At 58.9% G+C, this 57,671-nt stretch carries 47 protein-coding genes, 3 tRNA genes, 3 rRNA genes and 1 pseudogene (1 of these 54 cut by a window edge); 29 read left to right on the top strand and 25 right to left on the bottom strand.

The features are described from left to right. Both CH92_RS16405 and CH92_RS16400 read right to left on the bottom strand, forming a co-directional pair. Positions 1-1,435 carry the 5' portion of a protein-disulfide reductase DsbD gene (locus CH92_RS16405; protein ID WP_025242851.1) on the bottom strand. It extends 347 nt beyond the left edge of the window, so 1,435 of the gene's 1,782 nt are visible here — the first part of the coding sequence; the start codon lies at positions 1,433-1,435; the stop codon falls past the left edge of the window. Positions 1,436-1,506: 71 nt separating this feature from the next. Continuing rightward, a complete protein-coding gene (locus CH92_RS16400) occupies positions 1,507-1,830 on the bottom strand; it encodes a Rieske (2Fe-2S) protein (protein WP_025242850.1) in 324 nt (107 codons plus the stop codon). A gap of 349 nt (positions 1,831-2,179) precedes the next feature. On the opposite strand from CH92_RS16400, the pseudogene CH92_RS22505 reads away from it, so the two are divergent. Beyond that, a pseudogene (locus CH92_RS22505) lies at positions 2,180-2,545 on the top strand (heme ABC transporter ATP-binding protein); the annotation flags it as partial. 18 nt (positions 2,546-2,563) lie between these two features. After that, positions 2,564-3,460, top strand: a complete 897-nt coding sequence (locus tag CH92_RS16390) for a ChaN family lipoprotein (RefSeq protein ID WP_025242849.1) — start codon at positions 2,564-2,566, stop codon at positions 3,458-3,460. 279 nt (positions 3,461-3,739) lie between these two features. Here CH92_RS16390 and CH92_RS16385 read toward each other — a convergent pair whose 3' ends face one another. The 4 genes from CH92_RS16385 to CH92_RS16370 form a co-directional block, all read right to left on the bottom strand. Continuing rightward, on the bottom strand, positions 3,740-4,537 hold the full coding sequence (locus tag CH92_RS16385) for a cyclic nucleotide-binding domain-containing protein (RefSeq protein ID WP_025242848.1): 798 nt from the start codon (positions 4,535-4,537) through the stop codon (positions 3,740-3,742). 105 nt (positions 4,538-4,642) lie between these two features. Beyond that, complete coding sequence (locus tag CH92_RS16380; protein WP_025242847.1) at positions 4,643-4,915, bottom strand: TfoX/Sxy family protein; 273 nt, start codon at positions 4,913-4,915, stop codon at positions 4,643-4,645. An 8-nt stretch (positions 4,916-4,923) separates the two neighbouring features. Continuing rightward, positions 4,924-5,676: a class I SAM-dependent methyltransferase gene (locus tag CH92_RS16375; RefSeq protein WP_025242846.1), complete on the bottom strand. Its 753-nt coding sequence runs from the start codon at positions 5,674-5,676 to the stop codon at positions 4,924-4,926. A gap of 155 nt (positions 5,677-5,831) precedes the next feature. Then, positions 5,832-7,394 (bottom strand): AAA family ATPase, encoded by a 1,563-nt coding sequence (locus CH92_RS16370; protein WP_025242845.1) that lies wholly within the window; start codon positions 7,392-7,394, stop codon positions 5,832-5,834. A 156-nt stretch (positions 7,395-7,550) separates the two neighbouring features. Here CH92_RS16370 and mrcB point away from each other — a divergent pair, with 156 nt between their 5' ends. Genes mrcB through CH92_RS16355 form a run of 3 tightly spaced genes read left to right on the top strand, consistent with a single transcriptional unit; the run spans position 7,551 to position 10,953 of the window. After that, positions 7,551-9,863 (top strand): penicillin-binding protein 1B, encoded by a 2,313-nt coding sequence (gene mrcB, locus CH92_RS16365; RefSeq protein ID WP_025242844.1) that lies wholly within the window; start codon positions 7,551-7,553, stop codon positions 9,861-9,863. A 53-nt stretch (positions 9,864-9,916) separates the two neighbouring features. Beyond that, the gene (locus CH92_RS16360) at positions 9,917-10,621 is read left to right on the top strand and encodes a tetratricopeptide repeat protein (RefSeq protein WP_025242843.1); all 705 of its coding nucleotides are present in this window, start codon (positions 9,917-9,919) and stop codon (positions 10,619-10,621) included. After that, the gene (locus CH92_RS16355; protein ID WP_025242842.1) at positions 10,621-10,953 is read left to right on the top strand and encodes a YqcC family protein; all 333 of its coding nucleotides are present in this window, start codon (positions 10,621-10,623) and stop codon (positions 10,951-10,953) included. Before CH92_RS16360 ends, CH92_RS16355 begins: the two co-directional genes overlap by 1 nt. 39 nt (positions 10,954-10,992) lie before the next feature. On the opposite strand, the gene CH92_RS16350 is transcribed toward CH92_RS16355, so the two are convergent. Then, entirely contained in the window at positions 10,993-11,433 is a 441-nt protein-coding gene (locus CH92_RS16350) for a DUF4124 domain-containing protein (protein WP_025242841.1), read from the bottom strand. A 401-nt stretch (positions 11,434-11,834) separates the two neighbouring features. Between CH92_RS16350 and CH92_RS16345 the strand changes: the two genes are divergently transcribed. The 11 genes from CH92_RS16345 (at position 11,835) to rrf (ending at position 23,587) form a co-directional block, all read left to right on the top strand. Then, on the top strand, positions 11,835-13,559 hold the full coding sequence (locus CH92_RS16345) for an acetolactate synthase 3 large subunit (protein ID WP_025242840.1): 1,725 nt from the start codon (positions 11,835-11,837) through the stop codon (positions 13,557-13,559). Positions 13,560-13,561: 2 nt separating this feature from the next. Beyond that, positions 13,562-14,053 (top strand): acetolactate synthase small subunit, encoded by a 492-nt coding sequence (gene ilvN, locus CH92_RS16340; protein ID WP_025242839.1) that lies wholly within the window; start codon positions 13,562-13,564, stop codon positions 14,051-14,053. 46 nt (positions 14,054-14,099) lie between these two features. Next, positions 14,100-15,116, top strand: coding sequence for a ketol-acid reductoisomerase (ilvC, locus tag CH92_RS16335; protein WP_025242838.1), 1,017 nt, complete (start codon positions 14,100-14,102; stop codon positions 15,114-15,116). 149 nt (positions 15,117-15,265) lie between these two features. After that, on the top strand, positions 15,266-16,099 hold the full coding sequence (gene pssA, locus CH92_RS16330; protein ID WP_025242837.1) for a CDP-diacylglycerol--serine O-phosphatidyltransferase: 834 nt from the start codon (positions 15,266-15,268) through the stop codon (positions 16,097-16,099). A gap of 57 nt (positions 16,100-16,156) precedes the next feature. Then, complete coding sequence (msrP, locus tag CH92_RS16325; RefSeq protein ID WP_025242836.1) at positions 16,157-17,167, top strand: protein-methionine-sulfoxide reductase catalytic subunit MsrP; 1,011 nt, start codon at positions 16,157-16,159, stop codon at positions 17,165-17,167. Continuing rightward, a complete protein-coding gene (gene msrQ / locus CH92_RS16320; RefSeq protein ID WP_025242835.1) occupies positions 17,167-17,775 on the top strand; it encodes a protein-methionine-sulfoxide reductase heme-binding subunit MsrQ in 609 nt (202 codons plus the stop codon). The genes msrP and msrQ overlap by 1 nt, the downstream gene beginning before the upstream one ends. A gap of 586 nt (positions 17,776-18,361) precedes the next feature. After that, a 16S ribosomal RNA gene (locus CH92_RS16315) occupies positions 18,362-19,898 on the top strand. Between the two features lie 91 nt (positions 19,899-19,989). Further along, positions 19,990-20,066: transfer RNA gene (locus tag CH92_RS16310), tRNA-Ile, on the top strand. Between the two features lie 30 nt (positions 20,067-20,096). Beyond that, a tRNA-Ala gene (locus CH92_RS16305) sits at positions 20,097-20,172 on the top strand. Positions 20,173-20,425: 253 nt separating this feature from the next. Continuing rightward, positions 20,426-23,316 (top strand): 23S ribosomal RNA (locus tag CH92_RS16300). 155 nt (positions 23,317-23,471) lie between these two features. Then, positions 23,472-23,587: ribosomal RNA gene (gene rrf / locus CH92_RS16295) — 5S ribosomal RNA — on the top strand. Together the 16S, 23S and 5S rRNA genes with 2 tRNA genes alongside form the textbook arrangement of a ribosomal RNA operon. Positions 23,588-24,386: 799 nt before the next feature. Here the strand turns inward: rrf and mksF are convergent. From mksF to mksB, 3 genes are all read right to left on the bottom strand, one after another. After that, entirely contained in the window at positions 24,387-27,236 is a 2,850-nt protein-coding gene (mksF, locus tag CH92_RS16290; protein ID WP_025242834.1) for an Mks condensin complex protein MksF, read from the bottom strand. Further along, positions 27,233-27,919: an Mks condensin complex protein MksE gene (gene mksE, locus CH92_RS16285; protein WP_025242833.1), complete on the bottom strand. Its 687-nt coding sequence runs from the start codon at positions 27,917-27,919 to the stop codon at positions 27,233-27,235. The genes mksF and mksE overlap by 4 nt, the downstream gene beginning before the upstream one ends. 142 nt (positions 27,920-28,061) lie before the next feature. Further along, the gene (gene mksB, locus CH92_RS16280) at positions 28,062-29,303 is read right to left on the bottom strand and encodes an Mks condensin complex protein MksB (protein ID WP_025242832.1); all 1,242 of its coding nucleotides are present in this window, start codon (positions 29,301-29,303) and stop codon (positions 28,062-28,064) included. 188 nt (positions 29,304-29,491) lie between these two features. Here mksB and CH92_RS16275 point away from each other — a divergent pair, with 188 nt between their 5' ends. The 3 genes from CH92_RS16275 to rimI are packed head-to-tail and all read left to right on the top strand — an operon-like array spanning position 29,492 to position 32,323. Further along, a complete protein-coding gene (locus tag CH92_RS16275) occupies positions 29,492-31,039 on the top strand; it encodes a 2-isopropylmalate synthase (RefSeq protein WP_025242831.1) in 1,548 nt (515 codons plus the stop codon). Continuing rightward, a complete protein-coding gene (locus CH92_RS16270) occupies positions 31,036-31,860 on the top strand; it encodes a hypothetical protein (protein WP_038623075.1) in 825 nt (274 codons plus the stop codon). Before CH92_RS16275 ends, CH92_RS16270 begins: the two co-directional genes overlap by 4 nt. A 10-nt stretch (positions 31,861-31,870) precedes the next feature. Next, positions 31,871-32,323, top strand: coding sequence for a ribosomal protein S18-alanine N-acetyltransferase (gene rimI / locus CH92_RS16265; protein WP_025242830.1), 453 nt, complete (start codon positions 31,871-31,873; stop codon positions 32,321-32,323). Between the two features lie 107 nt (positions 32,324-32,430). Here rimI and CH92_RS16260 read toward each other — a convergent pair whose 3' ends face one another. Then, complete coding sequence (locus tag CH92_RS16260; RefSeq protein WP_025242829.1) at positions 32,431-32,973, bottom strand: hypothetical protein; 543 nt, start codon at positions 32,971-32,973, stop codon at positions 32,431-32,433. A gap of 185 nt (positions 32,974-33,158) precedes the next feature. Between CH92_RS16260 and otsB the strand changes: the two genes are divergently transcribed. The 4 genes from otsB (at position 33,159) to CH92_RS16240 (ending at position 36,998) form a co-directional block, all read left to right on the top strand. Next, entirely contained in the window at positions 33,159-33,935 is a 777-nt protein-coding gene (otsB, locus tag CH92_RS16255) for a trehalose-phosphatase (RefSeq protein ID WP_025242828.1), read from the top strand. Between the two features lie 15 nt (positions 33,936-33,950). After that, positions 33,951-35,360, top strand: coding sequence for an alpha,alpha-trehalose-phosphate synthase (UDP-forming) (gene otsA, locus CH92_RS16250; protein WP_038623073.1), 1,410 nt, complete (start codon positions 33,951-33,953; stop codon positions 35,358-35,360). A gap of 79 nt (positions 35,361-35,439) precedes the next feature. Beyond that, positions 35,440-36,087 (top strand): carbonate dehydratase, encoded by a 648-nt coding sequence (can, locus tag CH92_RS16245; RefSeq protein WP_025242826.1) that lies wholly within the window; start codon positions 35,440-35,442, stop codon positions 36,085-36,087. Continuing rightward, a complete protein-coding gene (locus CH92_RS16240; RefSeq protein WP_025242825.1) occupies positions 36,087-36,998 on the top strand; it encodes a DMT family transporter in 912 nt (303 codons plus the stop codon). Before can ends, CH92_RS16240 begins: the two co-directional genes overlap by 1 nt. Before the next feature lie 40 nt (positions 36,999-37,038). Here CH92_RS16240 and CH92_RS16235 read toward each other — a convergent pair whose 3' ends face one another. Together CH92_RS16235 and CH92_RS16230 are read right to left on the bottom strand one after the other, a co-directional pair. Continuing rightward, positions 37,039-37,230 carry a hypothetical protein gene (locus CH92_RS16235; RefSeq protein ID WP_025242824.1) on the bottom strand — a complete coding sequence of 64 codons (192 nt, stop codon included), beginning with the start codon at positions 37,228-37,230 and terminating at the stop codon, positions 37,039-37,041. 92 nt (positions 37,231-37,322) lie between these two features. Beyond that, positions 37,323-38,243: a LysR family transcriptional regulator gene (locus tag CH92_RS16230; protein WP_025242823.1), complete on the bottom strand. Its 921-nt coding sequence runs from the start codon at positions 38,241-38,243 to the stop codon at positions 37,323-37,325. A 343-nt stretch (positions 38,244-38,586) separates the two neighbouring features. On the opposite strand from CH92_RS16230, the gene CH92_RS16225 reads away from it, so the two are divergent. Next, positions 38,587-39,837 (top strand): cation:dicarboxylate symporter family transporter, encoded by a 1,251-nt coding sequence (locus tag CH92_RS16225; RefSeq protein WP_080690011.1) that lies wholly within the window; start codon positions 38,587-38,589, stop codon positions 39,835-39,837. A gap of 12 nt (positions 39,838-39,849) precedes the next feature. Here the strand turns inward: CH92_RS16225 and CH92_RS16220 are convergent, their stop codons facing one another. From CH92_RS16220 to CH92_RS16210, 3 genes are all read right to left on the bottom strand, one after another. Then, complete coding sequence (locus CH92_RS16220) at positions 39,850-41,445, bottom strand: argininosuccinate lyase (protein WP_025242821.1); 1,596 nt, start codon at positions 41,443-41,445, stop codon at positions 39,850-39,852. Positions 41,446-41,509: 64 nt separating this feature from the next. Continuing rightward, positions 41,510-42,751, bottom strand: coding sequence for an OprD family porin (locus tag CH92_RS16215; RefSeq protein ID WP_025242820.1), 1,242 nt, complete (start codon positions 42,749-42,751; stop codon positions 41,510-41,512). Positions 42,752-42,953: 202 nt separating this feature from the next. After that, a complete protein-coding gene (locus tag CH92_RS16210; RefSeq protein WP_025242819.1) occupies positions 42,954-43,256 on the bottom strand; it encodes a putative quinol monooxygenase in 303 nt (100 codons plus the stop codon). 58 nt (positions 43,257-43,314) lie between these two features. Between CH92_RS16210 and CH92_RS16205 the strand changes: the two genes are divergently transcribed. Further along, a complete protein-coding gene (locus CH92_RS16205; RefSeq protein ID WP_025242818.1) occupies positions 43,315-43,719 on the top strand; it encodes a VOC family protein in 405 nt (134 codons plus the stop codon). 282 nt (positions 43,720-44,001) lie between these two features. Here CH92_RS16205 and CH92_RS16200 read toward each other — a convergent pair whose 3' ends face one another. Beyond that, the gene (locus tag CH92_RS16200; RefSeq protein ID WP_025242817.1) at positions 44,002-45,360 is read right to left on the bottom strand and encodes a DUF4041 domain-containing protein; all 1,359 of its coding nucleotides are present in this window, start codon (positions 45,358-45,360) and stop codon (positions 44,002-44,004) included. 266 nt (positions 45,361-45,626) lie between these two features. On the opposite strand from CH92_RS16200, the gene CH92_RS16195 reads away from it, so the two are divergent. Then, on the top strand, positions 45,627-48,446 hold the full coding sequence (locus tag CH92_RS16195) for a TrlF family AAA-like ATPase (protein ID WP_025242816.1): 2,820 nt from the start codon (positions 45,627-45,629) through the stop codon (positions 48,444-48,446). Positions 48,447-48,563: 117 nt separating this feature from the next. Here the strand turns inward: CH92_RS16195 and CH92_RS16190 are convergent, their stop codons facing one another. The 4 genes from CH92_RS16190 to CH92_RS16175 form a co-directional block, all read right to left on the bottom strand. Continuing rightward, positions 48,564-48,794, bottom strand: coding sequence for a hypothetical protein (locus CH92_RS16190; RefSeq protein ID WP_025242815.1), 231 nt, complete (start codon positions 48,792-48,794; stop codon positions 48,564-48,566). A 76-nt stretch (positions 48,795-48,870) separates the two neighbouring features. Beyond that, positions 48,871-48,947 (bottom strand) — tRNA-Met (locus CH92_RS16185). Positions 48,948-49,086: 139 nt separating this feature from the next. Continuing rightward, positions 49,087-49,887: a 2,5-didehydrogluconate reductase DkgB gene (gene dkgB, locus CH92_RS16180; protein ID WP_025242814.1), complete on the bottom strand. Its 801-nt coding sequence runs from the start codon at positions 49,885-49,887 to the stop codon at positions 49,087-49,089. A 21-nt stretch (positions 49,888-49,908) separates the two neighbouring features. Further along, a complete protein-coding gene (locus CH92_RS16175; protein WP_025242813.1) occupies positions 49,909-51,117 on the bottom strand; it encodes an MFS transporter in 1,209 nt (402 codons plus the stop codon). 101 nt (positions 51,118-51,218) lie between these two features. Here CH92_RS16175 and CH92_RS16170 point away from each other — a divergent pair, with 101 nt between their 5' ends. From CH92_RS16170 to CH92_RS16160, 3 genes are all read left to right on the top strand, one after another. Next, complete coding sequence (locus CH92_RS16170; RefSeq protein WP_025242812.1) at positions 51,219-52,121, top strand: LysR substrate-binding domain-containing protein; 903 nt, start codon at positions 51,219-51,221, stop codon at positions 52,119-52,121. Between the two features lie 70 nt (positions 52,122-52,191). Continuing rightward, positions 52,192-52,386, top strand: a complete 195-nt coding sequence (locus CH92_RS16165) for a hypothetical protein (protein ID WP_025242811.1) — start codon at positions 52,192-52,194, stop codon at positions 52,384-52,386. Positions 52,387-52,879: 493 nt separating this feature from the next. Beyond that, positions 52,880-53,995 carry a metallophosphoesterase gene (locus CH92_RS16160; RefSeq protein WP_025242810.1) on the top strand — a complete coding sequence of 372 codons (1,116 nt, stop codon included), beginning with the start codon at positions 52,880-52,882 and terminating at the stop codon, positions 53,993-53,995. A gap of 15 nt (positions 53,996-54,010) precedes the next feature. On the opposite strand, the gene CH92_RS16155 is transcribed toward CH92_RS16160, so the two are convergent. The 4 genes from CH92_RS16155 to CH92_RS16140 form a co-directional block, all read right to left on the bottom strand. After that, positions 54,011-54,709, bottom strand: coding sequence for a DNA-3-methyladenine glycosylase (locus CH92_RS16155; RefSeq protein ID WP_025242809.1), 699 nt, complete (start codon positions 54,707-54,709; stop codon positions 54,011-54,013). A gap of 456 nt (positions 54,710-55,165) precedes the next feature. Continuing rightward, the gene (ychF, locus tag CH92_RS16150; protein WP_025242808.1) at positions 55,166-56,266 is read right to left on the bottom strand and encodes a redox-regulated ATPase YchF; all 1,101 of its coding nucleotides are present in this window, start codon (positions 56,264-56,266) and stop codon (positions 55,166-55,168) included. Positions 56,267-56,404: 138 nt separating this feature from the next. Beyond that, positions 56,405-56,989: an aminoacyl-tRNA hydrolase gene (gene pth / locus CH92_RS16145; protein ID WP_025242807.1), complete on the bottom strand. Its 585-nt coding sequence runs from the start codon at positions 56,987-56,989 to the stop codon at positions 56,405-56,407. A gap of 34 nt (positions 56,990-57,023) precedes the next feature. Beyond that, on the bottom strand, positions 57,024-57,641 hold the full coding sequence (locus tag CH92_RS16140) for a 50S ribosomal protein L25/general stress protein Ctc (protein WP_025242806.1): 618 nt from the start codon (positions 57,639-57,641) through the stop codon (positions 57,024-57,026). Positions 57,642-57,671 lie beyond the last annotated feature (30 nt).

The following is a 57,671-nucleotide window of genomic DNA, read 5'->3' as shown; positions in this document are numbered from 1 at the left end:
TGGAGACGGTGTGCCAGCCTTCGGTCGCGCGGGTCACGCTGCCATCGACAATCGAAGGCGTGCGTGGCAGCGGACGCAGAGGGTCGGAGCCGCCTTGCAACGCGCCGACCCAGGCGGCCAGTGCATAGACCAGTAACGCCAGGCCTAGCAGCTGAGCAAGTTTTTGCCACGGCGTCTTTGCGGAGAATTCCAGCGTACCGAGAAACACTGCTGTACCGGCTGCCAGCAAGCCCCACAGAGCCAGAGACATGGGGCCCGGCAAAACCCGCTCGAGCATCCACACCGCAACCGCCAGCAGCAGTACGCCAAAGGTGTTTCGCACTGAGACCATCCATGGACCACTCTTTGGTAGCAATGCACCGCCGCCAGTCGCAAACAGGATCAGTGGCGCGCCCATGCCGAGCCCGAGGGCGAACAGCTTCAAGCCGCCCCCCAGGGCGTCGCCGCTGGCACTGATGTACAGCAGCGCGCCTGCTAGAGGTGCGGAGACGCACGGCGAGACCAGCAAGCTGGACACGGCACCCAGCAGCGCGGCACCGATGAGCGAACCGCCTTTTGCATTGCCCGCGAGGCGATCGAGGCGGCGGGTCAGTAGCTGAGGCAAGCGCAATTCGAACAGGCCGAACATGGCCAAGGCAAACGCAACGAAGAAAAGCGCGAATGGGACGAGAATCCAAGGTGATTGCAAGCGTGCCTGCAAATTCAGCTCGGCACCGAACACGCCCATCAACGCGCCCAAGAGTGCGAAGCCGCCTGCCATCGGCAGTACGTAAGCCAGCGACAACAAGAAGCTACGCGCACCCCCGGTCTGTCCCCGCAGGACCACGCCGGACAGAATTGGCAGCATCGGTAACACGCAAGGGGTGAACGTCAGGCCCAGCCCGGCGAGAAAAAACAGCGCGACCGAGCGCCAGGACAATTCGGCAGCGTGATCGGTCGAGCTGTTGGAATCGACGAGTGCGGTGTTCGATGCGGACGTGTCGCCTATCTCAAGTGACTCCGTCTCCGGTGGGTAGCAGAGGCCCTTGTCGGCGCAACCCTGGTAGGTGACCTGTAGCGTAAAGGGAAGATCGTTGGGGTTCTGCACCGGCAGCTCGACATCGAGCACGCCGTAGAAGACCTCGACTTCGCCAAAATAGTCGTCTGTCTTCCGCTCCCCTGCTGGTAGCTTCGCCTCTCCGATGGTTACGCTGGCCTCATTGGTTTTGAATTGAAAGCGGTGCCGGTAAAGGTAATAGCCCTCCGCGGAGACGAAGCGAAGCTTGACCTGCTCAGGCGTTGCTTCCACCAGGCTCAGGCGGAAGGCCTCGCGTACTGGAAGAAAGTCTGCACTGTTGTTCAGTCCGCCCAGAGTGGAGCTGGGACGACTATCGAACAGGCCCGCGGTGGCAGGAAGGGCGAAGAGCAGGATCAGCAGACTCAGCAAACGGCGCATGGTCATCTCACATATAGCAGTGGCGTCATGATACCCAACGCGGCGGATCGTCGCTCGGGCGCAACGTCGCACTAGTCCGCGTTTTGCAACCAGATAATGCCGTCGCGTTCAACGCTCGGCAGCGCTCTCAGGGCTTGCCCGGCGCAGGGGCCGGCCACACATTCGCCGCTATCGATGAGAAACAGCGCGCCGTGAGTGGCGCATTGGATCAGGCTCCCGCTGCTGTCCAGAAACTGATCCGGAAGCCATTCCAGAGGAATGCCGCGGTGCGGGCAACGATTCTCGTAGAGATACAAGGTGCCCTCCTTGCGTACGGCGAGCAGGCGCTGGCCCTTTATTTCGATGCCCTTGCTCTGGCCTTCCGCAACATCGCTCATGGCACATAATCGAATCATATTCCCCCCTTGATCGAGCGGATTATCGCCGAGGTTTCCTTTTTGGCGTAGGGCATGGGCTGATATCGCTGGCGGACCGGTTGGCGGGCTTTTTCGTTGCATCGAACATCGGCTGGTGGCATTTCCATGAGCACGCTGGCTTGATCGGTGTTTTCCAGCACAGCCGTACTGGGCGCTGACTTAACAATCATTGGCGGCGAATTGGAGCGGCGTCCCGCTATTGTTTGAGCCCCATCTGTTGTCACTGAGCGCATTCATCGGCGCCTCAGTGACACCGCTGGCTCCGGGTGAGGTGCTCGGCGTGCTAGGCCCCGACGGAGCCGGTAAAAGCATCTTGCTGGGGCGCTGAGTGACGCTATCGGGAGCCGAACAGCAGCGCGTGTATCTGGCTCGGGTACTTGTGCAGTTGTGGCCGGGCAGCGCCAAGCAAGTATTGCATCTCGATGAGCCCGCGGCGATGCTCGATCCCTCGCATCAGCACAGCATCTTTTGATCGGTCCGGCAGTTCTTGAATCAGGGCGGCGTGATGCTGGTGAGCCTTCATGATCTGAATCTTGCGGCACGCTATTGGGATCGCCTGCTATTGCTTGCTGACGGCCGTCCCCGCCTGACCGGCACGCCGGAGCAAGTACTCCTGTGCCGAACCGCTGAAAAGCGTGTTCGGCCTCATGTAATGATTCAGCAATACCTGGACCGGGGACATTCGCTGGTCTTGCCCACTGAGGAATTGCCGATGCGATGTTTGCTACTTGTCACCGCGGTCCTGCTTGTTGCGTGTCAAACGGTGCCTCCACTCCCACAATGGCAAAGTTCAGAGGGGCTGGATCATCCTGATCTTGGCCAGATCATCGACCTTCGTCACAGGACGAGGATTTCGGCTCAGCAACTGATCAACGAGCTGGCCGACGCGGACGAAGTGCTGGTGGGCGAACGCCATGACAATCCCGACCATCATGCTCTGGAGCGTTGGCTTCTCGAGGCGCTGGCGCAGCGACGAGAGCAGGGCAGCCTGCTCCTCGAGATGCTCAATCCCGATCAGCAGGAAAAGGTGGACGGCGCGCAGGCTTCGATCAAGCGCGGGGAATGGCCAGCGGATCTCCCGGCTGCGCTGGAGTGGCAGCAGGGATGGGATTGGAGGCTGTATGCGCCGCTGGTCGAGTATGCGCTGGCACAGCCCTACCCATTGCTTTCGGCAAATCTCAATCGTGCCGAGATCAGAGACATCTATCGTCGCGTGCCGGTGATAACCGGTGCCGCGTCTGCGGAGTATGTACGCAGCGAGTTGTTGAAGCAGATTCGCGGTGCTCACTGCAACTTGCTGCCAGAGGCGCAACTGCCCGCAATGCTTGCCGTGCAGCAGCAACGTGACCGGCGAATGGCCGAGCGGCTGAATGCGGCGCCGAAGCCGGCGATATTAGTGGCAGGTGCTTTTCACGTGCGGCGTGACCTCGGGGTCCCCCTGTATCTGGCAGACCAGGGCGATACCCGCATCACCCGTGTGCTGATACTTGCGGAAGTGGAAGAGCCCCTGCAGGCGGAGCAAGCCGATTTCGTCTGGCTTACTCCAGCCCGGCTGCAAAGAGACTATTGCGCTGGGCTCCACGAAACGACCCAGCCGTTGCCCAAATAACGCGTAGGCGGAATGGAAAGCTGATGTGCTCGGTCACACGGCGTTTTTATACGGCCTGACCCGCTAGCCCTTTATGCGGTCAAAAAAAGACCCGGCAAGAGCCGGGTCAAAACCGTGATTAGCCTGATGAGGAGATAACCTGAAAGTCCGACTGCCTGGTCTTCCAGCTTACCAACTGATCTCGCGACCAGTGGTGCTAATAATAACAATTCTCATTCAGTCGTCAATAGCTGATCGTGAAATAAATTTCTTATCGCTCAAACATTGGCCTTGGCTGGGTTATGCGGAGAGGGGCAGGCGCAGCTGGGTGACTTCCTTGTTGAGCAGGTCGATGCGTCTGGCCATGCTTTCTATCAGGCTATGAGCGATTTTTGGATTGCTCTGCATCAGGCTGAGGAATTGGTCTTTGGGAATCAGCATGACGGTGCAGGCGGAGGTGGCGACAACGGTGGCGCTGCGCTTTTCCTGGGTGAATACGGCCATAGCGCCGAAGATTTCATCGCGCTGAACATCGCCGACTTTCTGTCCGTCAACAATCGCTTCGGCGTGCCCTTCAATGATGATGAAGACGTTGTCCGCGTCATCGCCTTGATGAATCAATTCTTCGCCTGCGGCGAAATGCTGGAATCCGGTGGTTGGATGAATTTCAGGTTGCTTCAGTCGTGCCAGCGCATCGGATAGCAGAGCCGTCTGGCCAATCAGGTACTGGGTAAAGAGTTCCTGGCGGCGTTGATCAATATGGATATGTTGGAATACTGCGCTGCGCGAATAGGGAATCAGGCGAATCGACTCGTCGCTGCGATAGCGACAGATCGGCAATTCGATGCCCTGGCGCAGCCCGAGGAGGTCCCCTTCCTGCATGTAGAACAATGGCTTTTCATCTACCAGCGCATGCAGCAGGCCGCTCTCGATGATGAACAGGTGCTGCTCGGGTAGCGCCGCTGTCAGATCATCGGAGCCTTTGATTTCGATAGGGGGAGCGGAAGGCGCCAAGCCTTCCAGGAGTTGCGCGGGGATCCCCTGCAGACGATTGATCAGCTGATCGGCGTAGGCCGGTTGTTCCCCGAGTAGATACATGACGGCAATCCTTGGACAAGCGAGCTCACAAAGGTAGAGCGATGCGCGCGCTCACAATAAGATTGCAGTGGGCTAGAGTAAATCACGCCACGCAGAGGTTGTGAGCTAGCTCTTGTCTCTGTGATCGCAACTTGCCAGATGCTGGTTCAGCTCGCTCTTGAGTGCATCTGGCAGTTCCTTCCAGTTGATGTCCCGCAGTGCGCCTTCAATGGCATACAACAGGACCCTCGATGCGCTGAATCCTCGCAACTTGACCGCCTGGTAAGCGCTGACCGCGCCGAGCCGGCGTAGGTCGTCGGCCGTGTGGATGCCGGAGGCGTGCAGCCATTGTGCGGATGTCTTGCCGAGATTTCTCAAGGCCAGCAACTCGTCGTGCATATTTGCTCCTATCGGCCCGGGTAGCCGGCGACAAAATGAAGCGGCCAGCAAATCTTGCGCTGACGTTCCGGGTCGCCCCATAACTGCGCAAGTTCGGGTTCCAACTGAGCTACCGGATCCCTGTCATGGGTTTGCTGCCATTGCTTGACGGCCGACCAGGTGCGTAGATAGCCGAGCAGTTGCGGGAGATCCCAGTGGACCTCGATGGCGAAGTCAGGGGGCTCAATCGTCTCGAACGGCGCCTGGATATCCCTATAGCCTGCATCGACGCTGGCACGGCCTCGTGGCCAATACCCTCGTAACGTTTCGCTGTGCAGACGGGAAATAACCTCATCCAGTGCGGGTTCGATGCAAAGCAGGCTGTAGCACCATGCGCAGAACAGGCCATTCGGGGCGAGCACTCGCTTCGCCTCGGCAAAGAATGCAGGGGTGGCGAACCAGTGCAGCGCCTGCGCGACGATCATCAGGTCGATTCGCCCCTCGCGCAGCGGCAGCCGCTCAGCCTGAGCTGCGAAACGTTGCGTGGATTGCCAGCCAGCGCTGCCATACAACTGATCAGTGCTGGCATCGCAGGCAAGAATACGGTCGAAACGCCCCAACAGCGGAAGCGTCGCCTGACCGCTGCCGGCGGCTACGTCGAGAGCACATCGAGTATGCACGCACTGCTCGGCGAGCCAGCTGAACAGGCAGTCCGGATAAGAAGGGCGGAATTGAGCGTAATCGTCGGAGCGAATCGAGAAGAGCCGGACGCTGTCACTCATGGTGATGCTCCGGCAAAACGAATGGCAGAACGCGATGCGACATGGTCAACTTCCATAGACAGACCTGTCGAAGTATAGAAGCACCGCCGGGTTCTGCCCTCGGCGGCGCTTGGGTACACCAGTCACACCCGGCGCAATCGCTTCGACCCCAGGTGTTAGAGCCCGGGTAAGCGTTGGCGAATGGCACTGACCAGCGCGTCGAGACTACCGGCCTCGGGTGTATCGATCTGCCGGTTGAGCAGTTGCTCGCTTTCGCTCAGCGGCTCGCGTGAGGCTTGCTGTGCCTTGATCACCGCCATGGTCGCGTCGGACGGGTCGCCGCCTTCGGCGCTTCGCTGGGCAAGCCACTGCCAAATGACGGCATCCGGCGCCTCGCAGGTCAGAATCATGAAAGGCACACCGGTCGACTCAGCGGCCTGCCAGGCTGCCTGGCGCTGTTGTTGCTTGAGGTAGGTAGCATCGATGACCACCGAAAAGCCGGCGTTCAATGCGGTCTCGGCCAGCGAGTGCAGTCGCCGATAGGTGGCGCCGCCAGCTTCGGCGCTGTAGATGCCAGAATCCAGTTCGGCTGCGAGGGCCTGTGGTTGCTCGCCATGCAATCGCTTGCGTTCAACATCCGAGCGCAGCCTGATCGCACCCAGGGCCTCGACCAGACGCAGCGCGACCCGGCTTTTGCCTACCGCCGATACGCCGTGGGTGATAGCGAGGAAGCGAGACGGGATGGCGCTGTAGCTTTCAGCCAGATTGGCGTAGCCACGATACTGACGCAGGATCACTCGGCGCTGCACCGCGTCTTCTTCCTGATGCAGTCGGAACAGGTTGACCTTGGCGCGAACCATTGCCCGATAGGCTTTGTAGAGGTTGAGCAGCTCGAGCGCGGCGTAGTCACCGGTGCGCTCCAGCCAGCCGTTAATAAAGCGCCGCGACTGACATTTTAGTTCGCGATCTTCCAGGTCCATCGCCAGGAAGGCCGTATCGCAGGCGATATCGATCAGGCGGAAGGGTTCGTTGAACTCGATGCAGTCGAACAGCACCACCTGGTCATCGATGAGCGTGGCGTTGCCCAGATGCAGGTCGCCGTGGCATTCGCGGATAAAGCCCTGCTGGGCGCGCTGTGCCAGTAGTGGCTGCAGACGGGCAATGCTCGTTTCGGTCCAGTCGAACAGCGCGTCGAGCTGCTGTAGATCGGCTTGCTCGGTCAGCAGCGGACGGATCTGCTCGAAGTTCTGTCGCATCGGCGCCACGATCGCCTCGGCACTGTTCAGCGGGTGCTCGGCCGGAGCCTGGGGGATGCTCAGGTGAAAGCGGGCGATTTGTTCAGCAAGGGCGTCGATATGGGCGTCGGTTAGCTCGCCGCGCGCTTGAACTTCGGCCATCAACTGTGTTTGTGGGAATTCACGCATTTGCAGCAGGTATTCGATCGGCTCGCCGCCACCGTCGATTACCGGAGCGTCAACACTGCCAGAAACCGGCAGCACGCGCAGGTACAGGTCCGGCGCCATGCGCTGATTCAGGCGCAGCTCCTCTTCGCAGAAGTGCTTACGATCCGCCAGTTCGGTGAAGTTGAGGAAGCCGAAGTCGACCGGCTTCTTCATCTTGTAGGCGTAGGGTCCGGTGAGGATGACCCAGGATATGTGGGTCTCGATGACCCTGAAACCGTCGACCGGGTGGGGATAGAGGGCCGGATTTTGCAACGCGGCGATCAATGCTTGGCTCACGGTCATTCCTTGCAGTTATTGGGCGGGGGGATGTGAGCCAATCGGGACGCGGATCACATACTCGGAAAGCGCTTCATTATGTCTTTCTGAGCATGGCCTGCAAACCCGCCAAGAGGCCGTCTTCCGAGCAAATCAAAGTGCGTATAATGCGCCGCCATGACTAAAGCACGCTCCTCTCGTTCCCGCTCCAAGCGCCGTTCCGGTGGCTCCCGTCCCTGGCTGGGTTGGGTGGTCAAACTATCCATTGTGGCCCTCGTGGTATTAGCCGGGGTGGCCGTTTACCTCGACGCCGTGGTGCAGGAGAAGTTTTCCGGCAAGCGCTGGACTATTCCCGCTACGGTTTATGCGCGCCCCCTTGAGCTGTTCGTTGGGCAGAAGCTCGCGAAGGAGGATTTCCTGACTGAGCTCGACGCGCTGGGTTATCGCCGCGAAAAAGCTGTCAATGGTCCTGGCAGCATGTCGGTGGCCGCCAACGCTGTAGAGATGTATACCCGCGGGTTCCGGTTTTACGAAGGGGCCGAAGAGTCGCAGCGCATTCGGGTGCGTTTTTCCGGCGATTTCGTCGCCGGTCTGACGCGGGCCGATGGTGGCGAACTTCCGGTGGCGCGTTTGGAGCCCGTCATCATCGGCGGGCTGTATCCCGCGCACAACGAGGACCGAATTCTCATCAGGCTCGACCAGGCGCCGCCTTATCTTGCCGAAACGCTGGTTGCGGTTGAGGACAGGGAATTTTTCGATCACTTCGGTGTGTCGCCCAAGTCCATCGCACGGGCTGTCTGGGTCAATCTGACCGCCGGCGAAGTGCGTCAGGGTGGAAGCACACTGACCCAGCAGCTGGTCAAGAATTTCTATTTGACCAATGAGCGCAGCCTCAGTCGCAAAGCCACCGAGGCGATGATGGCAGTGCTACTGGAGTTGCATTACGACAAGAAGGAAATTCTCGAGGCCTACCTCAATGAGGTGTTTCTCGGGCAAGACGGTCGCCGGTCCATTCATGGGTTCGGCTTGGCCAGTCAATATTTCTTCGGTCGTCCGCTCGCCGAATTGAAAGTGCAGCACATCGCGCTGCTGGTCGGCATGGTAAAGGGGCCCACCTACTACAACCCGCGACGTCATCCGGAACGAGCATTGGAGCGTCGAAATCTTGTACTCGACCTCTTGGCGGAGCAGCAGGTCTTGACGCCCGAAGAGGCAGCTGCGGCACGGCAGACTCCGCTTGGGGTCACGCAGCGGGGCAGCCTTGCCGACAGCTCTTATCCGGCCTTCCTTGATCTGGTTAAACGCCAGCTGCGCGAGGATTACCGCGACGAGGATTTGACCGAGGAAGGTTTGAGGGTCTTCACCAGCTTTGATCCGATCCTCCAACGCAAGGCCGAACAGGCCATGACGGAAACGCTGAAGCGACTTGGCAAGGCGGCGGAGGGTGTCGAGGGGGCGATGCTGGTCACCAATCCAGAAACCGGAGAGCTTCAGGCGATGCTCGGTAGTCGTCGACCGGGCTTTGCCGGGTTCAACCGGGCACTGGATGCTTCGCGACCCATCGGGTCGCTGATCAAACCGGCCATCTATCTCGCGGCGCTGGAAAAGCCTAGCCAGTACACCCTGACCAGTCTGTTGGACGATGAACCGTTCTCGGTCAAAGGTGCCGATGGCCAGGTATGGAAACCGCAGAATTATGGGCGCACCGCGCACGGTACGGTTTATCTCTATCAGGCGCTGGCCAATTCTTACAATCTGTCCACCGCGCGCTTGGGCCTGGATCTCGGGGTCCCGCATGTGCTGAAAACCCTAGAGCGATTGGGGGCTTCGCCGCAGTGGCCGGCTTATCCCTCAATGCTGCTGGGGGCGGGTGGTCTGCGGCCGATCGAAGTCGCCGGCATATACCAGACGCTCGCTAATGGCGGTTTCAATACGCCGCTGCGCGGTATTCGCAGCGTTGTGGCTGCTGACGGTGAGCCGCTCAGTCGCTATCCGTTCAAGATCGAGCAGCGTTTCGATGCTGGCGCGATCTACCTGACTCAGTACGCCATGCGGCGTGTCATGCTCGAAGGTACGGGTCGCTCAGCCTACAATTACGTGCCGAAATCGTTGGCGCTGGCGGGCAAGACCGGTACCACCAACGACTCACGCGATAGCTGGTTCGCCGGGTTCAGTCAGGACCTGTTGGCAGTGGTTTGGCTGGGTCGTGACGATAACGGTAAGACGTCGCTGACCGGTGCGACTGGAGCATTGCAGATTTGGGCGGATTTCATGCGCCGAGCCGATCCATTGCCACTACAAATGCAACTGCCCGAGAATGTCGAGCTTGCCTGGGTGGATGCGCAAACTGGGCAAGGGACGTTGGAAAATTGCCCTGACGCCGTGCAGATTCCCTACATTCGCGGCAGCGAGCCCGCGCCGGGACCCGGTTGCGGTATCCGGGCGCCAGCTGAGTCGGTCATGGATTGGGTTCGCGGTTGGCTGCCCTGAGTGTTCTCAGCTGAATGGAATTTCAAGAGGTTCGAATTTTGAGCAAGCAATGGATGATGGTTGTGGCGATCGCTGCGCTGGTGCAGGGGTGTGCAACGGTAAAGCGAGGGGCGATACCCGTCGTCGATTCGGGTGCGCCGGTGTCCGAGGAGGTCTCGGCGCGGCAGCCTTATCGAGCTACTGGTCCTTCTCTTTCCACCGCGCAGCCTGCACAAGATGCAAGCGTCATGGTCATGGTGCCGCAGCAGAATTCGGAGCCATTACAGACCTTCGCAGCGCCGGATGCTGCGTTCTCCGGGACTTCGGATCCGGTGCCGGGCGCGCCTGGGCAGTGGAGTGCTCCTCAACCGGCTCCAGCGCCGGCATCAGCACCAAGCCAGTCCATGCCGAGCGGCATTCCGTCGAATAGCGGAACGCTGTCGGCTGACGAGCGGCTTGATGGGCCGGTATTGGCGTTACTCACTACGGCTCAACAACAACAAGGCGGAGGCGACCTGAACGGTGCGGCGTCCAGTCTTGAACGCGCCCAGCGGATTGCGCCTCGGGAGCCCCAGGTGCTTTATCGCCTGGCCCAGGTGCGCCTGGCTCAAGGCGATGCCGTGCAGGCCGAGCAGCTATCTCGCCGAGGTTTGAGTTATGCCAGCGGCCGTCCTGCGCTGCAAGCGAGTCTGTGGGAGCTGATCGCTCAAGCGCGTGAGCGCCAGGGTAATGCAGCGGGCGCTGCACAGGCTCGCGAGCGGGCCAAGGTGGCTATGTGATGGACTGTCGCATCGCCGAGTTGGCTGACCAGTTATTGCTTATAGAACGTGAGTTGCGGGTGCATGACCTATGGGCTTCGTCGCCTCCGGATGCTCAGGCGCTCGCCAGCCAAGAGCCGTTCTGCGTCGATACGCTATCGTTCGAGCAGTGGCTACAATGGATTTTTCTGCCGCGGATGAAGACCATCCTGGAGCGCGGCGAGGCGCTTCCCACCGTTTCCGGTATTCTGGCGATGGCCGAGGTGGTCTATCGGGGGCGGTCACAGCAAATGGCCGGTCTGCTGCGGGCGCTGGAAACCTTCGATGTGCTGATCAGCCGCGGCGAAGAGTAATGCACGCCTGCCGGGAGGCTGACGTTGAATCCGTTTCCCTCAGTCGCAGGTGTCAGTGATTTTCTGTTGGGTCTCGCTGATGCGCGCCTGACGTTCTTCTTCGTTTAGCCGGCGCATTTCACCTTTCTCTTCCATGCGCACTCGTGGATTGTTCTGCAGTTGCGCCAGATTGGTCCGCAGCGTCGTACAGTAGCGTTGCCGTTCTGTTTCCTGCTCAGCCACCTGTTGCTTCACCTGGCGATCAATCTTGCGTTGTTCGGATTCTCCCGACGGCTCGGGCTCTTCAGGCGTTGCTGTCGTTGCTGCGGCAGGCCTGGGTGGTGGAGTCGCGGTATTGAGCGTTTCGACGGATTGGCCCTGTGGCGGCTGAGCGCCGAAATGGGTAACACCTTGGGCATCCACCCACTTGTAAACCTGGCTGGCCATGACACTGCTGCTCAATGCAAGCAGCAGACCGCCCGCGAGAATCGTCAAACGCATGCTAATCCCTTCTATGGATGCAGAACCAAGCCATTACTATACGCAAAAGCTGAGCAACTCCATTCTGCGCTGGATCACAGCTGAAACAGCCGGAAGACCAACAGTGGGCTTGACTTGGCCGAGTCTAATCCGAACAATTCCATGCTTGCTGTTCTGATCGACCGGTTAAACGATCCGTTCAGTCATTCATGAGGTGCACACCCGCGCCGACTTGTAACACCCGCAACGCGTTACCTCGCGCTGGGAGGAGCGCCCCGCAACACTTTGGGGCTTTCCTAGTACTTGCTAGTCAGCAGCTGACGTAGTCGGCGATCACCGTCGCCCATGCGCTGTCTCGCAGTAAACCTATTTCTGGCCGGTCCGACGCGGAGCGGCTATCTGGCGTTTTAGAGGTGAACAACGTGGAACTTTTATCCGGCGCTGAAATGGTCGTCCGCTTCTTGCGTGACGAAGGCGTTAAGTACATCTACGGTTATCCGGGCGGCGCCTTGCTGCACATCTATGATGCGCTGTTCAAGGAAAAGGAAGTCACGCACATCCTCGTTCGCCATGAGCAAGCCGCTACTCACATGGCAGACGGCTATGCGCGCGCTACCGGCAAGGCGGGTGTTGTCCTGGTGACCTCCGGTCCGGGCGCAACCAATGCCATCACCGGCATCGCTACCGCCTACATGGACTCGATTCCAATGGTAGTGATCTCCGGTCAGGTCGCCAGCAACATGGTCGGCACCGACGCCTTCCAGGAAACTGACATGATCGGCATCTCCCGACCGATCGTTAAGCACAGCTTCATGATCAAGCATCCTTCGGAGATTCCCGAAGTGATGAAGAAGGCGTTTTACCTGGCTCAGTCTGGCCGCCCTGGCCCGGTTGTCGTTGACATTCCGAAGGACATGACCAATCCCGCCGATAAGTTCGAATACGTCTATCCGAAAAAGGCCAAGCTGCGCTCCTACAGCCCAGCGGTACGCGGCCATTCGGGACAGATCCGCAAAGCAGCGGAATTGCTGTTGGCGGCCAAGCGCCCGATCATCTACGCCGGTGGTGGTGTGGTCATGGGGGGCGCATCGCCACAGCTCACCGAGCTGGCGAAAATGCTCAACCTGCCGGTGACGAACACGCTGATGGGGCTCGGCTGCTATCCGGGCAGTGATCGTCAGTTCGTCGGCATGCTCGGCATGCATGGTAGCTACACCGCGAACCTGGCGATGCATCATTCCGATGTGATTCTGGCGGTGGGCGCGCGCTTCGATGATCGAGTGATCAATGGGGCAACTAAGTTCTGCCCGAATGCCAAGATCATCCATATCGATATCGATCCGGCCTCGATTTCCAAGACCATCAAAGCTGACATCCCGATTGTTGGCCCGGTGGATAGCGTCCTCACAGAGATGGTTGCGATCGTCAAGGAGATCGGTCAGACGCCAAACGCCGATACCGTTGCCAGCTGGTGGAAGCAGATCGAGGAGTGGCGCGGCAACCGCGGCCTGTTCCCTTATGACAAGGGCGACGGCACCATCATCAAGCCGCAGGCAGTCATCGAAACCCTTTGCGACGTGACCAACGGCGAGGCTTACGTCGCCTCAGATGTTGGCCAGCATCAGATGTTCGCAGCGCAGTATTACCGATACGACAAACCCAACCGCTGGCTCAACTCAGGCGGTCTCGGCACGATGGGGTTCGGCTTTCCTGCTGCCATGGGTGCCAAGCTCAACTTCCCCGAGGCTGATGTTGCTTGCGTAACTGGTGAAGGCAGCATCCAGATGAACATCCAGGAGCTGTCGACCTGCCTGCAGTACGACCTGCCGGTCAAGATCATCAATCTCAACAACGGTGCGCTGGGAATGGTCCGCCAGTGGCAGGACATGATGTATGACAGCCGCTACTCGCATTCCTACATGGAGTCCTTGCCTGACTTCGTCAAGCTGGTCGAGGCCTATGGGCATGTGGGAATGCGCATCACCGACCTGAAAGATCTCAAGCCGAAGATGGAAGAGGCGTTCGCCATGAAGGATCGCCTGGTCTTCCTCGATATCGCCGTCGATACCAGCGAGCACGTATATCCGATGCAGATCAAAGACGGCGCGATGCGCGACATGTGGCTCAGCAAGACGGAGCGGACCTGATCATGAGACACATCATTTCCCTGCTGATGGAAAACGAACCAGGTGCCCTGTCCCGTGTGGTTGGTCTGTTCTCCCAGCGCAACTACAACATCGAAAGCCTGACCGTCGCACCGACCGAAGATCCGACCCTGTCGCGCCTGACGCTGACCACCGTTGGCCACGAGGAGGTGATCGAGCAGATCACCAAGAATCTCAACAAGCTGATCGAGGTGGTCAAGCTGGTGGATCTGTCGGAAAGCGCGCACATCGAGCGCGAGCTGATGCTGATAAAGGTGAAGGCCACCGGGGCGCAGCGCGCGGAGGTCAAGCGCACCACGGACATCTTCCGAGGCCAGATCGTCGATGTGACGGCCAACGTGTACACCATCCAGTTGGCCGGTACGACCGACAAGCTGGACAGTTTCATCCAGGCCGTCGGTACCGCGTCGATCCTGGAAGTCGTGCGCAGCGGTGTCACCGGAATTTCCCGTGGCGACAAAGTGCTGAGCATCTGAACCTATTTAATGAATGGCCCGAGCGGCCAGTAACAGGGGTAATTCCATGAAAGTTTTCTACGATAAAGATTGCGACCTCTCCATCATCCAGGGCAAAAAGGTTGCGGTCATTGGCTACGGCTCCCAGGGCCATGCTCACGCTTGCAACCTGAAGGATTCCGGCGTCGACGTGACTGTCGGTCTGCGCGCAGGCTCCCCGTCGGTGGCTAAGGCCGAAGCCCACGGCCTGAAGGTCGATAACGTTGCTGCTGCCGTTGCTGCTGCCGATGTGGTGATGATCCTCACCCCCGATGAATTCCAGGGCAGCCTGTATCGTGACGAGATCGAGCCGAACCTGAAGAAGGGCGCCACCCTGGCGTTCGCTCATGGCTTCTCGATCCATTACAACCAAGTCGTGCCGCGTGCTGATCTCGACGTGATCATGATCGCGCCGAAGGCTCCAGGCCACACCGTACGCTCCGAGTTCGTCAAAGGTGGCGGCATCCCCGACCTGATCGCCATTTACCAGGATGCATCGGGTAACGCCAAGAACGTCGCGCTTTCTTACGCCTCGGGTGTCGGCGGTGGCCGTACCGGGATCATCGAAACCACCTTCAAGGATGAGACCGAAACTGACCTGTTCGGCGAGCAGGCCGTTCTGTGTGGTGGTTGCGTGGAGTTGGTCAAAGCCGGTTTCGAAACGCTGGTCGAAGCAGGCTACGCGCCGGAAATGGCTTACTTCGAGTGCCTGCACGAGCTGAAGTTGATCGTCGACCTGATGTTCGAAGGCGGCATCGCCAACATGAACTACTCGATCTCCAACAACGCCGAGTACGGTGAGTACGTGACTGGCCCGGAGATCATCAACGCTGAATCTCGCGCCGCAATGCGCAATGCACTCAAGCGTATTCAGGACGGCGAGTACGCCAAGATGTTCATCACCGAAGGCGCTTCCAACTATCCATCGATGACGGCCTATCGCCGCAACGATGCCGCTCACGGCATCGAAGTGGTCGGTGAGAAGCTGCGTTCCATGATGCCTTGGATCGCTGCTAACAAGATCGTGGACAAGAGCAAGAACTGATATAGGTTCTGCTAAAAAAAACGCGGCCTCGGCCGCGTTTTTTCGTTAGGTCTGTCCGCTTCTGGTATAAACCGCTGCTGACGCCTGGCTGAACCCGTGGTGCCAGGGTCTGTCGAAATTATTCACACCTGCTGTAAGGTAAGAGCCGAATGAGTGAGCATCCTGAAGAGCCGAACAAGCCAGTCGAGCCGGAGAGCTTGCTGCCGATTGATGAGCATGTCGAAGAAATCCAGGATTCCGAAGGGCGCAAAGTGCGCCATCGCGGCATCTATTTGCTCCCAAACCTGTTCACCACTGCCAATTTGTTCGCCGGCTTTTTTTGCATCATTACGGCGATCAACGGTAATTTTTACGTCGCCGCCGCCACGGTGTTCGTGGCGATGGTGCTGGACAGCCTAGATGGCCGGGTTGCGCGCCTGACCAATACCCAGAGTGCTTTCGGTGCCGAGTACGACTCGCTGTCCGACATGGTCGCCTTCGGTCTGGCGCCTGCGGTGCTAGCCTACGAGTGGGCGTTATCGGGGCTGGGCAACGTAGGTCTCACCGTCGCGTTCATTTACGTGGCCTGCGCCGCGCTGCGTCTTGCGCGCTTCAATACGCAGATCGGTAAAGTCGACAAGCGCTGGTTTATCGGTCTAGCCAGCCCGGCGGCCGCCGGTGTGGTCGCCGGCTCGGTGTGGGCGGTGTGGGCGTTAGACGAGCCCGGCATCCGCGGGGTGGATTTGCCAATCGCCGTGGTAATGCTGTTTGCGTTGCTGGTCGCGGTGGCCGGCTTGCTGATGGTCAGTAATATCAAGTACTACAGCTTCAAGGATCTCGATCTCAAAGGCCGGGTGCCCTTCGTAGCGATCTTGGTAGTGGTGCTGGTCTTCGCGGTCGTGTTCAGCGATCCGCCGCGCATTCTGTTGTTGATCTTCCTTGCGTATGCCGTGTCCGGGCCAGTGCAGTTTTTGATGCGTCGCCGCAAGCGCGCCGAAAGTTGATTTCTTGGGTGATCCGCTGTCTATTGAAGGCCCAGCCATTAGGCAGCGGAGCACATCATGTTTATCAAGATCCCTCGTCGCAGCGACTGCCGTGAATCCGAGGTAACTCCTGAATCCCTCTATCTGAATCGCCGGCAAATGCTGCAAGGCGCTGCATTGTCTGTTGCCGTTACCGGCTTTCCACCGTTGGCGTTTGCAGCAGGCGGGCGCTACGAGGGTGTCGACGCTGCCGATGCACCTACGTGGTTCGATGACAAGCTCGGCGACACGAACTGGGAGGCATCCGTTGTGGAAGGGGAGTCCATCACCCCCTATCGCGATGCTACGCACTACAACAACTTCTATGAATTCGGCCCGGACAAAGGGGACCCAGCGGCTCATGCCCCCGAGCTCGTGACCGAGCCCTGGACAATCGTGGTTGATGGTGAAGTGGCGAACCCACGGACCTACTCCGTCGAAGATCTGTTTGCGACGCCCCGGCTTGAGGAGCGTATCTATCGCTTGCGCTGCGTCGAGGCGTGGTCGATGGTCATTCCCTGGTTGGGCTTTCCTTTAGCTGAGCTGATCCGGCGACTGGAACCAACCTCAAATGCGAAGTTCGTACGCTTCGAGACTTTGTCTCGACCCGGCCAAATGCCAGGTATGCGTACTGGCTTTTCTCTGATCGACTGGCCCTATGTTGAGGGCTTGCGGATGGACGAAGCGACGCATCCACTGGCTTTGATGGCCGTCGGTATGTATGGCCGGGTGCTGCCAAACCAGAACGGTGCGCCTCTTCGCTTGATCGTCCCGTGGAAGTATGGGTTCAAAAGCATCAAGTCCATCGTGCGCATCAGCTTCGTTCGAGAACAGCCAGCAACTACCTGGCAGACCATGGCGCCTCAAGAGTACGGTTTCTACGCCAACGTCAATCCCGACGTATCCCATCCTCGGTGGTCCCAGGCGAGGGAGCGACGCCTGCCTGGCAGCCTGTTTAGCCCCAACGTCAGACCGACGCTTCCATTCAATGGTTACGCCGAGGAAGTTTCGAGCCTGTATGCCGGAATGGATTTGAGTGAGGACTATTGATGCGCTACCCATGGTGGCGACTGTTGTTGTTTCTAGCCGCCGCGAGCGTGCCGTGCTACTGGCTGTACCTGGGCGCTACTGCTGCGCTGGGACCCGACCCTGGCAAAGTGCTGGTGGATAACCTTGGGCAGGGCGCATTGGTTTTGCTGTTGTGCTCGCTCACTATGACCCCATTGCAGCGGTTAACCCATTGGTCAGGTTGGATTGCGTTCCGCCGCCAGTTGGGATTGTGGTCGTTCGCTTATGCACTCTTGCATCTCTCGGCCTATCTCTATTTCTTGCTAGGCCTCGATTTCACGGGCTTTATGGATGAGCTTGTCGAGCGTCCCTATATCGCAGTGGGTGCGATTGCCTGGCTGGGGTTGTCGGCGCTGGCTGCGACATCTACGCGATGGAGCATGCGCAGGCTAGGCAAGCGCTGGAAGAAACTGCATCGGCTCGTTTATCCGATTGTCCTGATCGTACTGCTGCACATGCTGTGGGTCGTGCGGGCCGACGCTGGGCGATGGGCACTTTATGCCACGGTTGCTGCTGCCTTGCTGCTAGCGCGGTTGCCATTGGTAGAAAGGGAGCTCGCTAGCCGCGGCAAGGCAAGGCAAAGCGAGTGATCCATTGATTGAAACAAAACTGAAAACAACCGTTGACGTGAGATTCTGAGTGCCTATAATGCGCACCTTCTCCGGCGCAGGCTGTTGGCAAAACCTCTTGTAAATCAAGAAGTTAGCTAAATAAAAGGCTTGCACGGACGGCGAATTCGAGTAGAATGCGCCGGGCTGACAGGGTGGTGGTTGAGGCCTGTTGGCAGCTTCGGTCAGGTTGATCGGAAGCGGTGAAAGAGGTGGTTGACAGCGCTTTTGGACGCTGTATGATTCGCCTCCCGCTGACGAGAGACGCTAGGTTGATCGGAAGCGCAAGCGGTTGAGAAGAAAGAAAAACTTCTTCAAAAACAGCTTGACGAGACAAAAGGCTGCTGTAGAATGCGCGGCCTCGGTTGAGACGAAAGGCTTGATCGAAACGCTCTTTAACAACTGAATCAAGCAATTCGTGTGGGTGCTTGTGAGGTAAGACTGGTGGTCAGCAAGATTATCAGCATCACAAATACTCAACGAGAAATCATTGAGTGCTCTTCTTTTAGGAGAAGAGATTGCGATTGCTGAGCCAAGTTTAGGGTTTTCTCAAAACCCAAGCAGTATTGAACTGAAGAGTTTGATCATGGCTCAGATTGAACGCTGGCGGCAGGCCTAACACATGCAAGTCGAGCGGATGAAGGGAGCTTGCTTCCTGATTCAGCGGCGGACGGGTGAGTAATGCCTAGGAATCTGCCTGGTAGTGGGGGACAACGTTTCGAAAGGAACGCTAATACCGCATACGTCCTACGGGAGAAAGCAGGGGACCTTCGGGCCTTGCGCTATCAGATGAGCCTAGGTCGGATTAGCTAGTTGGTGAGGTAATGGCTCACCAAGGCGACGATCCGTAACTGGTCTGAGAGGATGATCAGTCACACTGGAACTGAGACACGGTCCAGACTCCTACGGGAGGCAGCAGTGGGGAATATTGGACAATGGGCGAAAGCCTGATCCAGCCATGCCGCGTGTGTGAAGAAGGTCTTCGGATTGTAAAGCACTTTAAGTTGGGAGGAAGGGCATTAACCTAATACGTTAGTGTTTTGACGTTACCGACAGAATAAGCACCGGCTAACTTCGTGCCAGCAGCCGCGGTAATACGAAGGGTGCAAGCGTTAATCGGAATTACTGGGCGTAAAGCGCGCGTAGGTGGTTTGTTAAGTTGGATGTGAAAGCCCCGGGCTCAACCTGGGAACTGCATCCAAAACTGGCAAGCTAGAGTATGGCAGAGGGTGGTGGAATTTCCTGTGTAGCGGTGAAATGCGTAGATATAGGAAGGAACACCAGTGGCGAAGGCGACCACCTGGGCTAATACTGACACTGAGGTGCGAAAGCGTGGGGAGCAAACAGGATTAGATACCCTGGTAGTCCACGCCGTAAACGATGTCGACTAGCCGTTGGGATCCTTGAGATCTTAGTGGCGCAGCTAACGCATTAAGTCGACCGCCTGGGGAGTACGGCCGCAAGGTTAAAACTCAAATGAATTGACGGGGGCCCGCACAAGCGGTGGAGCATGTGGTTTAATTCGAAGCAACGCGAAGAACCTTACCAGGCCTTGACATGCAGAGAACTTTCCAGAGATGGATGGGTGCCTTCGGGAACTCTGACACAGGTGCTGCATGGCTGTCGTCAGCTCGTGTCGTGAGATGTTGGGTTAAGTCCCGTAACGAGCGCAACCCTTGTCCTTAGTTACCAGCACGTTATGGTGGGCACTCTAAGGAGACTGCCGGTGACAAACCGGAGGAAGGTGGGGATGACGTCAAGTCATCATGGCCCTTACGGCCTGGGCTACACACGTGCTACAATGGTCGGTACAAAGGGTTGCCAAGCCGCGAGGTGGAGCTAATCCCATAAAACCGATCGTAGTCCGGATCGCAGTCTGCAACTCGACTGCGTGAAGTCGGAATCGCTAGTAATCGTGAATCAGAATGTCACGGTGAATACGTTCCCGGGCCTTGTACACACCGCCCGTCACACCATGGGAGTGGGTTGCTCCAGAAGTAGCTAGTCTAACCTTCGGGAGGACGGTTACCACGGAGTGATTCATGACTGGGGTGAAGTCGTAACAAGGTAGCCGTAGGGGAACCTGCGGCTGGATCACCTCCTTAATCGAAGACTTCAGCTTCTTCATAAGTTCCCACACGAATTGCTTGATTCACTAGCGAAAAGCGATTGGGTTTCGACCCGAGAGAGACGATTGGGTCTGTAGCTCAGTTGGTTAGAGCGCACCCCTGATAAGGGTGAGGTCGGCAGTTCGAATCTGCCCAGACCCACCAATTGTCATGGGATGTGGCCGATCTGTAGATGGGGCCATAGCTCAGCTGGGAGAGCGCCTGCTTTGCACGCAGGAGGTCAGCGGTTCGATCCCGCTTGGCTCCACCATTAACTCGATAATCGCTGAAAGCACAGAAATGAATCCGTTCCGGATGGAGCGTATTGATTTCTGGTCTTTGCGCCAGTAACTGTTCTTTAAAAATTTGGGTATGTGATAGAAGTAGATTTGGGTAATTACTTTCACTGGTAGTTATTCAAGTCAAGGTAAAATTTGCGAGTTGCTCGAAAGAGTGAAATGCGGATTTTCGGCGAATGTCGTCTTCACGTTATTAGACAGTAACCAGATTGCTTGGGGTTATATGGTCAAGTGAAGAAGCGCATACGGTGGATGCCTTGGCAGTCAGAGGCGATGAAAGACGTGGTAGCCTGCGAAAAGCTTCGGGGAGTCGGCAAGCAGACTGTGATCCGGAGATGTCTGAATGGGGGAACCCAGCCATCATAAGATGGTTATCACACACTGAATACATAGGTGTGTGAGGCGAACCAGGGGAACTGAAACATCTAAGTACCCTGAGGAAAAGAAATCAACCGAGATTCCCTTAGTAGTGGCGAGCGAACGGGGACTAGCCCTTAAGCTTCTTTGATTTTAGCGGAACGCTCTGGAAAGTGCGGCCATAGTGGGTGATAGCCCTGTACGCGAAAAGGTCTTAGAAGTGAAATCGAGTAGGACGGAGCACGAGAAACTTTGTCTGAATATGGGGGGACCATCCTCCAAGGCTAAATACTACTGACTGACCGATAGTGAACTAGTACCGTGAGGGAAAGGCGAAAAGAACCCCGGAGAGGGGAGTGAAATAGATCCTGAAACCGTATGCGTACAAGCAGTGGGAGCCTACTTTGTTAGGTGACTGCGTACCTTTTGTATAATGGGTCAGCGACTTATTTTCAGTGGCGAGCTTAACCGAATAGGGGAGGCGTAGCGAAAGCGAGTCTTAATAGGGCGTCTAGTCGCTGGGAATAGACCCGAAACCGGGCGATCTATCCATGGGCAGGTTGAAGGTTGGGTAACACTAACTGGAGGACCGAACCGACTACCGTTGAAAAGTTAGCGGATGACCTGTGGATCGGAGTGAAAGGCTAATCAAGCTCGGAGATAGCTGGTTCTCCTCGAAAGCTATTTAGGTAGCGCCTCGTGTATCACTGCTGGGGGTAGAGCACTGTTTCGGCTAGGGGGTCATCCCGACTTACCAAACCGATGCAAACTCCGAATACCAGCAAGTGTCAGCACGGGAGACACACGGCGGGTGCTAACGTCCGTCGTGAAAAGGGAAACAACCCAGACCGTCAGCTAAGGTCCCAAAATCCTGGTTAAGTGGGAAACGATGTGGGAAGGCTCAGACAGCTAGGAGGTTGGCTTAGAAGCAGCCACCCTTTAAAGAAAGCGTAATAGCTCACTAGTCGAGTCGGCCTGCGCGGAAGATGTAACGGGGCTCAAACCAGGTACCGAAGCTACGGGTTCAACGTAAGTTGAGCGGTAGAGGAGCGTTCTGTAAGCCTGTGAAGGTGAGTTGAGAAGCTTGCTGGAGGTATCAGAAGTGCGAATGCTGACATGAGTAACGACAATGCGAGTGAAAAACTCGCACGCCGAAAGACCAAGGGTTCCTGCGCAACGTTAATCGACGCAGGGTGAGTCGGTCCCTAAGGCGAGGCTGAAGAGCGTAGTCGATGGGAAACGGGTTAATATTCCCGTACTTCTAGTTACTGCGATGGGGGGACGGAGAAGGCTAGGCCAGCTTGGCGTTGGTTGTCCAAGTTTAAGGTGGTAGGCAGAGATCTTAGGTAAATCCGGGATCTTAATGCCGAGAACTGATGACGATCCTTCTTTTAGAAGGAGAAGTGGTTGATGCCATGCTTCCAGGAAAAGCCTCTAAGCTTCAGGTAACTAGGAACCGTACCCCAAACCGACACAGGTGGTTGGGTAGAGAATACCAAGGCGCTTGAGAGAACTCGGGTGAAGGAACTAGGCAAAATGGCACCGTAACTTCGGGAGAAGGTGCGCCGGTGAGGGTGAAGGGTTTACCCCGTAAGCTCATGCCGGTCGAAGATACCAGGCCGCTGCGACTGTTTATTAAAAACACAGCACTCTGCAAACACGAAAGTGGACGTATAGGGTGTGACGCCTGCCCGGTGCCGGAAGGTTAATTGATGGGGTTAGCGCAAGCGAAGCTCTTGATCGAAGCCCCGGTAAACGGCGGCCGTAACTATAACGGTCCTAAGGTAGCGAAATTCCTTGTCGGGTAAGTTCCGACCTGCACGAATGGCGTAACGATGGCGGCGCTGTCTCCACCCGAGACTCAGTGAAATTGAAATCGCTGTGAAGATGCAGTGTATCCGCGGCTAGACGGAAAGACCCCGTGAACCTTTACTATAGCTTTGCACTGGACTTTGAATTTGCTTGTGTAGGATAGGTGGGAGGCTTTGAAGCGTGGACGCCAGTTCGCGTGGAGCCAACCTTGAAATACCACCCTGGCAACTTTGAGGTTCTAACTCTGGTCCGTTATCCGGATCGAGGACAGTGTATGGTGGGTAGTTTGACTGGGGCGGTCTCCTCCTAAAGAGTAACGGAGGAGTACGAAGGTGCGCTCAGACCGGTCGGAAATCGGTCGTAGAGTATAAAGGCAAAAGCGCGCTTGACTGCGAGACAGACACGTCGAGCAGGTACGAAAGTAGGTCTTAGTGATCCGGTGGTTCTGTATGGAAGGGCCATCGCTCAACGGATAAAAGGTACTCCGGGGATAACAGGCTGATACCGCCCAAGAGTTCATATCGACGGCGGTGTTTGGCACCTCGATGTCGGCTCATCACATCCTGGGGCTGAAGCCGGTCCCAAGGGTATGGCTGTTCGCCATTTAAAGTGGTACGCGAGCTGGGTTTAGAACGTCGTGAGACAGTTCGGTCCCTATCTGCCGTGGACGTTTGAGATTTGAGAGGGGCTGCTCCTAGTACGAGAGGACCGGAGTGGACGAACCTCTGGTGTTCCGGTTGTCACGCCAGTGGCATTGCCGGGTAGCTATGTTCGGAAGAGATAACCGCTGAAAGCATCTAAGCGGGAAACTTGCCTCAAGATGAGATCTCACTGGAGCCTTGAGCTCCCTGAAGGGCCGTCGAAGACTACGACGTTGATAGGTGGGGTGTGTAAGCGCTGTGAGGCGTTGAGCTAACCCATACTAATTGCCCGTGAGGCTTGACCATATAACACCCAAACAATTTGATGTTTGCGTGTCAGACGGTTGAAGTCGACAAACAAACCGAAAAGACGCATCGCTCGCAAAGCGAAAGCCACATCGAAGCACCATCACATACCCAATTAGGGGAAGCGACTCAACACCGACTCCCCAACCGAATTGCTTGACGACCATAGAGCGTTGGAACCACCTGATCCCATCCCGAACTCAGAAGTGAAACGACGCATCGCCGATGGTAGTGTGGGGTCTCCCCATGTGAGAGTAGGTCATCGTCAAGCTTCTACACCAAACCCCTGATCATCGTAAGATGGCCGGGGGTTTGTCTTTGGGCAGCCGAAAAAAGGAGCTTGGCTTTGGGCCGCCTGCAATGGTCGAGCAGAGCCCAGCTCCGGTCAGCAACCCGGAAGGCGCTCGGCCCAGCTTCAGAGCCCGCTCTAGGCTAAATCCGCGCCGAGCTTTGCGATGTCTTCAAATGATTACACCGCGAGCAGGGCAAGCCGCGTCCGTGGTACCTAAGCGCACCCTATCCGCTTTGATTCGTCCGAAAGCCTACATAGGCAGCGTATCCGAGGGCATTAATACATCGAAGCATCGCGCCCAAGGCAGGCATCGTCATGCTACTGAAGCGTGGTTTTGGATTTTGGCAGGAGCTGACATGGTCCCAGCGAAGCACTCGCTCCCGTCCAGTGTGTGCAGGTCTGCGAATGGCCGATTTGGGGGAAGGTTAAAGAGGCAGCTGCTAAAAATAGACGCGCTTGAAGACATCCAATGCGTAGCGGAGCTGCGATCAGTGCGGCCAGGTCCTTGGGATGAAACTCACCAGTATGGAAAATAGCCCGCCCTAGGGCCGAGAATACATATTCGAGCTGCTCGCAATCTTTTGGACAACGTCTGCAAGCTCGCCCGTTTGGAGGTGCAGCTGAGCATCGATTACTTGTCCGACGGTTACACATTCGGGTCGTTCAGCTCAATGCGGAGCCGCCTGACCTGAGAGTCGATAGCCGAAAGAAGGAGGAGGCGTTTGAAACTGAACCAGCCCACGCCACCGGTAGACTGGTCCGCTCTCAACGGCGATGGTCAGCTGACCAGTTCGGCGTCTTCCACACGCCTTTGATCGCCTGCGACGTTCGATGGCTCGGCCTGTTCGCGACGCTTGATGAACTTCCAGTCCGCTTCGTCAATATAGATTCCGCTCGGGCTGCTGCCACCTTCCAGATCAATCGCTACATGTGCCGAGACCTGCGGCTTTACCGAGGCGAGGATCGGCACAAAGCCCAATTGCAGGCTGGTTTCGATCAGAGCCTGCTGGTTGCGCTCATCAATGTCTGCGGCTTCGTCCAAGTAGTAAGGCAGACGAATGCGACCGGCCTGCTCGCGGTCCATCAGATGCAGCAACAGGTACATATTGGTCAGCGCCTTGATGGTCATCGTGGTGCCGTTGGACGCCGCCCCGTCGATGTCGGTATGGATCACTGGCTGGCTGCCGACCTTGGTAATTTCAAAAGCCAGCTCGAACAAGTCTCTCAGGCCCAACTGGTTATTGTTAGCCGCAACTAGGCGCGCCAGGTATTCCTTGGCTTCCTCGTTCTTGCTGTCCTGCTCGCTGTTTTGCTGAAGGTCGAACACCGACAACGTCTCGCCTTGTTCGTACTGCCCGGCGCTGTGAATGATCTGATCGATGTGCTTGAGCGCGTCCTTATTTGGTGCCAGGACGATACGGAAGCTTTCGAGGTTCGAAACCTGGCGTTTGTTGATCTCGCGATTGAAGAGCGCTAGCTGATGCTCGAGGCTGTCGTAATCGCTGCGGATATTGCGCAGTGTCCGGGCGATGTCGGTTACCGCCGCGCGACGTGCCTTGGCGAGGGTCAAGGCTTCGTCCTGGCGATGCGCGTAGGCGTTCACCAGTAGCTGCAAGCGGCGCTCCGGATCTTCTTCGCTATCAAACTTGGCGACGCCTTTTAGGCGCACCTGCGCGTACAGCGCTTCGATTTGCCCATCGACGCGCTGCAATGCTTGCCAGCTGTCCTGATAGTCATTGAGCAATGGTTGGAGGTTGTCCAGCGAGTCGTCCACCGGGTCCATGAAAGGCGTGCCGAATGGCAGATCTGCTGGAAGCAGCTGGCGGCGACGTAGGGCGTCCTCCAGCGTGCGTTCCTTGGCTTCGAGATCGGCCAGCTGACGCCCGACCAGTTGCAGTTTCGCCGAGAGGTGTTGCACTCGCTCGGTGAAGGCGTCGCTGGTCCGCTTGAGTTCGTCCTGCGCCGCTTCGGCTTGGGCCAGTTGCTCAAGCTTGTTCTCCTCTTCGGCTGAGAGCGTCTGGCAGCGGCGGAAATCCTCTAGCGCTTTTTGGGCGTCCAGTACTTGCTGATAGAGATGTTCGGCCTGTGCTTTGCTCGCGGCTCGGTCAATCGCCACGGAATGCTGTGCCTTCAACTGCTTGAGCTCACGCTCCAGTCGATCTTTCTGGTCGCGCAGGGCGGCGCGATCAGCCAGTGCCTGCAGGGCTGGTGGTTCGATATGGGACAGGTCGATGGACAGCCCGGGGGCTTCGAAGCGCTCCCCCTTAAAGCCGTCGAGTACCGCTTCAAGCGATTTGACCCAGCTATCGGCGTCATCCACGGTAATGCCTTTTTCGCTCAAGGGCAGGCTGAACAGCTGGCCGTTAAATAATCGCATCAGGCGATCAACGTCAGGCTGTGAAAATTCTTCGCGTAGACGGGAATAACTGTTGTTGTCCGCATGGTCCAGCTGTTGGCGGACCGACTTGAGACGCTTCTCCAGGTCGCGCAGGCGCTCGTCCAAGTCCTCACTGGAGAACTGTCGCGATTGCGACAGCGCGCCCGCCAGTTCGTCATGGGCGTCTTTGGCGGCGAGCAGCTGCTGCTCCAGCACGTGGGCATCATCGACCAGCGCGAAGCGATTCTTCAGTACGGCAAGCTCGCCCAGCCAGCGCTGGATTTCGCTGATTTCACGCTCCAGACGCATCAGTTCGGCGGTGCCGCCACGCTGTTCGTTCTGCAGGCCATCTTGCTCGCGACGATAGTGTTCGGCCTGGATGACCAGCTCTTCCTTGCGTGCGCCGGCGTAGTCCTGCCAACTGCCGAGCAGCGAGTCGAGTAATGGGGACAACCGATGCAGCTTGCCCCGTAGCAGTTCGCGTTGGGCAACGCCGGCGGCAAGGGCTTCGACCAGCGGGCCGGCAGCAACCAGGGCTTGATAGTCCTGCTCCATGCGGCGCACGTCGCGGAACGCTTCCTCAGTTGCAGCAATGTAGTCGACGCTGCCCGAGCGAAGGCTGTGTTCGAACGCGTCGAGAAACAGCTGTTTGAGCTTGGCAGCGGTGATCTCGCGCATGTGCAGCAGGTTGATGAACAGTGCGCGGAAGGTCTTGAGGCTCTGCTCGCTGGTCGAACGCAACGGGATCAGTGTCATGTCCAGTGGGATTGCGGTATGGCCGCCGACCAGTAGCCGCCGCAGTTCGTCCGGCTTTGCCTCGTAGGCCTTGATACCGGCGCGCTCGAGGTTGGCGAACAGTTCGCGTTGGCGCAGGCATGTGCCGTTCTGCTGGTAGTGATCGAGATCCAGTGAGCCCTGGTAGACAAAGAACTGGTGACCGAACCCGCCACCCGGCCCACGACCGGATACACCAATCACATGAGGGCCATGAGGGAGGGCGACTTCGACGAGGATGTAGCTGGTGTCACTGGCGAAGTAAAACTTTCGCGACTGCTCCAGGCTGTACTTGCCGAAACTCATGTCCGACATACGCGCCAGAATCGGAAACTGCAGCGCATTGATCGACGCGGACTTGCCCAGGTTGTTCGCGCCGTAGACAGACAACGGCGTTTCCAGCGGGAAGATGCCGAGGCTGTAACCCGCGGTGTTCAATAGGGCGAAGCGGCGGATACCGTAGCGTTCCTGGCTCATGCCTCAAGCTCCTTTTCTGCTGCGATGGCACGCGCCAGCGCTTCTTCTTCGGATTCATCCTCTGGGTGGTCCAGAATGATGATCTCGTCCTCTTCCTCATCGGCGATCAGCTGCGGCGCTGGCAGCGAGAGGTCAGTGCTGTGCAGGCTTGCTGCCAGATCGCGGTCTTGCTGCACGGACAAGCAAACGTCAAGGAAGCGATGCATGGGCGGCAGGAAACGGTAGATGCCGTTGCTGTCTTCGGCAAAACCCAGCTGAGTCAGGCGGCGGATAATCTTCTCTTCCAGCTCGTCCTGGGTGGTCACCTCGGCCTGCAGGAGCAGGTCGCGGTATTTGTCTAATAGCGCCGGGAGTTCATCACGGCCCAGGGTGCCCCCGTCAAGCACCGCGAGCGGATCGCGGCCCTGATCGGCGAGATGCTCGACCAGAATGAAAGTGAACAACGCCAGCCGCTGGGCCGTCTTGTTGACCTGCGCGCCCATCTGCTCGGGGACGAAGTAGTAAAAGCCACGCGGGTCGCAGACCAGTTCATAGCCAAGCGCCTTGAACAGCGCACGGTACGGGTCCTGCATATTCGATAGTTGGGAGTAGCACTCCGGCTCGCTGCGAGACAGGTGATAGCCCTTGAACAGCTCGCGGAATATCGGCGCCAGCTGGGTCATTTCTTTCAGATCGATGTTCATTCAGGTTGCTCTGATATCGCCGAAGTGATGGTGGACAAGCTGCGCGTTGTCCACCCTACGTAAGGGGCCGCGAGGTATTGGACGTAGGAAGGAAAACTGCGAAGCATTTCCCACCGGACCACCCAATTGCCGGTCGATTCGTTCAGCCATCTTGCGGCGCCAGTAGGGCAAACGAGCTGAGACTGACCTGATGCTCGCGCGTCAGGTACTCGCGGCGTTCCAGACGGTCACGCTGGAAACGGGCGTCGCGGGAGAGGCGAGAAAACCAGTAGAGCAGCTCATCGGTCGCGCCTTCCGGCTCTTGTTCGAGCAACCACTGCATCAGGTCGGGCAGCGGCAACGCCTGTTCACAGCGGTCTAACATTTCACGCGCCGTCAGCGGTGAGCGCGGTGCATCGGTCTTGCGCTTGCTTGCGCCTCGGGGGAATTGTGCAGGCTTCGGTTCGAAGCGGGCCAAGGCGTAGACATAGGCTTCGACCTGGCTGGCCGTGCCGAGAAAAGTGCTCTGCGGGCGGGTGAACAGCGGCAGCGAGGCCTGCGGCACCGCATCGAGTCCCTTCTTGCGAATGGCTGACAGGGCAAGCGCGGCGCCACGGGTCACCGCATTGTGCCGGCGTGCCTCTTCGCGCAGCGGCAGCAACAGCTCCCGCGCGTGGCGCAGGGTCAGCTGAGCGGTGCTTTGCATTTCGAGAATGCGCGCATGGGTGCGCAACAGCAGGTCGTCGTCGACCAGCTGTCCCAGCCGTTGCTGCTCACCAAGCAGCTTCATCAAAACCTGTTCGACGCGATACACGCCCTGCTCGAATGCACCATCGGCAGCGACCAGCTGGATCATCGGTTCGACGTATTCATCCCAGGTCGCCAGAACTTCCGCATAACGCTGCCGCAGCGGAATCTGACGGTCGCTGGTCTTGGCCCGGTCGGCCACGCCGATCAGTGCCTGCTCGTCGTTAGCGAGTTTCTTCAATACGTCGCGCACGCGCATGTCCAGCAGGCGAAGCTGGCGGGCGAGGTCCTGACCGTCACGGATTTCGAAGGCGTCCTGGATGTGGCCCGCCAACCGTTCCAAGTGGCGCAGGTAGGCTTCGATCTCCAGGCACAGACCGAGTCGATGTTCGCGCCGCAGGTAGGCGAGAAAGTCATGGATCTGCGCGTTCAGCTCGAAGCGATTCGGGCTTTTAGCCACCGGGACAAGGATGTCCAAACGAATCCACTGATCGAGCAGGGCGGTGATGTCGGTGGGTGTCCCTTCCGGCAGTTGCGCGGCAAGCTGATGACGAAGCTCGATCAGGCTCAGCGTGCCGGCATCGAAGCGTTCGCACAGCGGCTCGAGTAACGTCCAGTGTTCGGCGAGGGCACGCAGTACGCGCTTGGGTTCGATCATCTGAATCGGTTCTGTCGGCTGCAAAAATAGTCGGCAATTGTACTGCCTGACCTCGATGCAAATCAGCCCAAACCGATCGCTGGATAAGCACAATGAGGCGCTCGGCCTTCCCGCTTTGCTGGTTTCCGGCCACAATTCACACTTGAGGCGCCACCTGAGTCCGCACGGCTGGCCAAGAGGAATTCGATATGAGCAGCAACGACCGCGTCATTATCTTCGACACCACCCTGCGAGACGGCGAACAGAGCCCTGGCGCCTCCATGACCGGTGAAGAAAAGCTGCGCATCGCCAAGGCTCTTGAGCGGCTGAAGGTGGACGTAATCGAAGCCGGCTTCGCCATCGCCAGTCCAGGTGATTTCGCCGCCGTCAAAGCGGTGGCCGACCATATCAAGGACAGCACCGTATGCAGCCTGGCCCGCGCAGTCGATGCTGATATCGAGCGTGCCGCCGAAGCGCTGGCCGGTGCCAACTCCGGGCGCATCCATACCTTCATTGCCACCAGCCCGATCCACATGCAATACAAGCTGCGTATGCAGCCGGATCAGGTCATCGAGCAGGCTGTGCGTGCAGTGACCAAGGCGCGCAATCTATGCGCCGATGTGGAATTCTCCTGCGAGGATGCAGGCCGCTCCGAGATCGACTTTCTCTGCCGCATCATCGAAGCGGCCATCGACGCCGGCGCGCGCACGATCAACATTCCCGATACCGTCGGCTACGCCATCCCGCATCAATATGGTGCCATGATCGGCACGCTGCTCGAGCGCATTCCCAACGCCGACAAGGCGGTGTTTTCGGTGCACTGCCACAACGATCTGGGGCTGGCCGTCGCCAACTCGCTGGCCGCGGTCGTCGCCGGCGCTCGGCAGGTCGAGTGCACCATCAACGGCCTGGGCGAACGCGCCGGTAACGCCGCGCTGGAAGAAATCGTCATGGCCATCAAGACCCGTCAGGATCTGCTCGATGTACATACCCGCATCGAGACCGAACACATTCTCAGCGCCTCACGCCTGGTCTCCGGCATCACTGGCTTTCCGGTGCAGCCGAACAAGGCCATCGTCGGCGCCAACGCCTTCGCGCACGAGTCGGGCATCCACCAGGATGGCGTGCTCAAGCATCGCGAGACCTACGAGATCATGTCTGCGCAATCGGTGGGCTGGAATGCCAACCGGATGGTCATGGGCAAGCATTCAGGGCGTGCTGCATTCCGTTCGCGACTCGACGAACTGGGCATTGTCCTGCAGGGTGAAGGCGAGCTGAATGCTGCGTTTGCGCGCTTCAAGGAGTTGGCGGACAAGAAGCACGAGATATTCGACGAGGATCTGCAGGCGCTCGTCTCCGACACGCTCGCCGAGGATATGCAGGAACATTTCAAGCTGGTGACGCTGGAAGTGGCGAGCAAGACCGGCGAGGTGCCGGACGCCAAGCTCGTGTTGAACGTGGACGGCAATGAGCAAGTTGCCTCAGGGCAGGGCTCGGGGCCGGTTGATGCGACGTTCAAAGCCATCGAGTCCGTGGCTAACTCTGGCGCCACGCTGCAGCTGTACTCCGTCAATGCCATCACCAAGGGCACCGACTCGCAAGGCGAGGTCACGGTGCGGTTGGAGAAAGGGGGGCGCATCGTCAATGGCAATGGCGCCGATACCGATATCGTCGTGGCGTCAGCCAAGGCCTATCTGAACGCGCTGAACCTGATGCAGGTCGGCGCTAAAGCGCATCCGCAGGTGGCCGGGGTTTGATTACTGAAAGTCGGCGTCGGGCCTTTCTCGACGCCATGCAGATCACCACTTGGCTACCACGGGCCGAACTACCCTTTGCCGCGCCGTCGCGCCCGGAGTTGCTGCAATTCGACGAGCCCGAATTCGAGCCTGCGCCGGTTCTCGAACTCGAGCGGCCAGTTGCGCAGCCCGCCCCGTCGGCGCCTGCGCCGATGACAGCCACAAAAGTCACCGCGAGCCCGGCGGCAGATGCGGTGCGTGCGGCCATGCCCCGCATTGCCATGCCCGACTCGAAAAAGCCGGACGTGAAATCCCCTGACGCCGAGCCTGCGGCCGCCGAGCAAAAGACTGCTGTACCGCCGCCACGTTTCGCCCTGCAATTGCTGCGCGCGGGCAATTGCCTGCTGCTGGTGGAGTTGCCCACTGGCGAGTCATTTCAGAGCCGTGATCCCGCCTATCTGCTACTCAAGGATATGCTTCGCGCCGCTAGGCTGCCGGACAAGCCCCAACAGGTTGGGGACGGCGAGCCGATCCGCTGGCCACTCCTGCACCGCGGCAGCCTCGAACAGGGCGCCGAAGCCGCACGTGATTACGTGCAAGGCGTAGTGGCTGCTGAACTGGAAGGAATGGGCTGTGCCTGCCTTTGGTTGGTGGGTTTGCCTGCGCTGCGCTTTGCCGGTGAGGTCGAGGCAGACGCCTGCTATCGCGAGTTGCATATCGAAGGCATCGGTCACGCCCTGGCCATGCCCGGACTCGAGCAGTTGATGGAGCAGCCCGGCAGCAAGGCCGAGTTGTGGAAGGCGATGCGGCGTAGCATGCCGCGTTGGGTTACCGGTTTATGAGCAGTGCTTCATGAGTGATGCAGTCAGTTTTCGCCCCATGACGGCGGCGGATATCGAAACAGTCCTGAAAATCGAATACGCCGCCTTCAGCCACCCTTGGACTCGCGGGATCTTCACCGACGCGTTGAGCGCTTATGAATGTTGGATCATGTTCGAAGGCGAGCAGCAGGTCGGCCATGGCGTGATCAATGTCATCATCGACGAAGCGCACCTGCTCAATATTACGGTCAAACCGCAGAGCCAGGGCCGCGGCCTGGGCTTGCGGCTGCTCGAGCATCTGATGCAAAGAGCCGCCGAGCGGGGCGGGCGTGAATGCTTCCTCGAAGTCAGAGCCAGCAATACCTCGGCCTATCGGCTATACGAGCGCTACGGCTTCAACGAAGTAGGACGGCGCCGTGCCTATTACCCTTCCGCTGACGGGCGCGAAGATGCGCTGGTGATGGCCTGTACATTGTTCGATTGAATTGATCAGTCAACGACACATCACGCCAAGCCCAACTCCGAACAGTTGGGCTTGGTGGCCGCCAGTTGATCCGTCCGTCGCACGGACCCGTACGACGCGGCAAAGGCTTATCGCCCCGGCGCCTTGTCCCGCCCGGAGTCCAGCGGCGCGTCTCCTTCGAGTTCGTTGTCGTCCATCAGGCCATCGTTTTCGTGCAGTACGGCATCGCCGCCACCGAGTCCGGTATCCGGGTCGCCTTTCGCCGGTCCGTCCCATGGCTTGCCATCCAGGGGGGCATATCGAGCCTCCTCCGCCTCGTCGAGATCTACATCGGCACCGATGCGATGTTCGGAGACTTCGCTCAAGTCCTGATCGGCTGGGCCGCCATGGCCGCGCTCGTTTGGCGAGCGTGAACCGTCTTCGCGAATCAGCGTTTCCGGTGCCATGTCGTCCATGGTCGTGCCGCCATCCGGCACTTCACCCGCAGTCATGCCGGCTTCGGCAACCCGTTCCGGGGGGAACTCGTCTTCGACTTCATCGGCCGGCACCTCGTCACCGATACGGCCCTTGCGATCGTCGCGATGCTGGTCGAAATCGAGCTGCTCCATCGAACCCATGCGGTCCTCGGTATCGTCTATTTCCTTGGGCGTGTAGGGCTTTTGATCGTTCATGACAACCTCCTGCGTGAGCTGCGGTCTTGCAGGTTGTGACCCGGCGTCGGTGCGAAGATTCAGGCTGGCCGCTGGCCGGTTCGGGGTTTATGAACCAAGCTGCAAGAGCGGTTTGTTAGTGCCTAAGCGCTTGTGGCGACACAAAAAGCGCGAACCACCATCGACGATCCGGAGTCTCAGGGAGCATGAACAAACCAAATGACCGACCCGGGCTAGAGGTCCGGCGCTGCGCTTTCTTTTTCGACGTCGACGGCACGCTGGCAGAAATACAGCCTCGTCCGGAACTCGTGACGATTCCACCTCGCTCGCTGGTTGCCCTGGAGCACCTGCATCTAAGCGAGATTCCCTTGGCGGTCATCTCCGGGCGTCCTCTCAGCCAGCTCGATGATCTGCTCTCGCCATTGCGTCTACCGGCTGCCGGCGTGCACGGTGCCGAGCGCCGTACCGCAGAAGGCGAAATGTGCAAGTTGGCGCTCGACAATGATGTGTTCGAAGCCATCCAACGGGAACTTGCGCACGCCTGCGCCCAGCACCCCGGCCTGTCGCTGGAAAACAAAACCATCGCATTCGCCCTGCATTTCCGCCTGGCCCCCGAACTGGAAGGCACTGCCCGTGCGCTGGCTGAAGAGTTCGTCGAGCGCTACGGCGATGTGCTGACATTACAGCCGGGCAAGTGCGTGTTCGAGCTCAAACCTCGCGGCGCCAGTAAGGGCGAGGTGATTCGCACCTTTATGCAGGAGGCTCCATTCAAAGGACGAACGCCTGTGTTCATAGGTGACGATCTGACCGACGAGGCGGGCTTCCAGGTCGTCAACGAGTTGGGCGGGTTGAGCATCAAGGTCGGCACCGGCCCGACCGAAGCCACGCAGCGCCTGGACTCGGTAGAAGCTGTTGGCGCCTGGCTCGAACGCTTGCTCGATGCACTCTCAGAGCAGCCGGATAAACCAATAAAACCAGACTGAAGCGAGAACGACCCCATGAGTCGACTAGTAGTGGTTTCTAACCGAGTAGCGCCGATCAAGGCGGGGAAGGTCGCTGCTGGCGGGCTTGCAGTTGGCGTTTATGACGCACTACGCCAGGCCGGAGGTATCTGGTTCGGCTGGAGCGGCGACGTAAGCAGCACCCCGCAGACCCATAGCGAGACCATCGGCAATATCACCTACGTGACGATGGGTCTGACCAAGCAGGATTACGATCAGTACTACCGTGGGTTTTCCAACGCCACGCTTTGGCCGATCTTCCATTACCGCATCGACCTGGCACGCTACAACCGCCAGGAATATGAAGGATACCGCCGGGTCAATGCGATGCTGGCGGAGAAACTCAAGCCGCTGCTCAAACCCGACGACATCATCTGGATCCATGACTACCATCTGATTCCCTTCGCCGAGGCCTGCCGGCAGCTGGGCATTCGCAACCGCATCGGGTTTTTTCTGCATATCCCGTTTCCGCCGCCGGAAATCCTTACCGTCATCCCGCCGCACAACGAATTGCTCAAGACACTCTGCTTCTACGACCTTATCGGCTTCCAGACCGAAACCGACCGCTTGGCGTTCCAGGATTACATGACCCGTGAAGTTCGCGGCATTCTTGAGTCCGACGGCAGCCTGACGGCGTACGGACAGAACTTCAGAGCCGGGGTCTATCCGATCGGCGTGGTTCCCGACGAGATCCAGGACCTGGCCGAATCTTATAAAACCCGCCGCAAGCCCATGCGGCGTACTACCGACGTGGCACGCAAGAAGATCATCAGCGTCGATCGGTTGGATTATTCCAAGGGGTTGGTGGAGCGCTTCAGAGCGTACGAGGCGTTTCTCGAACGCTACCCGGAGCACCGTCGCGCGGTCGAGTTCGTACAGATCGCACCGACTTCCCGCTCCGATGTAAAAACCTACCAGAACATACGCCAGCAGCTCGAAAGCGCGGCGGGGCACATCAATGGCTGGCTGTCTGATCTGGACTGGACGCCGCTGCACTACCTCAATAAAAGCCATGATCGACGCGTGCTGATGGGGTTGTTCCGCAGCGCCGACATCGGCTTCGTCACACCGCTGCGCGACGGCATGAACCTCGTCGCCAAGGAATATGTCGCCTCCCAAGACCCGGAAGACCCCGGTGTCTTGGTGCTTTCACGTTTCGCCGGCGCTGCCCGTGAGCTGACATCCGCGCTGATCATCAATCCCTACGACTGCATCGGCATGGCCGAGGCCCTCGACCGCGCCATGCGCATGTCCCTCACCGAACGTAAGGACCGCTACGAACATATGATGCGTGCGATTCGCGCCGCGGACCTCGACGCCTGGCGCGACAACTTCCTGCGCGACCTGCGTGCCTTCTCCTCCCGGCCCAGAGCCGAGGTGCAATCGAACCCGCTATTCACCGTCTAGGCTGTGACGTCCCGGTCTGTGCTCTTGTCAAAACGCGGACCGGTTCGTAACGTGCGCGTCGGAATGAAAGGGGCAATCGATGAGCAACGATCTTCAACAGTTAATCGAAAACAACGCGCGCTGGGCAGAAGCCATCCTCGAGGAGGACCCGGACTTCTTTACCAAACTGGCCAAGCAGCAGGTGCCGGAATACCTCTGGATCGGTTGTTCGGATGCGCGCGTGCCCGCCAATGAGATCGTCGGTATGCTGCCGGGCGACCTGTTCGTGCACCGCAACGTCGCCAATGTGGTGCTGCATACGGACCTCAACTGCCTGTCGGTCATCCAGTACGCGGTCGACGTGCTCAAGGTGAAGCATATCCTCGTCACCGGCCACTATGGCTGCGGTGGCGTACGCGCTTCCATGCGCGATGATCAGCTTGGCCTCATTGACGGCTGGCTGCGTACCATCCGCGACCTCTACTACGAACACCGCGACCACATCGCCAGCTTCCCGACCGAAGAAGCGCAGGTCGATCGCCTCTGCGAGCTCAACGTCATCCAGCAGGTCGCCAACGTCAGCCATACCACTATCGTCCAGAACGCCTGGCACCGCGGCCAACCGCTGTCCGTGCATGGCTGCATCTACGGCATCAAGGACGGTATCTGGAAAGACCTCAATGTCACCATCAGTGGCCTGGATCAATTGCCGCCGCAATACCGCCTACGCCCGTTCCGGCCGGTCTGATGGCGACTCGTAACGCTTGGGCCTTCGCCGGCCTGCTGCTCGCTGTGCTCTGCTGGAGCGGTAACGCGTTGGTGGCGCGCGCCTTTCATGAAGCCATCCCGCCGCTTACCCTGGCATTCTGGCGCTGGCTGTTGGCGACCTGCCTGCTGCTGCCGTTTGTCGTGCGTTCAATCTGGGCTCATCGCGCGGCCCTGCGGGCTGCCAGCTGGCGCTTGCTGATCATCGCGGCGCTGGGCGTCAGCAGCTATAACTCGCTGCTGTATTCCGCCGCGCAAAGCACCGAAGCCATCAACCTGACGCTGGTGAATACCTGCCTACCGCTGTTCACTTTTATCGGTGGCGGATTATTGCTAGGTGAATGGCCGGCACGGCGCGCATGGTTCGGTATGGCCATCGCGGCGGGCGGTTTGATCTACCTGATCAGCCGCGGCAGTTGGGCGGCGTTCAGCAGCCTGTCGTTCCAGACGGGAGATCTGATCATGCTGGTGGCGGTGCTGGTCTGGGCGCTTTACACCCTGTCTCTGCGGCGTTGGGCCAAATTTCTTCAAGTGCCGCCACTGACGCTGCTGGGTGTGCTGATGTTGCTGGGCACACCGCTGATCCTGCCGTTCTACCTGTTCGAATTCAGTCACGTCGGCGGCTTCACGCCAAACCTGACCAACCTCAGCGTTATCGCCTACACCGCCATTTTTGCCTCGCTGGTCGCCTATCTATCCTGGAACCACGGCGTCAAAACCGTTGGCGCGGCGAAAGCGGCGATGGCGACCTATATGATGCCGGTCTTCACCGCGATTCTCGGCTGGCTGCTGCTGGGCGAGGGCCTGCAGACGTTCCACTGGATCGGCGGTGGCCTGATCTTCGCCGGCCTGCTGTTGGCGACACGGCCTGCAACGCGTCTGGCAGTTCGCTAGGGCACGCCAATGAAAAGCCCCGCATCGTGCGGGGCTTTGTTCATTTGCGCTTGTGATTGTCCGGATTGTCCTCGTCACTGCCGTTCATGCGCGTATGCGTGGGCTCCAGGCTGTGCCCGACAGGCTGCGTGCGCGTCGTATGGGCGGTATTGCCGATCTCGACCTCATCGGCCGTGTTCGCCAGCTCGTGGTCGCTCTTCTCGTGCGGCGTCGTCTTGTCGTCTTTGGCCATGTTGCACCTCGTCAGTTGTGAAGGGCTCACAAAGCTTTGAAACAGAGGGCAGGGCGATGTTCGCACCAGTGATCAGGTAATGGAGATTATTCTCAAAGCGCCTGGGCTCGGTATCCCTTGGCAAGCTGCCGCGCCAGAGCGATGAAATTCTGCAGCGCCGGCGACTGATTGAATTCGCGGCAAACCAACGTAAGCGGTGCGACCAGACGCGGACGAGCGCCGACGATGCGTCGGTAGACCACGCTTTCCCGATGGATGTCGCGCATGGAGGCCGGCACCACCGAGATGCCTTCACCGGCGGCGACTAGGCTGACATTTGTCAGCATGCGCTCCACCTCGAACGCCACCCTCGGCTCGAAGCCAGCCGCTTGGCAGGCATGCAACAGGTTGGCGTACATGCCTGGCGCGCCGGGGCGGCGAACGAGTATGAAGGGCTCGTCCCGTATCGCCAGCAATTCCACGGCCTGAGGGCGGTTAGCCAGCACGGGATGCCCGATCGGGACTACTAACAGCAGCTCTTCCACCAGCAGACGATGGAACTCGATTCCGGCGGGTCGGCTGACAGGTGCACGGAGGATTCCGACCTCCAATTGACCGGCACTGGCACGCTCGGTCAGGCGGCCGGCATTGCCCTCGTCCAGGGTGATCGCTACCGCCGGATACTGCTCGCGGTAGGCGCGGATGATCCGAGGAATCAGCGGATGCGCCGCCGCCGACGAGGTGAAGCCGATATTCAGCGTGCCCTCTACGCCCGTGGCGACGCGAGCGGCTCGGCGCGCGCCATCCTGCACCCGCGCCAGGATGGCCTTGGCTTCTTCGAGAAATACCGTGCCCCCGGTCGTCAGGTCCACGCCCTTGGGGTGGCGCTTGAACAGCTCGAAGCCGAGCTCGGTCTCCAGCGCGCGAATCTGCTGACTCAACGGCGGCTGCTGCATGTTCAAGCGTGCAGCGGCGCGGGTGAAGTGCCTCTCCTCGGCGACCATGACGAAATAACGGAGATGGCGAAGTTCCATATGACTTGAGTCCTGCTCGGTGCCCGTCAGTGCGTTTGAGTGACGGATCGCCTTGATGGGGTAGGATACGGGTTCTGAAGCGACTAACAGCCTGTTGAAAAACTGCCTACGTTGGCAATTCGTCGTTAAAAGCAGCCTCGGTTGCGAGCTCAGTCAGAATGCTGATTTAGGACACCAAACTCGTTCGCGAGCCCGGTCCGCTTCTTCGGCTGCTTTGACTCGTTGCACTCGCCCTTCGGGCCAGCCTTCGGCTGTTACTTCCGGTGGTCGTTGCGCCTCGTCTTGCCTGCCTCGTCTACGTTTTTCAACGGCCTGCTAAAACAACAACATCGCTCGGCGGCCCATGATTCTAGCCAAGCTGTACCGCAACGACACCGTACTCATCCTGATCGCGATTGCCCTCGGCCTGTCGCTTGGGATCGCTCGGCCGGAACTGGCCATCCAGATGAAGCCGCTCAGCGATGCCTTTCTCGGCGTGATCGGCCATGCGGTGCCGCTGGTGATGTTCGTGCTGGTCTCCTCTGCGGTGGCCGGCTTTGGTGAACGAGGCCAGAAAACCCACTGCGCCGGGCGCGTCCTGGTGTATTTCCTGCTGATGGCGGTGCTGTCGCTGGTCACCGGCGCGGTGGTGGCGATGCTGCTGACGCTCGGTCTTGATGCCGTGTCGTTTGCGGCATCGACGCCCCAACCGATGCGTGACCTGCCAACGGCGGTCCTGACCAGCCTGGCGCAAATCATCGGGCATACGGTCATTCTTCCCGTATTGCTGGCGGCTTTGCTGTTCGGCCTCGGACTTGGCTGGGCAGGCGATGCGGGTGAGGGATTGCGACACCGGTTGGAGCTGCTGGTGGGCTGGCTGCTTAAAGCATTGCGCATGGTGCTCCGGTTCGCGCCGCTGGCGGCGTTCGGCGCCATGGCATACACCGTCGGGCGGTACGGGCCGGCATCGGCCTGGCCGCTGCTCAAGTTCATCGGCACTGTTTATTTCGCCTGTTTGCTCTTTATCGTCGTTGCCCTGGGCTCAGTGGCTCGGCTTGCCGGCTTCGGGCTGTTTCGTCTTATCGCGTACATCAAGGCCGAACTCCTTCTGGTGGCGTTCACCGGGGCCTCGGTGGCGGCTGTACCGGGCCTGATCGAAAGGCTCGAACGCGCCGGATGTGATCGCCGCGTGGTACGACTGGTGCTCAGCACTGGCTACACCTTCAATCTCGCCGGTTCGAATATCTACGTGACGTGCGCCGCGGTATTTCTTGCCCAGCTCGCGGGGGTGGCTATGGACGGGACGCAGGTATTGATTCTGCTATTGATCGCCCTGCTGACTTCGCTGGGTTCGACCAGCGCGGCGGGCTCGGCCTTCCTGACTCTGACGGCCACGGTCGCGGGTCTGAATCTGGTGCCGCTGGAAGCGCTCGGGCTGTTGCTCGGCGTCGAGCGGCTGATGAAGTGTCGGTCCCTGACCAACGTGATCGGCAATGCGCTGGCGTGCGTGGTGATTTCGGCCTGGAGCGGAGCGCTGGATCGCAACGCATTGCGCGAGGCGCTGGTGCCTCGCCGGCAGGCAGCGTTTCCCGACACGGTGGCCGGGAAACGCTGAGGCGTGCAGCCCTTAGTTCTTCAACAGGGCGTTGAAGGCCTTGTCCAGCTCGGTTTCAGCCTTGGCAACCCGATCACGGCGCACCTTGGTCCAGTGCTGGTCGCCAGCTAGCGCCTGGTTGGCTTCATCAAGCATGCGCTTGACCTCCGCTGGCTGCGGCCCGCCGGTGCCGACACGGGTCTTGACCATGTTCTGCGGCGACAGCGTCGCGCGGAAGGCCGACTCGCTCAGCGGCAACGCGCGGGTTTTCCATTGGTACTTCTCCGCCGCCTTGGTGAACAACCGCTGCGCCTCGGCGTAGGGGAAGTTGGCCGGCACGAAGCCTTCCTTGCGCGCATGGCCTACCACCGCCGAGGCGAAGCTGTGACCGATACGGAAGGGCACCTTGTGCTCGCGCTCCAGGGTATCGGCCAGCTCCATCGAAGTGGTCCATTCCGCTTCCAGTTCTTCCAGCGCACGCTCCGGATTGATCACCAACGCGTCCACCACCTTGCCCGTGCGGACGAACATTTCGTGCGCACTATCGAACAGCCCGAGCCCGTCGAAGGCGAACTTGTAGTCCGTCATCCCTGTAGTCACGTTGTGCGCGCGCAGCGTGACGGTATGCGCGAGACCAACCACGTCCGAGGCCGACTCCCGCGCCCGCATGATCAAGCCGGGATTACGTTTCTGCGGCATGGCACTGCTGGTGTAGGTCGAACCCTCTTCGAGCAACATCCACGGGCGGATCTGGTGATACTGCGTATGGATGTCGCCCAGCATCGCGCCGATGCGGATCGCCGATGAAGAGGCAATTCCGGCGGCTTCAATGGGGATGTCATAGGTCGAAACCTGCCCGGCATCCAGCGAGTTTTCCCGCACGTCATCGAAGCCGAGCAGCTCGGACAGCCGCTCGCGGTTCAGCGGCCAACCGGAATTCGCCAGCACCGCCGTGCCCATGGGGCTGCGATTCAGGCGTTCGTACAGCTCGCGGATGCGCTGGGCGTCGCGTTCGAAAGCCGCCTCGTAAGCCAAAAGATAATGCGCATAGGTGATCGGCTGCGCCTGCACGCCATTGGTGTAGGCCGGGATCAGGGTGTCGACATTGTCTTTCGCCAGTTCCAGCAGCTTCGCGCGGGTATCGTTCATTGCATCGGTGTAATCCAACAACTGGCTGCGCAGCGTGGCGAGGCGATAGGTGGCGTACATGTCCTGACGGCTTCGGCCGGAGTGGATCAGCGAAGCTTGCGGGCCTATCTCGTCGATCATGATTCGCTCGATCTGCAGCACGTCACTGGGCTTCTTGCCGTCGGGTTTGCCGGCCTGATCGATGACGTGTTTAACGCCGCGGGCAATCTCACGGCCTTGCTGACGGCTGATGATTTTTTCTTCGGTCAACATGACGACAGAGGCCTTGTTGATACGGTTGACCCAGGTGAACTGGTCGTCGTGCTTACCTTGCTTGGCGCCGGAGCGATCGACCGTGGCGCCGATTTTTGCCGCCTCGGCCGCGCATTCGGCCGTGGTGCGGCAGGGCAGGTCGGACGTGTCCGCAGCCTGTACGGACAGGTGGCTGGCGCTCAGCGCGAACGCGACGGCCAGGGAAAGCAGCGTTTTTTGCGTGATCATGTTCATCTCCTGTTTAGCGACACCGTCACCCGTGCGAGTGACGGGATGGCATGGGGCGGGTTCGTTACAGCAGTGGCAGCGTGTAGCTGAGAATGAAGCGCGTCTGATCGATGTCGTTGCCCGTGCTCCGGTAGGTTCCGTTGCGCAACTTCACACCGAAGTTCTTCAGCGCGCCTTGTTGGAACACGTAGCCGATATCGGTATCGCGTTCCCACTCGCGGCCGTCGCGTCCGCCAGGGCCGTCGAAATCATCGCCACGCAGATAGCGCGTCATGAAGCTCAGCCCAGGAATGCCGATGGCGCCGAAGTCATAGTCGTAACGCACCTGCCAGGACTTCTCGCCAGGGCTGGCAAAGTCCGGCGAGATCATCACGTAGTTGACCAGATAGGAGTTGGTGCCATTGATGTGCGGGAAGCCCGTCTCGCCGTTCATCTTCTGAAACGCCGCACCGAACGCATGGCCGCCGAGCTGATAAGTGAACTTGGCGCCGAAGGCATCGTTGTCGACATTGGTGTTACCCGCCTCGGTGGAGCGGGCGAAGCGCAGATCACTCTTGATCGCCTGATCCTCGCCCAGCGGCAAGACGTGCACCAGGTTGAAGATGTGCTGCTTGTAGTTCTGATCCAGATGGCCGTAGTGGTAGCCCGTGGTCAGGTTCTTGTTCCAGCGGTAGCTGGCGCTGGCGAAATCGAACTTGTCGCTGGCCTGCCCGCCGCTTATGCCTTTACCTGATACCAGCATGTCGTCGTTGGCAGCGGAGTTGCGCAGACTGTTCTGGGTCAAACGGCCCGCGCTGAGCGTCAGCCCGTCGATCTCCTTTGAAGTCAGCATCCCGCCCCGGAAGGTCTGGGGCAGTAGGCGTGAATCGTTAGGTAGCACCGTCGGTAGCTTTGGCATCAGGGTGCCGACACGGACGATGGTCTTTGAATAGCGCAGCTTGGCCGCCGCGCCGAGCTGGCTGTATTCGTCCGGCGCCTTGTCGTCGCCCACCGGCAACAGCCCGGTGTTCTGCCGTTCCGGCCCTGAGTCGAGTTTTACGCCGAGCAGCCCGATCGCATCGATCCCGAACCCCACCGGACCCTCGGTGAAACCGGACTCGTAATTGAGCAGGAACCCCTGCGCCCACTCGTCGCGCTTCGACTGATTGGCGCCGTCCTGCCGGTAATCGGCGTTGTGGTAAAAGTTGCGCAGCTCCAGCGTTGCCTTGCTGTCCGCCAGAAACTCCGCCATGACCACACCCGGCAATCCCGCACCCAGCGCAGCAACCGCTATCGCCGCAGCGAGCGGCTTCGGTGACTTGAGCATCACTGTCTCCTGTTTATTCTTATTGGAGGTAGACGCTGCCGGTACAGGACCGGCAGCGTCTGAGCGATGCTAATTACCAACGCGTGGGATTAAAAATATATAGATCGTCTGATATGGATATCTATCAAGTATGGACGCGTGGATCGGACGATGCGGTTCCCTGTACTAAGTGAAGCACTCCCACATCTGAGATCCGAATAACTCAGCGCTTGCTATTGGCGCTGACCATGCGGCCCTTCATGGCCTCTTGCTTGACGATGTATTCGCCTACCAGCGGACGGCTCTTTAAGAAGTGCTCGGTGGTCTTGTGGTAAACGAAGGCCGATTCGTCGCGGTACAGCTCGTAGAGATACACCAGATCCGGGTCATTCAGATCCTGCACGACATCGAACACCAGGCAATCCGGCTCGTTCTGCACCGAAGCAGTGGCATTGACGCGCATAGCCTCCATGAAGTGAGCGAACGAGCCAGGCTTGAGCTGAGTTTTCAAAATGAGACAGTACATAAGCATCCTGTTTTGTTTTATGGTTGTGGCTTGATTGTATACAAAAAAGGATCAAGCCATGCCAACCCGTCCCGGCCGCCTGAATGGCCTGCGTCACCTGGCGCTTACTGCCCCGAACCTTGAAGAATGCGAACGTTTCTACGTCGACGTGCTGGGTATGGAAATCCTCAACCGTGCCAGCAAGGATCTTGTCTACCTGACCTGCGGCAACGACAACCTCTCTCTCGGCCGCGCACGGGAAAAAAGCAGCGGCATCCAGGCAATGGATCACTACGGCTTTATCGTCGATAGCCTCGACGAGCTACATGCTTGGTACGAATACCTGAAAGCGCAAGGCGTAACGCTGTTGGATCGCCCCTTCGCTCATAGCGACGGGGCGCATAGTTTTCATATGCTCGACCCGGCTGGGAATACCGTGCAGCCGCTTTATCATCCGGCGATATCGGGGCAGCGGCTGCGTTGAGGTGAAGCGCGAGCAGGGCTTGTAGCGGCGTTGGGCCGGGTGGCTATAGGCGATCAAACACTCCTGGCGAGATCGAACTGCGCCGCTGATGTGTTCGCCGCTACCAACACGGGGTGATTGACAGCGGAGTTGCGCGAGGTAGCGTGGGGCTTGGCAGCGGACAACAGCGGGATATTACAGAGGCAGCTTCCGGGGGCAGGTACAGGCGTTCTACCTTACTGTCTTGAGTAGATAGGCCTCTAGAAAAACCGAGGCCAAAGCACGTGCATCCAACCCAGCGACTTAACTCAGTGCCGTAGCTTGCTCCGATTGCTGAACTACGACGTTGGGCATTTCCATTCGCACGCTCTCGCGATATTGCTCAGCTGGCGCTTCGTGACTGACCTCGACGGCGGCGTCGTAATTCTCCCGAATGACAGCCTCGATCTCGGCAATATTTGCGCGGAAGAATTCTTTTCTCCCGTTGACCTTGTTGAGCCGGCCTGCGGCAAAGCGCTCGTGCAGTTTCGCTTCCAATGCAGGTGCGTTATCTGAGAAGACCATCGCATGCACGTCAAACCAGAACGGCACTGATGCGTCGCCCAGCTCATCGACGCGGGCCATCGGCTCGAGACGGCGAGTCATACCGATTTTGTATATACCCTCCCCGAATGCCCCTATGTTAGATATCACGTATACATACCCCGCCTTCGCATTTTGTTCACGATAGTCAATGAGCTTCTCTTCGCCTTCTAGCGCCGCTCGTCCCGCTTCAACTTCAACCAGCTTCGCCAAGATAGTTGTGCGTTCCTCCTCGGATTCTGCTTTGTCCAGGCGAGCCTGGAGATCACGAATAGCGGCTGCAAAATGTTTGTGCTCCTTAGCGATCTTCTCCCGGGCTGCGCGAATCTCCTGCTCTAATTTTTGCTGTTCCCGCAGCTCCTCTCGGGCTCGCTTGGCCTCTTCCTTTTCCTCTTGCTTCTTGATTTGAAACTCTTGGGCAAGGTGCAGCTCATCGATTTTGAGGTTCAGGTATTTGCGTGATATCTCCACGTCCATAATCTTGCCTAGGCGGTTGCAGGCTTCGAACGACTTGAGGATTCGCTTTTTGCCCAGTTCAACATTGTCGAACTTAACGTTATCCACGCAGTAATCTGCTTCGTTGTTGAACGACCGGATCACCAATCTAATCATGTCGGTTACGAGCTTACGTCCCTGAGCCTGACTACCATTGACCGTCCAGGCCATGTTCCCGGTGGCAGCTGCGCCGGCTTTGATCATTGCCTTCTGGTGTTCACGGACACCGTCCAGCCGGGACTTGTATTCATGGCTGGCGTTCAGCTTGAACTTAGGTTCATAGAGCGCGAAGCTCTCCAGAAGAAGCGTTTCCTCCCATACAAGGATCTGCCCTTGTAAATAGGAGGAGCGTTGCGCCAGCGCTACCACCTCTTGCTCGGCGCTTTGAATCTCCTGGCGTACCGCGGCAAGCTTCGCTTTCTCTTGCTCAATCAGAGCCCGGACTTCTAGCACGTCCATGGCGCCGATCTTCCTGTTAAGCGCTTGCAGTTGCGCATAGCGCGCCTGCAGGTCCGTAAGTTGGATATCTAGATCATCCGCGCGCTGACGATGTGCCGGTCCGTTCCAATAGTCACTAAGGGACATAGGTTCCTTCCTCGTTGCTGAATCGAAAAGATGCTTAGTCTTGAGCGCCAATCTGGAGCCTTTATAGCGCAACCGAGCGGCGAGAGTTGCCCCGCAATTGTCTATAGCCGGAAGCAGAATGACACCCACCCAGGCGACTCAGGGATAAGGTAAAGTCGACCCAATGTCGCAGTGCCACTATCTATGACGAGATAGGTTTAGCAATCTGATTTAGTGGGCAACTGTGAAATCAGAAAGATCAAGACGTTGAGGGCAAGGAGGTTGGAGTGAGCGAATACCAGGGCATGCGCTGGTTCAAAATGGACTTCCAGGTCCAGACGCCGGAGGACAATCGACACTGGGCTGATGATGATATGCGCCTGTTAAGCCCACGCAGGCCAATGCAAGACGGCGAGCCCAACGAGAACGATATCCAATGCAAGGCCAAGCGCTTTTTGCATCGGTGCCACGCGTTGGAGCTCGAGGCAATCGGTATCACCGATCACAATTTTTCCGAGAAGACAGAGCCGCGCGATTGGTTTCTTACCCACCTTATCGAGCAGAACAAGACTGTTGCCAGGGAGCTGGGTCGTCCGCCGCTCTGCATTCTGCCGGGCTTTGAGGTAGATATCGGCTACCACGTGCTGTGTCTGTTTGAGCCTGCCACCAAGGTGAGTCACCTGCGGCGGGTAAACATGATTCTGATCAAATTGGGGCTGGCGGAGAATCAGCGCTTTCGTGCTGGTATGCCCACTGCATTGCGGCGGGGGGACGAGGCAATTAGCCTGAAGACCTTGCTGGACATAGTGCAGAAGGATCATGGCGGCATAGTGATTGCCGCGCACGCTGATCAGCAAGATGGCTTGCTTTCAGCCGCCCGTAATATCGATGACTACAAGCTGCCAGGGCTTTTGGCTCTTGAGGTGACAGGTTATCCAATGTCCGAGAAATACCGCTCGATATTGGAGGGGCGTAACAAGGACTGGTCGCGTGTTGGACGGCAACCCGCATACGTACGGTCGTCGGATGCAAAGTCGCTGAAAGTAGATGTTGAAGGTAATCCTTTCCAAAATGCTTTGGGCTACCGCCACACTTGGGTCAAGTCTTCAAAGCCCTCGATCAGCTCGCTCCGTCAGGCTTTTCTCGACGGTAAATCGCGGCTTCGCCTACAAGAAGCCCGCCCCTCAGACGAGCAAACGCACCCGCGAATCGTTTTTCTGAGATGCCGTGGTTTCAAGTTTCTCGCTGATCAGGAGATTTATTTTTCACCGAATCTCAATACGTTGATTGGCGGGCGGGGCACGGGCAAGTCTACTGCGCTTGAGCTATTGCGGTTCACGTTCGGCCGCGATCAAGGGGATTCCTTTTCTGCTTCTACCCGGGCGAAATTCGAGCGGGTGAAAGCGACCTTTACAGATGATGCGGAAGTTCAGGTGGGTTGGGAGAGCATTCCAGGCCAAGTGGATGTCATCTCACTGAAGCCGCGAGAAGGGCATGTGTTAGTTCAGGGAGAGGCGCATGACCTCGGGATATTTCTCCGGCAGCTTCCCGTGCAGTTTTATAGCCAACAGCAACTCAGTGAGCTCACGGGTATAAATGGCGGGGACAGCCTACTGGAAATGATCGATGAAGCTTGCTCCGTTGAACTCCAAGGGCTGAAAGGCCAGGAGGACACGCTGCGAGCGGAGATCCAGCAGCTTTTTGCGGGTATGGATCAGATTGGTGCTTTGACCGAAGAGATCAGGGTCCTCAAGCAGGAGGTCCAGGAGCTTAATCGACAATGGAAAGCCCGGAGTGAGGTTCAAGAGGAAGCGCAGCAGTATCAATACGCAGAATCAGCTCGGCGTTACGTCGAACAAGTTCGTACTCAGATCAATGAGGACATTCAGCGGTTTGCGCTGCTAGCTGAAGATCTGTCTTCTCGGGGAGTGCTCAATAACAGTCAAGTGCAGGTCTGGCCCAAACCGGAGTGGTTTAATGAGTTCACCCGCGAGGCTGTCAAAATACGGGAGGGATACCAAGCGCAGGTAGCCGCGTTGGCCGCTCAGCTTCGGCAAGATGCGACCAAGCTCTTTAACTACGGCGATGGTTGGGATCTGGTTTCGCGGGAGCTGGAGGGCACCAAGGGGGCGTTTCTTCTGGCTTGTCGCGAGCGAGGGCTGCAGCCACAGGATGTGGCGCGGCTGCAGGAGATCGATAAAACTCGTCAGGCCAAGCTGCAGTCACTGCAGAAGAAGGAGGAGCGTCTCGGTGCGCTTGCTCCGCAACGCGACCGTTTAGATAACGCCCTGGAGGAAATGAGCGCACTGTGGGGCCGGCAGTTTGCCGTTCGAGAGAGAACGGCCCTTGAGATCAACGAAAGGGCTCAAGGCTCTATTCGTGTGGTCATCCAGCAAATGGCAGACGCCGTGGGATTTCTCCAGGCTTGGGGTCTCATGGCGCCCGATGGCCGCAGCCGCTTGGGACGAGCTTGGGAGTACATTGGCAAGATATTGTTTGAAAGCTTCTCACAGCATCAGCAGGCGACGCAGCAGGCAGCAGACTCGCCTTGGCTGCATATTCGTGAGGTGATGGCTGAGCGACGCGAGTTGCCGCTGGCCCTGCTGGAATACAAAGACGAGCTAAAGAGCTACGTGAAAGGTCAGACAGAGTTTTGGCGAATCGCTCGACTGACACGGGTCGAGGAGCGCGTCGATATTGAACTGTATCGGGCTGACAAAACGTTTGTTGGCAGCGTGCAGAGCCAGGCTTTGTCAGAGGGGCAGCGAAACACGGCGGTATTGAACTTGCTGCTGGCAAAGGGGGAGGGACCGATTGTTATCGACCAGCCAGAGGATGAGCTGGATTCCAACTTCATTTATCGCGAATTGGTGCCTTTGCTACGCAAAGTAAAGAACCAGCGCCAGCTGATCCTGGCCACGCACAACGCCAACCTTCCCGTGAATGCTGACACCGACCTGGTGTATGCCTTAGAGGTAACCAAAGGAAGGGGCACGAAGTTGGCAGCAGGTGGTTTGGATCGGGCTGATACGGCCACAGCGGTGCTGGACATTATGGAAGGATCTGCAGAGGCTTTTAAGCGCCGATTCGACAAGTACCATTTCTAGGGACAACGCGTAACTACGTGATAGCGCCATCAGACTTCATGTGGTTCGGTACTCCTTGGCAAGTTTTGGTCGCTTTGTCGGCACGGTTGCACCTTCGTCCGCTGCTCCTGCACATAATCAGGTGCCTGCATTTGGCCTCCACGGTGCATTGATCTGCAAATCCCCAACAAGCACCTGCGCCGCAACCATCCAAACCACCGCACCCATCAACCCCAACGACAGATGCCCAACCACGATGCCAATGGCAATCTGTTTCCAGAGCCCGGCGTGTTGATTGGATGAAGGATTAGCGGCGGTGCGATAGGGCGTTTCGCGCTCGGCTCGGATGTTGTCGAAGTCGTCTCTCATGGTGCGCTCTCGATGCTGTTTGGCTAAACGGCGGGCACAAAAAAGGGCTCAGCTTTCGCTGAACCCTTTTTAAATTTGGTGGCTACGCAGGGACTTGAACCCCGGACCCCAGCATTATGAATGCTATGCTCTAACCAACTGAGCTACGTAGCCAAGTGGCGCGCATTATTCGCGTCGCGCCTGTGGCTGTCAACCCTCCTTCCGTGATTTTTCGTCCGTCTATCAAATGCTTATGCTGCGCCACCGGTTGGCCCTTGGCGCATGCGTGGTGGCGCATCCGTTTTGCTGCCGATCAGTCCCACTTGGGCGCGAAGCCGGGGTTGGCCAGGCGTTCGTTGCGATCCAGCGTGGCGATCTGCTGCATTTCTTCATCGGTCAAGCGCAGCGCCTGAGCCGCAAGGTTGGCGACGAGGTTTTCGCGTTTAGTGGAGGAGGGGATGACGGCGAAGCCTTGTTGCAGCAGCCAGGCGAGGGCGACTTGCGCGGGGCTGGCGTTGTGGCTTTCGCCGATGCGTTGCAGTACCTCGTCCTGCATCACCTTGCCGTAGGCCAGCGGCATATAAGCAGTGATGTGGATGCCATGGCTGCGGGCGAAGTCGACCACCTTGCGGTTCTGCAGGAAGGGATGTGCCTCGACCTGATGGGTGGCGATGTTCTCGGCGCCGATGGCATCGATGGCCTGCTGCATATGGGCGATGGTGAAGTTGGAGATGCCGATGGCGCGGGTCAGACCGCGCTCTTTGGCTTCCATCATGCGGGCCAGATAGTCGGCGACCGCCAGTTCATCGTTCGGCGAGGGCCAGTGCACCAGGGTAAGGTCGACCTGCTGTAGGCGCAGTTTGCTCAGGCTTTCCTCAAGGCTGGGAATCAACCGATCGGCGCCGAAGTTGGCGGTCCAGACCTTGGTGGTGACGAACAGCTCCTCACGCGGCACACCGCTCTCGGCAATGGCCTGGCCGACTTCAGCTTCGTTCTCGTAGATCTGCGCGGTGTCGATGTGGCGATAGCCGAGCTCGAGGCCCATTTTCACAGAATCGATAACTTGCTGGCCCTTGAGGCGGAAGGTGCCGAGGCCGAAAGCGGGAATGGTCATTAAATTCTCCTGTGTGATTGATCAATGCGAGGCGGCGAAGGCCGAGTCTTGCGTGTCGCTGCCGGGGCTCGTGTCGAGGCTATCCAGCCGGCCGCTCCAATACGTGAGGGCCAGGGCGATCAGTACGACCAGCGAGCCGATCCAGGCGGTATGGATCAGCCCGATGGACGCGACGATATGTCCGCCGAGCCATGCGCCACCGGCGATGCCAAGGTTGAATGCAGCGATGTTCAGGCCCGAGGCGACGTCCACGGCGTTCGGCGTGTAGTGCTCGGCCTGGCGTACCACATAGACCTGCAGGCCAGGGACGTTGCCAAACGCGACCGCGCCCCAGAACAAAACCGTCGCCAGCGCCAGCCAGGGGTTGGCCGCAGTAAAGGTGAGCGTGAAGAGCACGGCGGCCAGCAGCGCAAAAATCAACTTCAGGGCGCTGATCGGCCCGCGACGGTCGGCCAGTTTGCCGCCCCAGATATTGCCCACCGCCACCGAGACGCCATAAACCAACAGCACCAGGCTCACCGCGCCATCACCGAAGCCGCTGATCTCCTGCAGGATCGGCGCGAGGAAGGTGAAGGCGATAAAGGTGCCGCCGTAGCCGACCGCAGTCATCGCGTAGACCAACAGCAGACGCGGCTGTTTCAGGACGGCCAGTTGCTGGACGATGGAGGCGGGTTTGCTGTGCTGAATGGTGCGTGGCACGAAGATCAGGCTGCCGATAAAAGCGATCACACCAAGCAGCGACACGGCGAGAAAGGTCTCGCGCCAGCCGAACTGCTGGCCGATAAAGGTGCCCAGCGGCACGCCAGTGACCAGGGCGACGGTGAGCCCGGTGAACATGATGGCGATGGCGCTCGCGGCTTTCTCTTTCGAGACCAGGCTGGTGGCGATGGTCGAGCCGATGGAGAAGAACACGCCGTGTGCGAGGCCGGTGACGATGCGCGCCAGAATCAATGACTCATAACCCGGCGCCTGCCAGGCCAGTAGATTGCCGGCGGTGAACAGCACCATCAACGACAGCAACAACAGCTTGCGCGGCACCTTACCGGTCAAGGCGGTGAGCAGCGGGGCGCCGACCGCGACGCCAAGTGCGTAGAGACTGACCAGCAGCCCAGCGGAGGGCAGGCTGACGCCGAGGTCACCGGCGATGGTGGGGATGAGGCCGACGATGACGAACTCCGTCGTGCCGATGGCGAATGCGCTGAGGGTTAGCGCGAGCAGAGCGATGGGCATGAGATGAAACTCCGGTTGGATTGCATGCCGCGCAGTGTGTACTGCAGACTCATGCGGAAAAACCGGGTCTCAGGCCAAACATAATTGACTGCGAGTCACAGATGAAAACCACGCTCGACGAGTTGCAGGCCTTCACGGCGGTCATTGATACCGGCTCGATATCCAGCGCCGCGGTGCAGTTGGGGCAAACCGCTTCGGGCGTCAGCCGTGCATTGAGTCGGCTCGAAACAAAACTTGCGACCACATTGCTGCGCAGGACGACGCGGCGTTTGGAGCTGACCGAGGAGGGCGCGGCCTTTCTGGCCCAGGCGAAACGGATTCTTGAAGCGGTGGAAGAAGCCGAGGAGCAGATGTCGCGGCGCCTGCAGCGCCCGGCTGGGCGGCTACGGGTCAATGCCTCCGCTCCGTTCATGCTGCATGTGCTGGTGCCGCTGATTGGCGGGTTTCGTGATCGTTATCAGGACATTGAACTGGAACTGCACAGCAGCGACCAGATTATCGACCTGCTGGAACATCGCACCGACCTGGCGCTGCGCCATGGCCCGCTGCGTGATTCCACCCTGCATGCTCGGCCGCTGGGGCGCAGTCGGATTCGTGCCGTGGCCAGCCCGGACTATCTGGCGCAGCGCGGCATGCCGCAGCAGGTCGAGGACCTGGCGAAGCACAGTCTGATCGGCTTCACCCAGCCGGAAAGCCTCAACCATTGGCCGCTGCGTCATCCGCTCGGCGAAGCCTGGCCCATCGTGCCGAGCGTCTGGGCATCGAGCGGTGAAACCGTGAGGCATCTGGCGCTCGCCGGCCAGGGCATTGCCTGTTTGTCGGACTTCATGACTGCGCGCGATCGCGCCGAAGGCGCGTTGGTCGAGGTGCTGGCCGAGGCGAACGTCAGGGTGCTTCAGCCGATCCATGCGGTGTACTACCGCAATACAGCGCTCGCCGCGCGCATCACCTGTTTCCTTGACTACCTGAGCGAGTGCTTGGGCGAGCAGGAGTGGACACGCTAGGGACGACCGGGCCGAACCATGCCAGCCCGGGCCTGCCTAACGCAGCAGGCACACCTGCGAGGAGATCCTCATGATCAGCACTATCCTTCCAAGCGATCCGCCGCTGTATCCCTGGCTAGCGGACGAATCGCCTCTGAACGACCTCGACGACGCCGAAAGTGACACCGAGCTGGACGACGGCGGCGTTTTGCCGGACGAAGTGCTCGAACAGCTGGAGAAAGAGCCGCCGCCACCGGACCCGATGCCGGATCCGGGCGTGATGTAACCGTTGGACGCTTGGTGGCTCATCGATGTCAGTGATTCGATCTGTCCTAACGCGGGATCGTCCGATAGTTCGTGACCGCGACAGTTAGGCACCATCAAGCGCAGCGCACGTCAGTATCTGTGCCGCGCTCTGATGCTTGGGTTTCACGTATTCGCCGTTTCTCACCTGCCAGGCAGCGCTGCGGCGCTTGCCGACGCGACGTTATATAGAGCGCCTTGTGGATCGCCCCAGGATTTTATATAGGCATGCTGTCGAGAGGCTTTGCGGCGAGCATACTGATGACGCTTCTGTCAGGCGTGGCGGTCATTTTATTTCAGGAAGGCCGGCCTTCGCATTCATGCCAGCGTGACGGGATTCTATGCGGCGAATACTGCGTCCGCCTTAGGCGGTGCAGGCGCCGTCGTGAGCAAGCACACCAACTTCTTTCCGAATCGATACGCAGCCTTCCGGCTGTCTGCGTAACAATGCCCTTCCTTCTCAAGAGACGTAACGCATGAACAGGCGGTTATTGGTTGGCGTGCTGCTGATTGGCTTGCATGTGTTTGTCGGCGTCACGCTGATTCCGGATTTATCGCTTGGACTGCCCGGCAGTGTTTTGGCGTGGGCCTATCTCGCGCTTTCGGCCGTGCTGATGCGCTATGGCGTGCTGGTACGAGGTTCGGGCAGTGCGTTGTTGGCGTGGTCCGGGTTGCTGGCCATGGGGATCTTCTCCAGCCTGGCGGTATTCTCGCTGCTGCGTGCGTTCGCGTTGGCGCTGGCATCGTTGTTGGGCTGGGAGCCGGCTGGCTTCGCGCATGGCTCGGCACTGGCTGTAATGGTTGCGGTTGTGGCGGTGACGCTGTTCGGCGTGCTGAATGCGCGGCGCACGGCCCGGGTGGTCGAGCGAGACATCGTCTTGCGAGATCTGCCCGCCGCGCTGGAGGGGTTCAGCATCGTGCAGCTCAGCGATATCCATGTCGGTCCGACGATCAAGCAGGGGTATATCGATGCGATCGTGAAACGGGTCAACGGACTCTCGCCTGATCTGATCGTCATCACGGGCGACCTGGTAGACGGCAGCGTTGCCGACCTGGCCGACGACATCGCCCCGCTGGCTCAGCTAAGCGCGCGTCACGGCGTCTACGTGGTGACCGGCAATCACGAGTATTACTCCGGTGCAGACAGTTGGATCGCCGAATTCAAACGGTTGGGTATGTTGGTGCTGCTCAATCGTCATGTTCAGCTCGAGCACGACGACGCCAGACTTGTGTTAGCGGGCATCGCTGACTATTCGGCCGAACTGTTCCGGCCTAGCCACCGGAGCGATCCGGTCGCGGCGTTCGCCGGTGCGCCCAGCGATGTGCCGCGCATTCTGCTGGCACATCAACCGCGCTCGGCCAAGGCCGCGCTGGAGGTGGGCTGCGACCTGCAGCTTTCCGGCCATACGCACGGCGGGCAGTTTTGGCCGTGGATGCACTTCGTACGTTGGCAACAGCCGTGGGTAGCAGGCCTGCAGCGCGTCGAGGAGATGCAGATCTATATCAGCCGCGGCACCGGTTACTGGGGGCCGCCGCTGCGCTTTGGCGCCCCATCAGAGATCACTCGGATCAGCCTGGTTAGCGCCACATAGCGGGCTGACATCGCATCAACTGGCCAGCAACTCGCGGTGCAGCAGGACGTAATCCTGGCCTTCCTGTTGTCCGCGGCGTAAGGGATTGCGCGTGCAGTGCGCGGCAAAGCCCGCATCGACGAAACGGTACGGGAGGTGCTCGTCGCGACCGGTTGGAATGCCCAGGCGCGTGGTCTGGACGATGTCCGGACGGGCGCCGATGTCGTCCACCCGCAAGCGGGTCGGGTCCATGCGTTGGGCGTTCCATTGCGTGACAGTCAGGCCCAGCGCCTTGCACAGCAGTGTCTGGCCGGAGCAGAGGCGGGTGAGCGGACGAGGTCCGCCGGCAGCGGCTGGGCTGTTGCTGCGCATACGCTCGATGGATTCCTCGCAGGACAGCGAATCGACCCAGGGGTAGCCGGCCTTGATGCACACCGCGTTGCCTTCGCCTTGCACGCTGAAGTTCAGCGAATCGCCACCGCGCGAATAATAGAGGTAGAGGTGCCCGGCGGGCATGAACATCGCCCGCCGCGACGGACTGTAGCCGAGCGAGGAATGGCTGGCCTTTTCGTCGACGTAGTAGGCCTCGGTCTCGATGATGCGAGCCGACAACCAGAGCCCATCGACGCAATGCCGAATCACGGTGCCCAGCAGATCCTGAGCGACGATCTGCGCGTCCCGGTTGAAAAAGGCGTCGTCGAGATGCTGTATCGGTGGTTCGGTGAGGCTGTTCATCGCTACTCCGGCTTCGGCAAGTCTGCCTGTTCCGACCGCGTAAACGGGGCGAATATTCCCCAACCGATGAATGGTTCCCGTGCCGGTCGTCAGACAGATGTTGAAGTCAGGCCCCTCGAGGCCCGCCCGAGCCGCTCTGATCCGGTTGAGGCATGGTTGAGGCATGGTTGAGGCATGGCTGCACTGTTGCGCTTAGGAAGGTCATGCGGGTGCTTGGCGTAGATCACATCATCGCCCTTGCATTTCCTCCACTACGGGGGCTGCGTTATCGAGTGGATGGCAGGCTCTAGGTTCTAGACGGCGGCAAAAAACCGTAAGCGTGTTTGCAATCGTTTATCGGGCAGCAGGGCAATTTCGGGTAGATGCTGAAACGCAGAGGCCGCGCTAGTGCGCGGCCTCTCTGATGCTCGTGACTTTCGGGTGGTTCACGAAACGCTCGTAAAATAATGGTTCCGCTTAGACGTTGAAGCGGAAGTGCATCACGTCGCCATCCTTGATGATGTACTCCTTGCCTTCCAGACGCCATTTGCCCGCTTCTTTAGCCCCGGCTTCGCCCTTGTACTGTATGAAGTCGTTGTAGGCGACCACTTCAGCGCGGATGAAGCCTTTCTCGAAGTCGGTGTGGATCACGCCTGCGCCTTGAGGGGCAGTAGCGCCAACTTTCACGGTCCAGGCGCGGACTTCCTTCACCCCGGCGGTGAAGTAGGTTTGCAGGTTGAGCAATTCGTAACCCGCACGGATCACCCGGTTCAGGCCCGGCTCATCGAGGCCGAGGGATTCGAGGAACATGTCCTTTTCTTCGCCATCGTCCAGTTCGGCGATTTCCGCTTCGATCTTGTTGCACACCGGGACCACGACAGCGCCTTCTTCGGCGGCGATAGCGTTCACTACGTCCAGGTGCGGGTTGTTCTCGAAGCCGTCCTCGGCGACGTTGGCGATGTACATGACCGGCTTGCTGGTCAGCAGATGGAAGCCCTTGGCCAGCTGAATCTCGTCGTCACCTAGCTTCTTCAGCAGGGTGCGTGCCGGCTTGCCTTCAGTGAAGTGGGGGATCAGCTTTTCCAGCAGCGCCTTCTGCGCCACGGCTTCCTTATCGCCGCCTTTGGCATTGCGCGTCACGCGCTGCAGCTGCTTTTCGCAGCTGTCGAGGTCGGCAAAGATCAGCTCGAGCTCGATGATTTCGATGTCGCGCTTGGGGTCGACCGAGTTGGAAACGTGAATGACGTTCTCGTCTTCGAAGCAACGCACCACGTGAGCGATGGCATCGGTCTCACGGATGTTGGCCAGGAACTTGTTACCCAGGCCTTCACCCTTGGAGGCGCCTTCAACCAGCCCCGCGATGTCGACGAACTCCATGGTGGTCGGCAGGATCTTCTCGGGCTTGACGATATCAGCCAGGGCCTGCAGGCGCGGATCGGGCATCGGGACGATGCCGCTGTTCGGCTCGATGGTGCAGAAAGGGAAGTTTTCCGCAGCGATACCGGATTTGGTCAGCGCGTTGAACAGGGTGGACTTGCCGACGTTGGGCAGGCCGACGATGCCGCAATTGAATCCCATGGTGTCTTGCCTCGGTATTGGCTGGAAGCTGATGCGCTACCGGCGTTGCCAAACTGCGTTAAACGGCTTCGTAATGCGCTGTAATGCAGACCTTCCACGCTGCCGTTGCCTTGTCTTGCTTTCCTGCGTCGAGTTCGATCAGGCCTTCTGGCTGTGCAGGCGCTGCATCGCTCGCGTCCAGTCGCCCGCCAGAATTTCGGGCAGTACGTCGAGCGTGAAATCGATGCTGGCGTCCAGCTTCTCGCGCTCGGCCTGAGGTGCTCGGCCCAGCACATAGCCGGTCACCAAGCTGCTGTGCCCGGGATGGCCGATGCCTAGACGCAGGCGATAAAAACTGTTCTGGTTGCCGAGCCTGGCGATGATGTCGCGAAGCCCGTTGTGCCCGCCATGGCCGCCGCCCTGTTTGAGCTTGGCAACGCCTGGAGGCATGTCGAGTTCATCATGGGCAACCAGGATGGACTCGGGGGGAATTCGGAAAAATCCGGCGAGTGCCGCCACCGCCTGACCGCTGCGGTTCATGAAGGTGGTGGGAATCAACAGGCGGATGTCTTCGTCCTGATGGCGAAACTTGCCGACCAGGCCAAAATATTTGCGATCGACGCTGAGATCGACGCCCTTGAGGGCAGCCAGACGCTCAACGAAAAGGGCCCCTGCGTTATGCCGGGTCTGGTCGTATTCAGGGCCTGGATTACCCAGGCCGACGATCAGTTTAACGGCAGTCACGACAGAGGCCCTTCCTCAGGTGATGACGAGTGGATTACTCGGCAGCGCCTTCTTCTTTCGGAGTGTCTTCCTTGCTCACGCGCGGCGCGTGAACGTTGGCAACTGGCAGGTCGCTGCCATGAGCCAGGGCGACCAACTCAACGCCTTTCGGCAGCTTGAGGTCGGTCATGTGCAGAACCTGACCGACTTCAACGTTGGCCATGTCGACTTCGATGAACTCCGGCAGATCCTGCGGCATGCAGGAAACTTCAACTTCGTTGATGTTGTGCAGGATTTCGCCACCTTGCTGCTTCACGCCAACCGAGGACTCCTGGTTGATGAAGTGCAACGGAACGGTAGCAGTCAGCTTGTGACCCGCAACAACGCGGACGAAGTCAGCGTGCAGAACGAAACCTTTGGCCGGATGACGCTGCAGCGCCTTGATCAGAACGGACTCGTTCTGGCCATCGACGTTCAGGGTCAGCACGTGGCTGAAAGAGGCTTCGGTTTCGAGCAGCTTAGTGACGTCTTTCAGCAGCAGGCTGATGGACTGCGGAGCTTTGTCGCCACCGTAGATCACGGCAGGAACGAGGTTGGCATTACGACGCAGGCGGCGGCTCGCACCTTTCCCCAGGTCGGAACGCACTTGGGCATTCAGAGTGAAATCAGTCATTGTGTTTCTCCAGGATAACAACGCACCCGA

This window comes from Stutzerimonas stutzeri (assembly GCF_000590475.1).
Lineage (GTDB): Bacteria > Pseudomonadota > Gammaproteobacteria > Pseudomonadales > Pseudomonadaceae > Stutzerimonas > Stutzerimonas stutzeri_D.
The sequence above is the reverse complement of the archived record's forward strand: the minus strand, read 5'-3'. Positions and strand labels throughout refer to the sequence as shown.

Coding starts and splice junctions, on each gene's coding strand:
- CH92_RS16210 (WP_025242819.1), bottom strand. CDS start 43,256: ATGTACTGTCTCATTTTGAAAACTCAGCTCAAGCCTGGCTCGTTCGCT.
- CH92_RS16350 (WP_025242841.1), bottom strand. CDS start 11,433: ATGCGTTTGACGATTCTCGCGGGCGGTCTGCTGCTTGCATTGAGCAGC.
- CH92_RS16205 (WP_025242818.1), top strand. CDS start 43,315: ATGCCAACCCGTCCCGGCCGCCTGAATGGCCTGCGTCACCTGGCGCTT.
- can (WP_025242826.1), top strand. CDS start 35,440: ATGAGCAACGATCTTCAACAGTTAATCGAAAACAACGCGCGCTGGGCA.
- CH92_RS16155 (WP_025242809.1), bottom strand. CDS start 54,709: ATGAACAGCCTCACCGAACCACCGATACAGCATCTCGACGACGCCTTT.
- mksF (WP_025242834.1), bottom strand. CDS start 27,236: ATGAGCCAGGAACGCTACGGTATCCGCCGCTTCGCCCTATTGAACACC.
- pssA (WP_025242837.1), top strand. CDS start 15,266: ATGAGTGAGCATCCTGAAGAGCCGAACAAGCCAGTCGAGCCGGAGAGC.
- msrQ (WP_025242835.1), top strand. CDS start 17,167: ATGCGCTACCCATGGTGGCGACTGTTGTTGTTTCTAGCCGCCGCGAGC.
- CH92_RS16170 (WP_025242812.1), top strand. CDS start 51,219: ATGAAAACCACGCTCGACGAGTTGCAGGCCTTCACGGCGGTCATTGAT.
- mrcB (WP_025242844.1), top strand. CDS start 7,551: ATGACTAAAGCACGCTCCTCTCGTTCCCGCTCCAAGCGCCGTTCCGGT.
- CH92_RS16220 (WP_025242821.1), bottom strand. CDS start 41,445: ATGATCACGCAAAAAACGCTGCTTTCCCTGGCCGTCGCGTTCGCGCTG.
- otsA (WP_038623073.1), top strand. CDS start 33,951: ATGAGTCGACTAGTAGTGGTTTCTAACCGAGTAGCGCCGATCAAGGCG.
- CH92_RS16380 (WP_025242847.1), bottom strand. CDS start 4,915: ATGCACGACGAGTTGCTGGCCTTGAGAAATCTCGGCAAGACATCCGCA.
- CH92_RS16215 (WP_025242820.1), bottom strand. CDS start 42,751: ATGCTCAAGTCACCGAAGCCGCTCGCTGCGGCGATAGCGGTTGCTGCG.
- CH92_RS16385 (WP_025242848.1), bottom strand. CDS start 4,537: ATGTATCTACTCGGGGAACAACCGGCCTACGCCGATCAGCTGATCAAT.
- ychF (WP_025242808.1), bottom strand. CDS start 56,266: ATGGGATTCAATTGCGGCATCGTCGGCCTGCCCAACGTCGGCAAGTCC.
- CH92_RS16200 (WP_025242817.1), bottom strand. CDS start 45,360: ATGTCCCTTAGTGACTATTGGAACGGACCGGCACATCGTCAGCGCGCG.
- CH92_RS16225 (WP_080690011.1), top strand. CDS start 38,587: ATGATTCTAGCCAAGCTGTACCGCAACGACACCGTACTCATCCTGATC.
- CH92_RS16240 (WP_025242825.1), top strand. CDS start 36,087: ATGGCGACTCGTAACGCTTGGGCCTTCGCCGGCCTGCTGCTCGCTGTG.
- rimI (WP_025242830.1), top strand. CDS start 31,871: ATGAGTGATGCAGTCAGTTTTCGCCCCATGACGGCGGCGGATATCGAA.
- CH92_RS16190 (WP_025242815.1), bottom strand. CDS start 48,794: ATGAGAGACGACTTCGACAACATCCGAGCCGAGCGCGAAACGCCCTAT.
- CH92_RS16235 (WP_025242824.1), bottom strand. CDS start 37,230: ATGGCCAAAGACGACAAGACGACGCCGCACGAGAAGAGCGACCACGAG.
- CH92_RS16160 (WP_025242810.1), top strand. CDS start 52,880: ATGAACAGGCGGTTATTGGTTGGCGTGCTGCTGATTGGCTTGCATGTG.
- CH92_RS16360 (WP_025242843.1), top strand. CDS start 9,917: ATGATGGTTGTGGCGATCGCTGCGCTGGTGCAGGGGTGTGCAACGGTA.
- mksB (WP_025242832.1), bottom strand. CDS start 29,303: ATGATCGAACCCAAGCGCGTACTGCGTGCCCTCGCCGAACACTGGACG.
- CH92_RS16165 (WP_025242811.1), top strand. CDS start 52,192: ATGATCAGCACTATCCTTCCAAGCGATCCGCCGCTGTATCCCTGGCTA.
- CH92_RS16400 (WP_025242850.1), bottom strand. CDS start 1,830: ATGATTCGATTATGTGCCATGAGCGATGTTGCGGAAGGCCAGAGCAAG.
- CH92_RS16390 (WP_025242849.1), top strand. CDS start 2,564: ATGCGATGTTTGCTACTTGTCACCGCGGTCCTGCTTGTTGCGTGTCAA.
- ilvC (WP_025242838.1), top strand. CDS start 14,100: ATGAAAGTTTTCTACGATAAAGATTGCGACCTCTCCATCATCCAGGGC.
- msrP (WP_025242836.1), top strand. CDS start 16,157: ATGTTTATCAAGATCCCTCGTCGCAGCGACTGCCGTGAATCCGAGGTA.
- CH92_RS16355 (WP_025242842.1), top strand. CDS start 10,621: ATGGACTGTCGCATCGCCGAGTTGGCTGACCAGTTATTGCTTATAGAA.
- CH92_RS16230 (WP_025242823.1), bottom strand. CDS start 38,243: ATGGAACTTCGCCATCTCCGTTATTTCGTCATGGTCGCCGAGGAGAGG.
- CH92_RS16175 (WP_025242813.1), bottom strand. CDS start 51,117: ATGCCCATCGCTCTGCTCGCGCTAACCCTCAGCGCATTCGCCATCGGC.
- CH92_RS16375 (WP_025242846.1), bottom strand. CDS start 5,676: ATGAGTGACAGCGTCCGGCTCTTCTCGATTCGCTCCGACGATTACGCT.
- ilvN (WP_025242839.1), top strand. CDS start 13,562: ATGAGACACATCATTTCCCTGCTGATGGAAAACGAACCAGGTGCCCTG.
- CH92_RS16140 (WP_025242806.1), bottom strand. CDS start 57,641: ATGACTGATTTCACTCTGAATGCCCAAGTGCGTTCCGACCTGGGGAAA.
- mksE (WP_025242833.1), bottom strand. CDS start 27,919: ATGAACATCGATCTGAAAGAAATGACCCAGCTGGCGCCGATATTCCGC.
- otsB (WP_025242828.1), top strand. CDS start 33,159: ATGAACAAACCAAATGACCGACCCGGGCTAGAGGTCCGGCGCTGCGCT.
- dkgB (WP_025242814.1), bottom strand. CDS start 49,887: ATGACCATTCCCGCTTTCGGCCTCGGCACCTTCCGCCTCAAGGGCCAG.
- CH92_RS16275 (WP_025242831.1), top strand. CDS start 29,492: ATGAGCAGCAACGACCGCGTCATTATCTTCGACACCACCCTGCGAGAC.
- CH92_RS16260 (WP_025242829.1), bottom strand. CDS start 32,973: ATGAACGATCAAAAGCCCTACACGCCCAAGGAAATAGACGATACCGAG.